The organism is Pseudomonas sp. MYb541 (genome assembly GCF_037479595.1).
Classification (GTDB): domain Bacteria; phylum Pseudomonadota; class Gammaproteobacteria; order Pseudomonadales; family Pseudomonadaceae; genus Aquipseudomonas; species Aquipseudomonas canadensis.
On the sequence record NZ_JBBGYS010000038.1, the window covers coordinates 1 to 57,671 of the forward strand.

General features: G+C 61.2%; 48 protein-coding genes and 1 pseudogene (1 of these 49 running past the window's edge). 26 read left to right on the top strand and 23 right to left on the bottom strand.

Annotated features, from left to right (window positions below; translation table 11 throughout):
- The first annotated feature begins 13 nt into the window (after window positions 1-13).
- The 9 genes from algK (at window position 14) to WH299_RS21780 (ending at window position 12,314) form a co-directional block, all read left to right on the top strand.
- Complete coding sequence (gene algK, locus WH299_RS21740; RefSeq protein ID WP_339551286.1) at window positions 14-1,387, top strand: alginate biosynthesis TPR repeat lipoprotein AlgK; 1,374 nt, start codon at window positions 14-16, stop codon at window positions 1,385-1,387.
- Window positions 1,384-2,871: an alginate export family protein gene (locus tag WH299_RS21745; protein ID WP_068932442.1), complete on the top strand. Its 1,488-nt coding sequence runs from the start codon at window positions 1,384-1,386 to the stop codon at window positions 2,869-2,871. The genes algK and WH299_RS21745 overlap by 4 nt, the downstream gene beginning before the upstream one ends.
- A complete protein-coding gene (algG, locus tag WH299_RS21750; RefSeq protein WP_028618925.1) occupies window positions 2,871-4,445 on the top strand; it encodes a mannuronan 5-epimerase AlgG in 1,575 nt (524 codons plus the stop codon). Before WH299_RS21745 ends, algG begins: the two co-directional genes overlap by 1 nt.
- 11 nt (window positions 4,446-4,456) lie before the next feature.
- Window positions 4,457-5,902, top strand: coding sequence for an alginate O-acetyltransferase (locus WH299_RS21755; RefSeq protein WP_339551287.1), 1,446 nt, complete (start codon window positions 4,457-4,459; stop codon window positions 5,900-5,902).
- A 24-nt stretch (window positions 5,903-5,926) separates the two neighbouring features.
- Window positions 5,927-7,036 carry a mannuronate-specific alginate lyase gene (locus tag WH299_RS21760; RefSeq protein WP_122723850.1) on the top strand — a complete coding sequence of 370 codons (1,110 nt, stop codon included), beginning with the start codon at window positions 5,927-5,929 and terminating at the stop codon, window positions 7,034-7,036.
- Window positions 7,037-7,253: 217 nt separating this feature from the next.
- Entirely contained in the window at window positions 7,254-8,795 is a 1,542-nt protein-coding gene (locus WH299_RS21765) for an MBOAT family O-acyltransferase (protein ID WP_339551267.1), read from the top strand.
- A gap of 11 nt (window positions 8,796-8,806) precedes the next feature.
- Window positions 8,807-9,979: an alginate O-acetyltransferase gene (locus WH299_RS21770; RefSeq protein WP_028618921.1), complete on the top strand. Its 1,173-nt coding sequence runs from the start codon at window positions 8,807-8,809 to the stop codon at window positions 9,977-9,979.
- Window positions 9,980-9,995: 16 nt separating this feature from the next.
- Window positions 9,996-10,652 carry an alginate O-acetyltransferase AlgF gene (locus WH299_RS21775; RefSeq protein WP_016978194.1) on the top strand — a complete coding sequence of 219 codons (657 nt, stop codon included), beginning with the start codon at window positions 9,996-9,998 and terminating at the stop codon, window positions 10,650-10,652.
- Between the two features lie 210 nt (window positions 10,653-10,862).
- Entirely contained in the window at window positions 10,863-12,314 is a 1,452-nt protein-coding gene (locus WH299_RS21780; RefSeq protein WP_028618920.1) for a mannose-1-phosphate guanylyltransferase/mannose-6-phosphate isomerase, read from the top strand.
- Window positions 12,315-12,899: 585 nt separating this feature from the next.
- Here the strand turns inward: WH299_RS21780 and WH299_RS21785 are convergent.
- Window positions 12,900-13,076, bottom strand: a complete 177-nt coding sequence (locus WH299_RS21785) for a hypothetical protein (RefSeq protein ID WP_339551269.1) — start codon at window positions 13,074-13,076, stop codon at window positions 12,900-12,902.
- Here WH299_RS21785 and WH299_RS21790 point away from each other — a divergent pair.
- Together WH299_RS21790 and WH299_RS21795 are read left to right on the top strand one after the other, a co-directional pair.
- Window positions 13,075-13,539, top strand: a complete 465-nt coding sequence (locus tag WH299_RS21790) for a multidrug transporter (RefSeq protein ID WP_122723842.1) — start codon at window positions 13,075-13,077, stop codon at window positions 13,537-13,539. The two genes, WH299_RS21785 and WH299_RS21790, sit on opposite strands and share 2 nt — an antisense overlap.
- 14 nt (window positions 13,540-13,553) lie before the next feature.
- Window positions 13,554-14,366, top strand: a complete 813-nt coding sequence (locus WH299_RS21795; RefSeq protein ID WP_126570403.1) for an SDR family oxidoreductase — start codon at window positions 13,554-13,556, stop codon at window positions 14,364-14,366.
- Here the strand turns inward: WH299_RS21795 and WH299_RS21800 are convergent.
- Window positions 14,363-15,220 (bottom strand): LysR family transcriptional regulator, encoded by an 858-nt coding sequence (locus tag WH299_RS21800; protein ID WP_028618917.1) that lies wholly within the window; start codon window positions 15,218-15,220, stop codon window positions 14,363-14,365. The two genes, WH299_RS21795 and WH299_RS21800, sit on opposite strands and share 4 nt — an antisense overlap.
- A gap of 111 nt (window positions 15,221-15,331) precedes the next feature.
- On the opposite strand from WH299_RS21800, the gene WH299_RS21805 reads away from it, so the two are divergent.
- From WH299_RS21805 to WH299_RS21815, 3 genes are all read left to right on the top strand, one after another.
- Window positions 15,332-16,516, top strand: coding sequence for an MFS transporter (locus WH299_RS21805; RefSeq protein ID WP_339551271.1), 1,185 nt, complete (start codon window positions 15,332-15,334; stop codon window positions 16,514-16,516).
- On the top strand, window positions 16,513-16,914 hold the full coding sequence (locus WH299_RS21810) for a DUF4440 domain-containing protein (protein WP_339551272.1): 402 nt from the start codon (window positions 16,513-16,515) through the stop codon (window positions 16,912-16,914). Before WH299_RS21805 ends, WH299_RS21810 begins: the two co-directional genes overlap by 4 nt.
- 135 nt (window positions 16,915-17,049) lie before the next feature.
- Window positions 17,050-18,351 carry a hypothetical protein gene (locus WH299_RS21815; protein WP_339551273.1) on the top strand — a complete coding sequence of 434 codons (1,302 nt, stop codon included), beginning with the start codon at window positions 17,050-17,052 and terminating at the stop codon, window positions 18,349-18,351.
- Between the two features lie 14 nt (window positions 18,352-18,365).
- Here WH299_RS21815 and WH299_RS21820 read toward each other — a convergent pair whose 3' ends face one another.
- The 4 genes from WH299_RS21820 to WH299_RS21835 are packed head-to-tail and all read right to left on the bottom strand — an operon-like array spanning window position 18,366 to window position 23,147.
- The gene (locus WH299_RS21820) at window positions 18,366-19,223 is read right to left on the bottom strand and encodes an efflux RND transporter periplasmic adaptor subunit (RefSeq protein ID WP_122723830.1); all 858 of its coding nucleotides are present in this window, start codon (window positions 19,221-19,223) and stop codon (window positions 18,366-18,368) included.
- Window positions 19,224-19,233: 10 nt separating this feature from the next.
- Window positions 19,234-19,434, bottom strand: coding sequence for a DUF1656 domain-containing protein (locus WH299_RS21825; RefSeq protein ID WP_012722318.1), 201 nt, complete (start codon window positions 19,432-19,434; stop codon window positions 19,234-19,236).
- A complete protein-coding gene (locus WH299_RS21830) occupies window positions 19,424-21,601 on the bottom strand; it encodes an FUSC family protein (protein ID WP_339551275.1) in 2,178 nt (725 codons plus the stop codon). Before WH299_RS21830 ends, WH299_RS21825 begins: the two co-directional genes overlap by 11 nt.
- A gap of 10 nt (window positions 21,602-21,611) precedes the next feature.
- A complete protein-coding gene (locus WH299_RS21835) occupies window positions 21,612-23,147 on the bottom strand; it encodes an efflux transporter outer membrane subunit (RefSeq protein WP_339551276.1) in 1,536 nt (511 codons plus the stop codon).
- Between the two features lie 228 nt (window positions 23,148-23,375).
- Between WH299_RS21835 and WH299_RS21840 the strand changes: the two genes are divergently transcribed.
- From WH299_RS21840 to WH299_RS21865, 6 genes are all read left to right on the top strand, one after another.
- Window positions 23,376-25,577 (top strand): hypothetical protein, encoded by a 2,202-nt coding sequence (locus WH299_RS21840; RefSeq protein WP_339551278.1) that lies wholly within the window; start codon window positions 23,376-23,378, stop codon window positions 25,575-25,577.
- Window positions 25,578-25,674: 97 nt separating this feature from the next.
- Entirely contained in the window at window positions 25,675-26,643 is a 969-nt protein-coding gene (locus WH299_RS21845) for a LysR family transcriptional regulator (RefSeq protein WP_028618911.1), read from the top strand.
- A gap of 62 nt (window positions 26,644-26,705) precedes the next feature.
- On the top strand, window positions 26,706-27,680 hold the full coding sequence (locus tag WH299_RS21850; protein WP_028618910.1) for a 2-hydroxyacid dehydrogenase: 975 nt from the start codon (window positions 26,706-26,708) through the stop codon (window positions 27,678-27,680).
- Window positions 27,681-27,841: 161 nt separating this feature from the next.
- Complete coding sequence (locus WH299_RS21855) at window positions 27,842-28,744, top strand: chemotaxis protein CheV (RefSeq protein WP_016974976.1); 903 nt, start codon at window positions 27,842-27,844, stop codon at window positions 28,742-28,744.
- Window positions 28,741-29,223 carry a GNAT family N-acetyltransferase gene (locus tag WH299_RS21860; protein ID WP_323623453.1) on the top strand — a complete coding sequence of 161 codons (483 nt, stop codon included), beginning with the start codon at window positions 28,741-28,743 and terminating at the stop codon, window positions 29,221-29,223. The genes WH299_RS21855 and WH299_RS21860 overlap by 4 nt, the downstream gene beginning before the upstream one ends.
- A 107-nt stretch (window positions 29,224-29,330) precedes the next feature.
- Window positions 29,331-30,074 carry a YkgJ family cysteine cluster protein gene (locus WH299_RS21865; protein WP_122686144.1) on the top strand — a complete coding sequence of 248 codons (744 nt, stop codon included), beginning with the start codon at window positions 29,331-29,333 and terminating at the stop codon, window positions 30,072-30,074.
- Here WH299_RS21865 and WH299_RS21870 read toward each other — a convergent pair.
- The 4 genes and pseudogenes from WH299_RS21870 to WH299_RS21880 form a co-directional block, all read right to left on the bottom strand.
- Window positions 30,052-31,119 carry a methyl-accepting chemotaxis protein gene (locus tag WH299_RS21870; RefSeq protein WP_371923941.1) on the bottom strand — a complete coding sequence of 356 codons (1,068 nt, stop codon included), beginning with the start codon at window positions 31,117-31,119 and terminating at the stop codon, window positions 30,052-30,054. The genes WH299_RS21865 and WH299_RS21870 overlap by 23 nt on opposite strands.
- Window positions 31,120-31,353: 234 nt before the next feature.
- Window positions 31,354-31,635 (bottom strand): annotated as a pseudogene (locus tag WH299_RS29735) (PAS domain-containing protein); the annotation flags it as partial.
- A gap of 107 nt (window positions 31,636-31,742) precedes the next feature.
- A complete protein-coding gene (locus WH299_RS21875) occupies window positions 31,743-32,513 on the bottom strand; it encodes a transporter substrate-binding domain-containing protein (RefSeq protein ID WP_126570411.1) in 771 nt (256 codons plus the stop codon).
- Window positions 32,514-32,677: 164 nt separating this feature from the next.
- Window positions 32,678-32,911 (bottom strand): hypothetical protein, encoded by a 234-nt coding sequence (locus tag WH299_RS21880; protein WP_028618905.1) that lies wholly within the window; start codon window positions 32,909-32,911, stop codon window positions 32,678-32,680.
- 217 nt (window positions 32,912-33,128) lie between these two features.
- On the opposite strand from WH299_RS21880, the gene WH299_RS21885 reads away from it, so the two are divergent.
- The 6 genes from WH299_RS21885 to WH299_RS21910 all read left to right on the top strand — a co-directional run bounded on the left by WH299_RS21885 (window position 33,129) and on the right by WH299_RS21910 (window position 42,692).
- Window positions 33,129-34,295, top strand: a complete 1,167-nt coding sequence (locus tag WH299_RS21885; RefSeq protein WP_126570413.1) for an efflux RND transporter periplasmic adaptor subunit — start codon at window positions 33,129-33,131, stop codon at window positions 34,293-34,295.
- The gene (locus WH299_RS21890; protein WP_339551280.1) at window positions 34,292-37,381 is read left to right on the top strand and encodes a multidrug efflux RND transporter permease subunit; all 3,090 of its coding nucleotides are present in this window, start codon (window positions 34,292-34,294) and stop codon (window positions 37,379-37,381) included. The genes WH299_RS21885 and WH299_RS21890 overlap by 4 nt, the downstream gene beginning before the upstream one ends.
- Window positions 37,382-37,407: 26 nt before the next feature.
- A complete protein-coding gene (locus tag WH299_RS21895) occupies window positions 37,408-38,085 on the top strand; it encodes a heavy metal response regulator transcription factor (protein ID WP_028618902.1) in 678 nt (225 codons plus the stop codon).
- Window positions 38,075-39,439, top strand: coding sequence for a heavy metal sensor histidine kinase (locus WH299_RS21900; protein ID WP_339551281.1), 1,365 nt, complete (start codon window positions 38,075-38,077; stop codon window positions 39,437-39,439). The genes WH299_RS21895 and WH299_RS21900 overlap by 11 nt, the downstream gene beginning before the upstream one ends.
- Window positions 39,440-39,789: 350 nt before the next feature.
- A complete protein-coding gene (locus WH299_RS21905; protein WP_123478212.1) occupies window positions 39,790-41,112 on the top strand; it encodes an OprD family porin in 1,323 nt (440 codons plus the stop codon).
- Window positions 41,113-41,198: 86 nt separating this feature from the next.
- Entirely contained in the window at window positions 41,199-42,692 is a 1,494-nt protein-coding gene (locus tag WH299_RS21910; protein WP_323623459.1) for a sensor domain-containing diguanylate cyclase, read from the top strand.
- Window positions 42,693-42,954: 262 nt separating this feature from the next.
- Here the strand turns inward: WH299_RS21910 and lpxC are convergent, their stop codons facing one another.
- The 13 genes from lpxC to WH299_RS21975 all read right to left on the bottom strand — a co-directional run.
- Window positions 42,955-43,866: a UDP-3-O-acyl-N-acetylglucosamine deacetylase gene (gene lpxC / locus WH299_RS21915; protein WP_003171886.1), complete on the bottom strand. Its 912-nt coding sequence runs from the start codon at window positions 43,864-43,866 to the stop codon at window positions 42,955-42,957.
- Window positions 43,867-43,978: 112 nt separating this feature from the next.
- Entirely contained in the window at window positions 43,979-45,184 is a 1,206-nt protein-coding gene (ftsZ, locus tag WH299_RS21920) for a cell division protein FtsZ (RefSeq protein WP_016974964.1), read from the bottom strand.
- A gap of 65 nt (window positions 45,185-45,249) precedes the next feature.
- A complete protein-coding gene (ftsA, locus tag WH299_RS21925) occupies window positions 45,250-46,512 on the bottom strand; it encodes a cell division protein FtsA (protein WP_010213031.1) in 1,263 nt (420 codons plus the stop codon).
- Window positions 46,513-46,527: 15 nt separating this feature from the next.
- Window positions 46,528-47,397: a cell division protein FtsQ/DivIB gene (locus WH299_RS21930; RefSeq protein ID WP_016974963.1), complete on the bottom strand. Its 870-nt coding sequence runs from the start codon at window positions 47,395-47,397 to the stop codon at window positions 46,528-46,530.
- Between the two features lie 4 nt (window positions 47,398-47,401).
- Window positions 47,402-48,358, bottom strand: a complete 957-nt coding sequence (locus WH299_RS21935; protein WP_123478208.1) for a D-alanine--D-alanine ligase — start codon at window positions 48,356-48,358, stop codon at window positions 47,402-47,404.
- Window positions 48,355-49,800, bottom strand: a complete 1,446-nt coding sequence (gene murC / locus WH299_RS21940; RefSeq protein WP_122686131.1) for a UDP-N-acetylmuramate--L-alanine ligase — start codon at window positions 49,798-49,800, stop codon at window positions 48,355-48,357. Before murC ends, WH299_RS21935 begins: the two co-directional genes overlap by 4 nt.
- On the bottom strand, window positions 49,793-50,863 hold the full coding sequence (murG, locus tag WH299_RS21945; protein ID WP_122723802.1) for an undecaprenyldiphospho-muramoylpentapeptide beta-N-acetylglucosaminyltransferase: 1,071 nt from the start codon (window positions 50,861-50,863) through the stop codon (window positions 49,793-49,795). The genes murC and murG overlap by 8 nt, the downstream gene beginning before the upstream one ends.
- Window positions 50,853-52,076 (bottom strand): putative lipid II flippase FtsW, encoded by a 1,224-nt coding sequence (gene ftsW, locus WH299_RS21950; RefSeq protein ID WP_016974959.1) that lies wholly within the window; start codon window positions 52,074-52,076, stop codon window positions 50,853-50,855. Before ftsW ends, murG begins: the two co-directional genes overlap by 11 nt.
- Window positions 52,073-53,419 carry a UDP-N-acetylmuramoyl-L-alanine--D-glutamate ligase gene (gene murD, locus WH299_RS21955; protein WP_122723800.1) on the bottom strand — a complete coding sequence of 449 codons (1,347 nt, stop codon included), beginning with the start codon at window positions 53,417-53,419 and terminating at the stop codon, window positions 52,073-52,075. Before murD ends, ftsW begins: the two co-directional genes overlap by 4 nt.
- 6 nt (window positions 53,420-53,425) lie before the next feature.
- Window positions 53,426-54,508 (bottom strand): phospho-N-acetylmuramoyl-pentapeptide-transferase, encoded by a 1,083-nt coding sequence (gene mraY / locus WH299_RS21960; RefSeq protein WP_028618893.1) that lies wholly within the window; start codon window positions 54,506-54,508, stop codon window positions 53,426-53,428.
- Entirely contained in the window at window positions 54,508-55,878 is a 1,371-nt protein-coding gene (locus WH299_RS21965) for a UDP-N-acetylmuramoyl-tripeptide--D-alanyl-D-alanine ligase (RefSeq protein WP_323623463.1), read from the bottom strand. Before WH299_RS21965 ends, mraY begins: the two co-directional genes overlap by 1 nt.
- A complete protein-coding gene (locus tag WH299_RS21970) occupies window positions 55,871-57,334 on the bottom strand; it encodes a UDP-N-acetylmuramoyl-L-alanyl-D-glutamate--2,6-diaminopimelate ligase (protein WP_123478202.1) in 1,464 nt (487 codons plus the stop codon). The genes WH299_RS21965 and WH299_RS21970 overlap by 8 nt, the downstream gene beginning before the upstream one ends.
- Window positions 57,334-57,671, bottom strand: the end of a protein-coding gene (locus WH299_RS21975) for a peptidoglycan D,D-transpeptidase FtsI family protein (protein WP_017738701.1). Its footprint extends 1,405 nt past the window's final position; only the last 338 of its 1,743 coding nucleotides appear in the window; its start codon lies off the right edge, out of view; it ends in the stop codon at window positions 57,334-57,336. The genes WH299_RS21970 and WH299_RS21975 overlap by 1 nt, the downstream gene beginning before the upstream one ends.

Consider the following 57,671-nt stretch of genomic DNA (forward strand, 5'->3'; position numbering starts at 1 on the left):
TCATTCAGCCGCTGTGTATTGTGCGCTCGCGCTCGCCGTCAGCCTGGCCGGTTGCGCTGGCCTGCCCGACCAACGCCTGGCTAACGAAGCTTTGAAACGTGGCGACACCGTCACCGCGCAGCAGAATTACCAGCAACTGGCAGACCTGGGTTACAGCGAGGCCCAGGTGGGCCTGGCCGATATCCAGGTAGGCACCCGCGATCCGGCGCAAATCAAACAGGCCGAAGCCACCTACCGCGCAGCGGCGGACACTTCGCCCCGCGCCCAGGCCCGCCTCGGTCGCCTGCTGGTGGCCAAGCCTGGCAGCACCGAAGCCGAACACCACGAAGCCGAAGGCCTGCTGAAAAAAGCCTTTGCCAATGGTGAAGGCAACACCCTGATTCCACTGGCGATGCTGTACCTGCAATACCCGCACAGCTTCCCGAACGTGAATGCGCAGCAGCAGATCAGCAAATGGCAGGCCGCGGGTTACCCGGAAGCCGGCCTGGCCCAGGTGTTGCTGTATCGAACCCAGGACACCTACGACCAGCATCTGGATGATGTGGAGCGCATCTGTAAAGCCGCGCTGAACACCACCGATATCTGCTACGTCGAGCTGGCCACGGTCTACCAGAAAAAAGCCGAACCTGAGAAACAGGCCGAGCTGCTCAAGCAGATGGAAGCCGGCTACAGCCGTGGCACCGTTACCGCACAACGTGTTGATAGCGTGGCACGCGTGCTGGGCGACGCTTCGCTGGGCAAGACGGATGAAAAAACCGCCCAGGCCCTGCTGGAAAAAATCGCCCCTGGCTACCCGGCTTCGTGGGTCAGCCTGGCGCAACTGCTCTACGACTTCCCCGAACTGGGCGACGTCGACCAGATGATGAAGTACCTGGACAACGGCCGCGCCGCCGACCAACCGCGCGCCGAGCTGTTGCTGGGCAAGCTCTACTACGAAGGCAAATGGGTGCCGGCCGACGCCAAGGCCGCTGAAGCCCACTTCGAAAAAGCCGTGGGCAAGGAAGTGGCCGCCGATTACTACCTCGGCCAGATCTACCGCCGTGGCTACCTGGGCAAGGTCTATCCGCAAAAAGCCCTGGACCACTTGCTGACCGCTGCACGCAACGGCCAAAACAGCGCGGATTTCGCCATCGCCCAGTTGTTTTCCCAAGGCAAGGGCACCAAGCCCGACCCGTTGAATGCCTATGTCTTCAGCCAATTGGCTAAAGCCCAGGACACGCCAGAGGCCAATGACTTGGCCACGCAGCTCGAAACCCCGCTCACTCCGGAGCAACGCGCCCAAGGCCAACGCCTGGTGCAACAGGAACTCGCCGCACGCGGCACCCTGGCCCAGAGCACGCTGCAACTGCACGCCCTGGAAGAAGAAGACGGCGAGGAATCCCTATGAAGCTCAATCCATTCGTCAAGGCCGGCATCGGCCTGACCTTCGCCCTGCTGTGGTCGTGCCCGACCCTGGCCGCGCTGACCGAAGCCAAGAACTTCGGCCTGGAAGTCAAAGCCACCGCGCAGTCCGAAGACGACCGCGACCTCGGCACGCAGAAAGGCGGCGACGTCAACGGTGTCGGCCTCGACCTGCGCCCTTGGATCTACGGTGAAAGCGGTGCGTGGAGCGCCTACGCCATGGGCCAGGCCGTGGTCTCCAGCGACATCATCGAGACCGACCCGCTGCAACAGTCGGCCGATGACGAAAACCAGCAGACCACCAACAACGACCGCAAGACCAAGAAAAACTACTTGGCCATGCGCGAGTTCTGGGTCGGCTACAGCGGCTTCACGCCCTACCCTGGCGAGATCCTCAAGCTGGGCCGCCAACGCCTGCGTAACGACGACGGCCAATGGCGCGACACCAACATCGAAGCGCTGAACTGGACTTTCGACACCACCCTGCTCAAGGCCAATGTCGGCGTTGCCGAACGTTTCAGCGAGTACCGCACCGACCTCAAGGAGCTGTCGCCCAAGGACAAGGACCGCCAGCACCTCTACGCCGACGCCGCCTACCAGTGGACGCCCGGCCAGTGGATCGGCCTGCGCGGTCACCACACCCATGACAACGGCAAGCTCGACTACCCGGAACCCGGCGTACCGACCGACTCGTTGGACAAGCGTGAAAATGGCGACCTGAGCTGGCTCGGCATCGAAGCCAACAGTGACGCCTACAACTGGCGCAACACCAACACGGTCAACTACTGGGCCAGCGTCACCGGCATGCGCGGTGACCGTGATTCGGTCAACGCGTTGAACGCCGACGGCACTCGCCCGACCAACGCCAAGCGCAGCGACGATGTCAGCGGCTGGGCCACCGACCTTGGCGTGCGTCTGCGCCTTGATCCCCAGTGGCAAGTCGGTGCGGCCTATTCCCGCGCCAGCGCCGAGTACGAACAGAACGGCCTGCAAAGCAACCGTTCGAACTGGACCGGCACCCAATCCCGCGTGCATCGCTTCGGTGAAGCCTTCCGTGGCGAGATGAACAACATGCAGTCCATGAGCCTGTTCGGTTCCTGGCAGCTGCGTGAGGACTACGACGCCAGCCTGGTGTACCACAAGTTCTGGCGTGTCGACGGCAACAAGCCAGTCGGCAGCAACGGCATCGACGCGGTGCAGAACAATACCGACGACGTGACCGGCGCGATCCTGTCCAGCACTTCCCTGCCGCTTGAAGACGGCAAGAAAGACCTGGGCCAGGAAATGGACCTGGTTGTCACCAAATACTTCAAGACCGGCCTGCTCCCGGCCGCCCTCAGCCAGTCCATTGACGAACCGTCGGCCCTGGTGCGCTTTCGTGCTGGTGTATTCAAGCCGGGCGATGCCTATGGCAGCAACGTCGACTCGTACATGCACCGCGCGTTCGTCGACGTGATCTGGAAATTCTGATGGGAGCCTGCGCTATGAAACCTCATAAGTTGCTGGTCGCGGCGATGCTGATGGCTAACGCCACCGCCTTCGCCGACACCGCGCAGCCGGTCAAGGCGCCAACCATCGCCAAAGAGCTGCAACAGGCCAAGACCTACACCATCTCCAGCCCGCCGACCGCGCCGCTGGAAATGGCCAAGCCGGCCCTGCCGGATCTGTCGGGCTACACCGATGCGGCAATGGAAAAAAAGATCGTCAGAAGCAAGCCGGGCAAGATCAGCATCCGCCGCATGATGCAGGAAGACGCCCTCAAGGACTTCATCGGCGGTGACAACAAGATGGCCGAGTGGGTAGTGCGCCAGCACGGCATTCCCCAGGCGATCTTTGTCGACGACGGCTACATGAACCTCAAGGACCTGCTGGGCAAGGTGCCCAAGCAGTACCTGAGCGAGACCTCGCCGGGCGTGTTCGTGGCCAAACTGCCGATCGTGGTGGGCCGCAAGGGCATCCTGGAAATCGACAAGAAGACCCAGGAGCTGCGCCTATCCCAGGAAGCCGGTTCGTTCCTGATCAACGACGGCCAACTGTTTGTGCGTGACACCAAAGTCACCGGCTGGAGCGAAAAGGCCAACGGCCCGGCGCTGTTCAAGTCGCCCAAGGAGTTTCGCCCGTTCCTGCTGGCCTGGGGCGGTACCGAGACGTACATCTCCAACACCAAGATGGCCAGTTTCGGCTACGCCAACAGTAAGTCGTACGGGGTGAGTATTTCCCAGTACACGCCGAACATGGCCAAGGTGCTCAAGCGTGCGGAGCCGACCGGCTGGATCATCGACTCCGAGTTCTCGGACATGTGGTACGGCTTCTACTGCTACGAGACCACGGGCTTCGTGATCAAGGGCAATACCTACAAAGACAACATCGTCTACGGCATTGACCCCCATGACCGTTCCCACGGCCTGATCATCGCGGACAACACCGTCTACGGCACCAAGAAGAAGCACGGCATCATCATTTCCCGGGAAGTGAACGACAGCTTCATCTTCAACAACCGCAGCTACGACAACAAGCTCTCGGGCCTGGTGCTCGACCGTAACAGCGTCAACAACATCGTGGCCGACAATGAGTTTTACCGTAACCACACCGACGGCATCACCCTCTATGAGAGCGGTGACAACCTGCTGTGGGGCAACAAGGTGATCGCCAACCGTCGCCACGGCATCCGGGTGCGTAACAGCGTGAATATCAAGCTGTACGAAAACACCTCGATGGCCAACGGCCTCACCGGGCTGTACGGCCACATCAAGGACTTGACCGACACCGACCGTGACATCGCCCTCGACCCGTTCGACGCCAAGGTCTCGCTGATCGTGGTCGGCGGTGAATTGGCAGGTAACGGCAGCGGGCCGCTGTCCATCGACTCGCCATTGAGCGTTGAGCTGTACCGCGTGTCGATGCTGGCGCCGACCAAGTCCAGCGGTATCAGCTTCAACGGCGTGCTGGGCGATCGCCAGGAAGAGATTCTCGACCTGCTGGTGCGCCAGCAGAAAGCCGTGCTGATCGACCCTGTCGAACGCCAGACCGAATTGCAGGACTGAGGATGACCCTTATGCACCCACACATGATCAAACTGCTGAGCCTCTCGGGTCTGACCCTCGGCCTGCTCGCGGTCAGCCAGGGCGTACGCGCCGACGAAATCAAGGCGCCGACCTTTACCGCCGAGCCGTGCTGCAGCCTGTGCCCGGCCGCTCACGACGCGAAGAACTACACCACGCGCTACCAGCAGAACTTCACCACCCTGGTGCAAGCCCAGGGCGACTGGCTGTTCCGTACCCAAGAAGACTTACGCACCGAATTCGACACCACCCCGTCCGGCTACAAACGCATGCAACAGCTGCACGATGCGTTCAAGGCCAAGGGCGTGGAACTGGTGGTGGTCTACCAGCCGACTCGCGGCCTGGTGAACCGCAACAAGCTCAATCCGGAAGAAAAAGCCAAGTTCGATTTCGACAAGGCACTGGGCAACTACAAGACCATGCTCGGCCGTTTCGCCAAGATGGGCTACGTGGTGCCGGACCTGTCGCCGTTGACCAATGAGCAACTGCCGGATGAGCTGCCGGCCCACGATTTCTACTTCCGCGGCGACCAGCACTGGACGCCATATGGCGCCCAGCGCACCGCGAAAATCGTCGGCGCCAAAGTGCGTGCAATGCCTGAATTTGCCGGCATCCCACAGCGTGAATTCGAAACCAAACGCTCCGGGCGCATGGGCAAGACCGGCACCCTGCACAACATGGCCGGGCAACTGTGCGGCACCAGCTACGCGATCCAGTACATGGACCAGTTCACCACCGAGCCCAAAGGCGAGGCTGGCGACGGCGACCTGTTCGGCGATTCGGGCAACCCGCAGATCACCCTGGTCGGTACCAGCCACAGCGGCAAGAACTACAACTTCGCCGGGTTCCTGGAACAGGAAATCGGCGCCGACATCCTCAACGTCGCCTTCCCTGGCGGTGGCCTCGAAGGCTCGATGATCCAGTACCTGGGCAGCGACGAATTCCAGAAGACCCCGCCGAAAATCCTCATCTGGGAATTCTCGCCGCTGTATCGCCTGGATCAGGAGACCATCTACCGCCAGATGATGTCGCTGCTGGACAACGGCTGCGAAGGCAAGACCGCGCAGATGACAGCCAGCACCACCTTGAAACCCGGCAAGAACGAATTGATGGTGAACAGTTCGAACAAAGACCTGCGTAATGCCAATCACCAGGTTGATATCCGCTTCGCCGACCCGTCGGTGAAAACCCTGCAAGCCACCCTCTGGTACATGAACGGTCGCCACGAGGACATCAAGATCGAGAAACCCGAAACATCCGATACAGACGGGCGTTTCGCCTTTGAACTGCGCACTGATGAAGACTGGGCCTCGCAGAACTTGCTGGCCGTGGAAGTGCAGGGTCCGGAAGCGGGCGCTGCCGCGCAGAAAGTCGAAGCGAAAATTTGCACACGCAACGTATTCCCTAGCGGCGGTCAGAAGACTGCTTCGCTGCCGTGAAGTAAGTGCGCAATGAGGTTACCTATGCAGAAGTTATTGATTCCAACGCTGCTGGGCCTGGCGATGTTCGCCGGTTCAGTCAACGCCGCCGCGCCACTGCGTCCACCCCAGGGCTATTTCGCCCCGGTGGAAGCGTTCAAGACCGGCGACTTCAAGAATGACTGCGACGCCATGCCGGCGCCGTACACCGGCTCGCTGCAGTTTCGCAGCAAGTACGAAGGTTCGGACAAGGCCCGTTCCACGCTGAATGTGCAATCCGAAAAAGCCTTCCGCGACAGCACCGCCGACATCACCAAGCTGGAAAAAGACACCAGCAAGCGCGTAATGCAGTTCATGCGCGACGGTCGCCCGGAGCAGCTGGAATGCACGCTCAACTGGCTGGCTACTTGGGCTCGGGCAGACGCACTGATGTCCAAGGACTTCAACCATACCGGCAAATCCATGCGCAAATGGGCGCTGGGCAGCATGGCTTCGGCCTATGTGCGCCTGAAGTTCTCCGAGTCGCACCCGCTGGCCAACCACCAGCAGGAAGCGCAACTGATCGAAGCCTGGTTCAACAAACTGGCCGATCAGGTGGTGAGCGACTGGGACAATCTGCCGCTGGAAAAAACCAACAACCACTCCTATTGGGCCGCCTGGTCGGTGATGGCAACGTCCGTCGCCGTCAACCGCCGCGACCTGTTTGATTGGGCGGTGAAGGAATACAAGGTCGGCGCGAATCAGGTCGATGACCAAGGCTTCCTGCCGAACGAGTTGAAGCGTCAGCAACGCGCGTTGTCGTATCACAACTACGCCCTGCCGCCGCTGTCGATGATCGCCAGTTTTGCCCTGGTCAACGGTGTCGACCTGCGCCAGGAAAACAACGGCGCGCTCAAACGCCTGGGCGACAAGGTGCTGGCCGGGGTGAAAGACCCGGAGATCTTCGAGCAGAAGAACGGCAAAGAGCAGGACATGAAGGACTTGAAACAGGACATGAAATTCGCCTGGCTCGAACCTTTCTGCACCCTCTACACCTGCGCGCCGGATGTGATCGAGCGCAAGCACGGGATGCAGCCGTTCAAGACCTTCCGCCTCGGGGGTGACCTGACCAAGGTCTACGACCCGACGCATGAAAAAGGCAACAAAGGTTCCTGACCCAACACGGTAAAAAATGTGGGAGGGGGCTTGCCCCCGATGGAGATGTAACAGTCGCCCTCTGTGTTGAATGACACACCGCTATCGGGGGCAAGCCCCCTCCCACATTTCAAGCCGGTTTAGTCAGTAAGAATGTTGTACCGCTCTCCCGCGAAATCGTGGGGGGGTTTGGGGGGGCTGTAGCCCTTGACTGTTGGTTAAACATGGAGAGATCGGGATGGTTTTCTCGTCCAATGTGTTCCTGTTTCTGTTCTTGCCGATCTTTCTCGGCTTGTACTACTTGAGCGGGCAACGCTATCGCAACTTGCTGCTGCTGTTGGCCAGCTACGTGTTCTACGCCTGGTGGCGAGTGGACTTCCTGGCGCTGTTCGCCGCCGTGACGCTGTGGAATTACTGGATCGGCCTCAAGGTCGGTGCATCTGGCGTGCGCACCAAGCCGGCCCAGCGCTGGCTGCTGCTCGGCGTGGTGGTTGACCTGTGCATCCTCGGCTACTTCAAGTACGCCAACTTCGGCGTCGACAGCATCAACGTCATGATGAAGTCGGCCGGCCTGGAGCCATTCATCCTCACCCACGTGCTGCTGCCGATCGGGATCTCGTTCTACATCTTCGAGTCCATCAGCTACATCATCGACGTGTACCGTGGTGATACCCCGGCGACCCGCAACCTGATCGACTTTGCGGCGTTCGTGGCGATCTTCCCGCACCTGATCGCCGGCCCGGTGTTGCGCTTTCGTGACCTGGCTGACCAGTTCAACAACCGCACCCACACCCTCGACAAGTTCTCCGAGGGCTGCACGCGGTTCATGCAGGGTTTCATCAAGAAGGTCTTCATTGCCGACACCCTCGCGGTGGTGGCCGACCATTGCTTTGCCCTGCAAAACCCGACCACGGGCGACGCCTGGCTCGGCGCCCTGGCCTACACCGCGCAGCTGTACTTCGACTTCTCCGGCTACAGCGACATGGCCATCGGTTTGGGCTTGATGATGGGTTTCCGCTTCATGGAGAACTTCAAGCAGCCGTACATCAGCCAGTCGATCACCGAGTTCTGGCGGCGCTGGCACATCAGCCTGTCCACCTGGCTGCGTGACTACCTGTACATCACCCTGGGCGGCAACCGTAAAGGCACGCTGACCACCTACCGCAACCTGTTCCTGACCATGCTGCTCGGTGGCCTGTGGCACGGTGCGAACATCACCTACATCGTCTGGGGCGCGTGGCACGGCATGTGGCTGGCGATTGAAAAAGCCATCGGCCTCAACACTTCGCCGCGCAGCTTCAACCCGGTGCGTTGGGCCTTCACCTTCCTGCTGGTGGTGATGGGCTGGGTAATCTTCCGCGCCGAAAATCTTCACGTTGCCGGCCGTATGTACGGTGCGATGTTCAGCTTTGGCGAGTGGTCGCTGTCGGAACTCAACCGCGCCAACCTCACCGGCCTGCAAGTGGCAACCCTGGTGGTGGCGTACGCAACCCTGGCGTTCTTTGGCCTGCGCGACTTCTACACCAACCGTCCTGCCGAGAAGACCGAGAGAACCAAGCCGGCCGATCCGAGCCTGATCAAGGCCGTACCGGGCGACAACCCAGGCAGCATCCACGAGCCCGGCTTCACCGTGGGCCAGAATGCCGCCGTGCAACCGGCCTACTGGACCGCTGACTGGCCACGCTACGCCATGCGCGCTGCGGTGCTGCTGCTGTTCGTGGCGTCGATTCTCAAACTGTCGGCGCAGAGTTTCTCGCCGTTCCTTTACTTCCAATTCTGAGGGAGCCGACCATGACCCGTTCATTACGCGTCCTCTATATCGGCCTGTTCCTGGTGCTGCTGCTGGCCCTGGGTGCCTGGTCGCTGCGCAGTTTCTTCGGCTTCAGCACCAACGCCGACGCCACTGTGCTCAACGGTCGCTGGACCAAAGCCGTCGAGACCCACTACGACGACGAGTTCCCGATCAAGCGCATCGGCACCAACCTATGGGCGGCGCTGGACTACAAGCTGTTCAATGAAGGCCGCCCTGGCGTGGTGCTGGGCCGCGATCACTGGTTGTACAGCGATGAGGAGTTCAACCCCGCCGTCAACGAAGACCAGAACCTGCAAGGCAACTACGCGCTGGTCGAAGGCGTGCGCCAGAAGCTCAAAGCCCAAGGCATTCAGCTGGTGATGGCGATCGTGCCAGCCAAGGTGCGCCTCTACCCGGAACACCTGGGTGAAGTGAAACCGGCGAGCATCCACGCCAACCTGTACGACGACTTCCACGCCCGCGTCGCCGCCGACAAGATCATCGCCCCGGACCTGCTCGGCCCGCTGCAACAGGCCAAGCTCGGCGGCAAGCAAGTGTTCCTGCGTACCGACACCCACTGGACTCCGGACGGCGCTGAAATAGCCGCCAAACAGTTGGCCAAGACCATCGCCGACAAGACCCCGCTGAGCGGCGAGCCACAGCGCTTTGTCACCGAGGCGGAAAAAACCGAGCCGCACAAAGGCGACCTGCGTCTGTTCCTGCCGCTGGACCCGCTGTTCGAAAACCTGATGCCGCCTAAAGAGCCGCTGGAAAAACGCGTCACGCACCTGGCCGAAACCAAAGGCGACGACGCCCTGTTCAGCGACAGCGAGACCCCAGTGGCCCTGGTAGGCACCAGCTACAGCGCAAACCCCAACTGGAACTTCGTCGGCGCCCTCAAGCAAGCCTTGGGCAGCGACGTGGTCAGCTACGCCGAAGACGGCCACGGCCCGATCCTGCCGATGCTCAGTTACCTGAAAAGCGATGACTTCAAGAACAGCCCGCCCCAGGTGCTGATCTGGGAGTTTCCTGAACGTTATCTGCCCGTGAACAACGAAATCGGTGATGCCGACCCCGCGTGGGTTGCGCAGCTTAAACAAGCCGGTTCGCGCCAACAGAACATGGCAATCAACACCACAAAATCCGAGACGCCCGACCGGGCGCAAAACTGAAAGAGAGGTAACTCACATGACTTTCACTACAACTCCTCGTCGTCTCGCTAAAACCCTGGCCATTGCAGCCGGTTTGAGCTTCGTATCGATGTCCGCGTTCGCCGGCGGCGACGCCGCCCTCTACGGCCCGACCGCGCCAAAAGGCTCGAGCTTCGTGCGGATCTACAACGCCAGCAACCAGGAAGTCAGCGCCACTGTTGGCGCCACCAACCTGAGCGATGTTGCGCCACTGGCCAGCAGCGACTTCAGCTTCATGCCTGGCGGTGACTACAGCGCCAAGGTCGGCAGCCAGACCGTGCCGGTCAAACTCGCCGCCGACCACTACTACACCCTGGTCAACAGCGGCAGCGGCCAGCCCCAGCTGATCGAAGAACCGCCGTTCAAGAACAAGCAGAAATCCTTGGTGCGCGTGCAGAACCTCAGCGACAAGGCCCTGACCTTGAAGACGGCTGACGGCAAGACTGATGTGGTCAAGTCGGTGGCGGCCAAAGGTCGTGGCGAACGTGAAATCAACCCGGTGAAGGTGAGCCTGGCGTTGTATGACGGTGACAAGAAGGTCGGCGATGTGAAGCCGGTTGCGTTGGAACGTGGTGAAGCAGCCGTGCTGTACGTCACCGGTTCCGGTTCGAGCCTGTCGCCAGTGTGGGTGAAACGCCCTGTGTCGACCCGCTAATTAGATTTTCGACCTGGCTCCACTCCCCTGTGGGAGCTGGCTTGCCTGCGATGGCATCACCTCGGTGTACCTGACAAACCGAGTCGTTTGCATCGCGGGAAAGCCCGGCTCCCACAGGGACCGAGGAGTCCGGTCGGACCGAGACAAAAACAAGAGTGAAACGACAAACCTTCGTAGCTCTGACCCATATCGATTCAAGGAGAAACACCCATGATTCCAGTCATCCTTTCCGGTGGTAGCGGCTCACGTCTTTGGCCGCTTTCCCGTAAACAGTTCCCTAAACAATTCCTGGCCCTGACCGGTGAACACACACTGTTCCAGCAAACCCTGGAACGCCTGGTGTTTGAAGGTATGGACGCTCCAATCGTGGTCTGCAACAAGGACCACCGCTTTATCGTCAACGAGCAACTGGCCGCGCGCAAGCTGGAAAGCCAGCGCATCCTGATGGAGCCGTTCGGCCGCAACACCGCGCCGGCCGTGGCCCTCACCGCGATGATGCTGGTCAATGAAGGGCGCGACGAGCTGATGCTGGTGCTGCCCGCCGACCACGTAATCGACGACCAGAAAGCCCTGCAACGTGCGCTGGCCCTGGCCACCGTGGCCGCCGAGCGTGGCGAGATGGTGCTGTTCGGCGTACCGGCGACCCGCCCGGAAACCGGTTATGGCTACATCAAGTCCACCAACGATTCGCTGCTGCCCGAGGGCGTGAGCCGCGTCGAGCAGTTCGTGGAAAAACCCAATGAAAAACGCGCCGTCGAGTTCGTCAAAAGCGGCGGGTATTTCTGGAACAGCGGCATGTTCCTGTTCCGCGCCAGCCGCTTCCTCGAAGAGCTGAAAAAGCACGATCCGGACATCTACGACACCTGCCTGCTGACGCTTGAGCGCAGCGAACAGACCGCTGACACCGTGACCTTCGACGAAGCCACCTTCGCCTGCTGCCCGGACAACTCCATCGACTACGCCGTAATGGAAAAAACCCAGCGCGCCTGCGTGGTGCCGCTGAGTGCCGGCTGGAGCGACGTGGGTTGCTGGGCATCGCTGTGGGCCGTCAACGACAAAGACGTGCACGGCAACGTGAGCAAGGGCGACGTGGTGATCCAGGACAGCCGCAACTGCATGATCCATGGCAACGGCAAACTGGTGTCGGTGATCGGCCTGGATAACATCGTGGTGGTGGAAACCAAGGACGCGATGATGATTGCCCACAAGGACAAGGTCCAGGGCGTCAAGCAGATGGTCAACACCCTGAACGACCAGGGCCGCAGCGAGACCCAGAACCACTGCGAAGTCTATCGTCCGTGGGGCTCCTACGACTCGGTGGACATGGGCGGGCGTTTCCAGGTCAAGCACATCTCGGTCAAGCCGGGCGCGTGCCTGTCGCTGCAGATGCACCACCACCGCGCCGAACACTGGATCGTGGTCAGCGGTACTGCCGAAGTGACTTGTGACGAGAACGTGTTCCTGCTCACTGAGAACCAGTCCACCTACATCCCGATCGCCTCGGTGCACCGCCTGCGCAACCCGGGCAAGATCCCGTTGGAGATCATCGAAGTGCAATCGGGCAGCTACCTGGGTGAAGACGACATCGAGCGTTTTGAAGATATCTACGGTCGCTCGACGCCGGTTGAACGTGGTGTTTCAGTGAAAACTATCGCGCAGTAAAACAGTCCTAAAAGAAGCCCCCGTCCAGCCGACTGCGTCCCCTATCCGCAGCCGGTTGGGCGGGGGCTTTTTTTATTGCATCGCCAGCCTGTTACGTCGCCGACTTGCCCCCCCAACTCGACGGGGAGTAGACGTTACGGTTGCCAGTGTTGTTAGTGTTGCTGCCCCCGCTCTCGTATTGACCCCTGCCTACCTCCTGAGCCGCCCTGCCGCCCCATACCAAGCCTACGCCAATGGCTTTGCCCACCATACCGCCACTCGTGGCAAGCCTTTTCCCAATACCTTCTGCGGCAGCCCCACCCACCATTATTGCAGCGCCCTTCGCCTTACCGCTGGTGTCACCGTTATGTAACGCTGTTGGGAAACGCGTCGCAGCCCCTTGCAGAAGCGTTTGTCCCAGGCTGGTCAACTGTTGACTTTGCATACGGGGTTGCGCATGAGTGTCACGCTCTACGTTTGCTTGATTCGACGGTGCCGCGCTACTCGGCGCTGGCGCAGGTTGAGGAGTGAGAAGAGAGGAAGCCACTGACGACAGTACAGACGCGGCGGCGGGAACAAGAATGGCTGAAGGAATCATAGTTCGTCTCACTTGATCAGACTGGGGTTGATACCCTCCTGGGCAATCTGCATGTCCCTATGCTGGCTTTGTGGAGAAAAGGCTTTATGCGGTTCCCTCATGATGACCGAAAACAGAGGCTCGCCATAGGCATCAAGGCCATCGCGCAGGTAGGATGTTTTATCCGCATACGAGACTGTCATCATGTTCTTCGGCGTCCTTTTGATCATCACCTGGTTGATCCTGCTGCTGCGCTACCCGGCCAAAGCCTTGCCGGTATCGTTGGCTGCCGCCGTCGGCCTGGGGTTCGTGGCGATCTGGGTAGTCTGGCTGGACAACCGCGAAGCCTCCCAATTGGCCCGCCTGGAGCTGCGCATCACCTATGCTGCCGACGAATGCCCCACCGACCGACCGCTCAAACTGACGCTGAACAACGGCAACGATGTGCCGCTCACCGAGCTGCGCTGGCGCGTCGCCGCGTATGCCCCCGGCGATACGGTCAACCTTGCCGACAACGTCTACGCGGCCCCACGCTATCGCGGGCCCGGTGAGTTGCAAGCCGGCGCCACGTGGGACGACTGCCTGCCCACTCCGCCTCTGCGCCCCGGCTACCGCCCGCAAACCCTGGAATTTCGCGCCGAGCACCTGCAAGGTAGTTTTTCGGACTGACAAAGGATTGATCCATGCCCAACGTACTGATCACCGGTTGTTCCAGCGGCATCGGCCGTGCCCTGGCGGACGCATTCAAAGCCGCCGGCTACACGGTATGGGCTAGCGCCCGCCGCCCGGAAGACGTCGCCGCCCTCGCCGCTGCCGGCTTTAATGCCGTCGAACTGGACGTCAACGACAGCGCCGCTTTGCAACGGCTGGCCGAACAACTGGGCGAATTGGATGTACTGGTCAACAACGCCGGTTATGGCGCCATGGGTCCGTTGCTCGACGGCGGCACCGAGGCGATGCAACGCCAATTCGAAACCAATGTGTTTTCCATCGTCGGTGTGACCCAGGCGCTGTTCCCGGCCCTGCGGCGCAGCACGGGATTGGTGGTGAATATCGGCAGTGTTTCCGGTGTGCTGGTAACGCCGTTTGCGGGGGCCTATTGCGCGTCAAAAGCTGCCGTGCATGCCTTGAGCGACGCGCTGCGCATGGAACTGGCGCCGTTTGGCGTGCAGGTCATGGAAGTGCAACCCGGCGCCATCAACACCCGTTTTGCGAAAAACGCCGGCGCGCAGGCCGAACTGTTGATCAATGAACAATCGCCATGGTGGCCGTTGCGCGACGGCATCCGTGCGCGCAGCCAGGCTTCCCAGGACAAGCCGACGCCAGCCAATGTGTTTGCGGCGGATGTATTGAAAGCTGTGCAACAACCACAACCGCCCCGTCTGCTGCGCTCGGGCAATGGGAGCCGCGCGTTACCGTTGATGGCGGCGTTGTTGCCCAAAGGGTTGCTGGAGAAGGTGTTGAAGAAACGCTTTGGGCTGGCCGGTTCGCTCTAACCCTTCATAAAGTCAATGAACGCCCGCACCTTCAGGGGCAAATGTCGGGTGTCCGGATACATCGCGTAGATCCCTTGCGGGGCAAAGCGATGGTCCGGCAACAGGCGCACTAATCGTCCGGCGTCCAGGTCATCCTGCACCAGCCATTGCGGCAACACCGCCACACCGTGCCCACGCACGGCGAAGGCTTGGAGAACGGCTGCGCTGTCAGCGACTAGCGAAGCATGGCCGGGGCGATAAGAATGTTCGCCGGCTTGTGGATCGGTCACGCTCAACTCCGTCAATCGGCTATGTCCCAGCTTGGGCAACTGCTCCAAGTCATCCAGCGTATCAACCCCTCCAAATTGTGGCGCCGCCACGGCGAACACCTCGAAAGTCGACAACTGCACCGCGCGGTGATTGGAGTCCAGCAAGCGTCCCAACCGAATCGCCACGTCGAAACGCTCGGAGATCAGGTCCGCGTGAGTGGAGGATGTGGATAAGTGTATGTCCAGGTCCGGGTGCAGGCGGCGGAAGGCTTCGACCGCCGGGGCAACCACGGCCAATGCGTATTCCACGGTGGTAGTGATGCGCAACGTGCCTTTGAGTTGGGCATGCTCCGAGCGCGCCTCCTCCACCGCCAATCGCGCCTCTTCGAGCATGCGTGTGCAGCGCAGGTAGAAGCGCTCGCCGGCATCGGTCAGCGCCAGTTGACGGGTGTTGCGGGTCAGCAGAGTGACGCCCAGTTCCGCTTCCAGACGCTTGAGGTTGAAGCTGACCACGGCGCGAGTCTGGCCCAACAGGTCAGCGGCAGCGGTGAGAGAGCCGGCCTCGACCACGGCCTTGAAGGTATCGAATCGGTCCAGGCTGACCATCGGCGGCGCCCTCCTTTGTCAAAATATTTTTGACAAAGTAACAGGCAAACCTACGTATCCCAAACAGCACGACCCGCCTACCCTGCCCGCTTCACTCGCTGGATCGCACTCATGACCTACCGCTCGAAAGTCGCCTGGATCTTTTTATTGGGTTTTGCCCTGGACCTGGTGAACATGTTTGTCGCCACGGTCGCCTACCCGGATATCGCCCACGAACTGCATGCCTCGGTCACGCAACTGGCATGGATCAGCAATGCCTACCTGCTCGGCCTCACCGTGATCATTCCGCTCAGTGTCTGGTTGGCTGCGGTGATGGGGGAGCGAACTCTGATCGCGGCAAGCCTGTTGCTGTTCGCCGGGGCGTCGATGATGGTGGGCCAGGCGAGTTCGATTGAAACACTGATCGGCTGGCGTGCCCTGCAAGGGCTGGGCGGTGGCTTGCTGATTCCCGTCGGGCAGGCGATGGCTTACCGGCATTTCCCGGCGGCTGAACGCAGCCAACTGACAGCGCAAGTGATGTCGGTGGCATTGCTGGTGCCGGCACTGTCACCGGCGCTGGGTGGTTTGATTGTCGACAACGTGTCGTGGCGCTGGATCTTCTACGCCAATCTGCCACTGGCGTTGATGACCCTGCTGCTGACCGTGCTGTGGATAAAACCTGACAGGCCGTCGAGCCGTCGTGTGCCACTGGACGTGGGCAGTATTTTCCAACAGATGCGCAGCCCAATGCTGCGCACCGCGATGCTGATCTACCTGTGCATCCCCGGCGTGTTCATCGGTACCAGCCTCATCGCCATACTCTATCTTCGCGGCCTCGGGTACGACGCCACACAGACCGGCGCCTTGATGCTGCCGTGGGCACTGGCGTCGGCACTGGCGATTTTCCTCAGCAAAAAACTGTTCAACCGCTGTGGTCCGAAGCCGTTGTTGTTGGCGGGCATGCTGCTGCAATGCCTGGGCATCCTGTTGCTGAATGGCCCTGCAGTGATCATTCCAGCCTATTTGTTGATGGGGTTGGGAGGCAGCCTGTGCAGCAGTACCGCGCAGACCCTGGCCTTTCTCGATATTCCCGCCGAACGCATGGGCCACGCCAGCGCCCTGTGGAACATCAACCGACAACTGAGCTTCTGCCTGGGCGCGGCGGCGCTGAGTGCATCGCTGTCGGCCTTGGATTCCTTCGCTATAACCTTCACGATGGCGGCAGCCCTGACACTGCTGCCTCTTTTTGCGGTGCTGCGTCTGGATACGTCCCGAATACGCGCACTGCTTCACCCTGCCAGCGAGCCTCACCGATGATCGATTACAGCGATTTTTTTGACGAAGTGATCCAGACCCATGTCGAGATCGAACAATGGTTTGCCGGCGTTGCGCCCGAAGGCACCTTGCAGAACCTGCTCGCGCGCTTCTCCCCGGAATTCAGCATGGTTGCCCCGGCGACCGGCGCACGGGTGAATGCGGCCGGGGTCACTGCCCTGTTCACGCGCTTGGGCGGCATGCGCCCGGGATTGAAAATCACCTTGAGCGAGATGGCCGGCATCGATCGCCATGCACGTGGCGCCACGGTGACCTATCGCGAGCATCAGATCGATGACAGCGGTACACAGACGGACCGCCGTGCCACGGTGGTGTTCGAGAAGCAGGCCAGTGGCGCGCTGCTGTGGCGTCATCTGCATGAGACCTACACGACCGCATAATGGCGGTCTGACACCTGTCAGAGTTGACAGTAGAACCGGTATTACACCAGGGCCAGACTGGGCCATCGTCGCATGGGTTGAGTTCGTACCCTGCCCATGCAGCCAAGTCCCTCTGACCCATGGCGGAATACCAAAATGCCTACCACACAACCTGGTACTTTAGATCCAGCCTTCGGCCCCGGTGGCGAAGCCGTCCTGCCAAAGATCGTAGAAGAACACCCCGATCTGACCGTTCGACACCACATCAAAGGACTGACAACCGATCAAGACGGTAACGTTCTATTCAGCGCCGGCTTTTATCTCGACGCCCTCGATTCCCCCGGTCACATAAATGGTTTGGGCCGCCTGGACGCCAAGGGCAACCTTGATAAAAAATTCGGAAAAGACGGGCTGGTTCTCGACAGGTTCGTGCCCGATTTACCCGCCGGAGGTTTAAGGCTGACTGTCCAGCGCGATGGAAAAATCCTCATGCTTGGCTGGACATGGCGTGGACTAACCGATCCATGGGCGGTCTTGTTCATCGCACGCCTCAACAGTCAGGGCGATCTCGATACGGATTTTGCCGAGGATGGAGTGCGCGTTCTAACAACCCATTTAGACGACGAGTTGATGGAAGACTCGTCTACCGTGCACGAGCAGTCTGATGGGCACATTCTGATCACCGCCAATTACTCAAAGCGTGGTAACACCGAGTTGACGACCGGCACGCTGTTTCGCCTGCGACCAGACGGTGTGCTGGACAACAGTTTTAACAGCGATGGCAGGCTGGACTTCAAACTGACCGACCCCACTGCACCCACGGCCATCAACGCCTGCATCAGCCAGGGCAGCGATTACAAAATCGTGATTGCCGGCCATGCCCGTCCCGCCCCTGGGCTCAATAAAGCCCTGCTCGCCCGGCTCAACCATGACGGTACGCTGGACGCCCGTTTTGGCAATGCTCAGACACCTGGCTTTCACTACGTTGAGGATGAGAGCGTTGACGATCACGCCAGCTTCAACGACCTCACGCAGCGAGCAGACGGCAGCCTCGTTGGCGCTGGCCAAGTCGGCCAGGACGCTGCCGATATCAGGACCAGAGGGTTACTGCGCGCCATAACGCCCAACGGCGCAGCGCACCAACTGTTCAATAACGGCAAGCCCCTGGTCAGCCAATTCGAGAGCTCTCGCGACACAGGCTGGCAGTGCATCATGAGCACCCGCGCGGGACAGCTTGTCACGGCCTCAACGGGCAGGGGGATCTATGTCGCCCAATTCAATGCCGATGGCACGCTGAACCCGGCTTTCAACAACCTGGGCTACACCTACATTGACTCTGCAGTCGTAACCAAACCGGTGTCATTGACCGAGCGGGGAGACCAGCGAGTGATCGTAGCCGCAAACATCACAGGCGTTGATCCTGACGGCTTGGGCGTTTTACGTTGTTACTTCGGCTAAACACCCGCCCTGATTCAACGAGCAGGGCCAACGATCACCGTGCAGGTAATCCCCGCCGCCAACAACACCCCTTCCGGCACCTCATCGATATGAATCCGCACCGGCACCCGCTGGGCCAGGCGCACCCAGTTGAAGGTCGGGTTCACATCGGCAATCAGTTCGCGGCTTTCGGGGTTGTCGCGGTCGTAGATGCCTCGCGAGATGCTTTCCACATGCCCCTTCAAGGTCTCGCCACTCATCAATTGCATATCGGCTTTATCACCGACCTTGACGTGGGGCAGCTTGGTTTCTTCGAAGAAGCCATAAACCCAGAACGAGTTCATATCCACCACAGCCATCTTGGCTTCGCCGATGCGGGCATAGTCGCCGCGATGCACGTTCAGATTGGTGACATAACCATCCACCGCCGCCACCACCTGCGTGCGTTTCAAATTGAGTTCGGCCGCTTCCAGTTGCGCCAGCGCGTGTTGGTAGTCGGCCAGCGCCGAGTCGGCGATGTTGCTGGCGTCGTCGCGGTTTTCCTTGGAGATCACCAACGCATCGAGGTCAGCGCGACGGTGAGCATTGACCTTGCGCATTTCCCAGGTGGCTTTGCGCGACGCCACCAGCGATTGCGCCTGTTTGACCGCAATGCGGTAGTGCTCGGGGTCGATCTGCATCAACAGGTCGCCCTTTTTGACCAACTGGTTGTCACGCACCGGCACGTCGACCACTTCGCCTGTGACGTCGGCGGCGACGTTGATGATATCGGCACGCACACGCCCGTCGCGGGTCCACGGGGTTTCCATGTAGTGCACCCACAACGTGCGGCCAATCCAGATGGCCAAGGCCAGTACCAGCAAGGTCGCGAACAGGCTGAAAAACTTTTTCATCGGGGCATTCTCAACGGTAGACGGTCAGCGCCAGGGCGCCGAACAGGCAAACAAACAGGCTCAGGCGCAGCAACGCCGGGTGCCAGAAAAAACGGTAAAGGTCGAACCCGGCCAGGAAGCGATCAAGCGCCCAGGCCAACACGGCCGCGATCAGGAACATCAGGGTCATGGTTGGCATGTACACGCCATGGAAGGCGATTTCACGGGGCATGCGAGGATCCTTTTAGAGCAGCCAGGGGCGATTGCGGGTCGAGCAGTGAAGTGCGGATAAAGTGCAGGTAGCTTTTCACCCGGCGCAGGGCCGAGGTGTCGAAGTGCGGGGCGAAGGGTTCATCGGTGGCCTGCACGCGGCTGATCGCGTGGTCGACGGCGATCAGGCCGCGCTCCAGGTTGCTTGCGCTGGGTTGCAGGAACAGCCGCACCAGCGAGCGGCCCATCACGCGGATCGCCTGGCGCCACGGCTGGGATTCGGCATAGGCCGGATGTACCGGCAGAATCGCCTGCTCCTTGCGCAACTCGATGATCGCGTGGCCGACTTCCAGCACCACGAACATCCAGCGCAACAGGTCGCGCTGTACTTGCGGCTGGCCGACCGCGAGGCCGTAGGCCTGGTGCAGCAGGTCGCGGGTGCGGCTTTCGAAACTCGACGCCAGGCCCTTGAGCTTGCCGCTGATCGCGTACACCACTTGCTCGCGCAGGTCCTGCTCCAACCGGCGCCACAGCCAGCGGCTGTTGGGCGGCAGGATGATCGCCCCCGCCGCCGCGCACACCAGCATGCCGATGACCATGGCGATGTAGTCGTTGATGAAGGTGTAGGGGTTGTAGATCGTCAGGTTGTCCGGCACCGAGCCGGTGCTGAAGAAGATCAGCAGCCCCACGCCGACACCCGCGTATTGCGGGCGCGAAGCGAGGAATGCGCCAAAGATGATCACCGGCGCAAGCATCACGCACAGCAGTGGGAAGCCGTCGATCCAGGGGAACACGAAAAACATTTCGACAAAGCCCACTAAGGCGCCGATCAAGGTTCCGCACGCCATTTGGAACGCCATGCGTTTTGGGTTCGGCGTGGCGGCGGACAAGCCCACGGTGGCAGCGGCGATCAGGGTCATGGTCGCGCCGCTGGGCCAGGCGGTAGCCACCCAATAGCTGCCTAATACGATCAGGATGAATGACGCGCGAATTCCCGAGGCGGCGCAGGCCAGCCAATTGGTCTTGGGGATGAACGTTTCGTCCCACTGTTCGCGCGCATGGCTGTGATCCGCCAGGGAAGCGTGGGTTTGCGCGTAGTTGTGCAGGTCATCGACAAAGCGGTAAAGCAGCTCGTAGGCGGTGTGGAAATCCAGTTGTTCGGCTTCACTGGGATTCTGTTCCTGGAAAGCCGCCCGCAAGCTGCGGACCTTGGCGGGCAGGCCGTCCTTGTAAGCGCTGAGCTGGCTGACCAAGCGTGCCGCGTCCGGGCTGGTGAGCGCACGGCCGGAGAAGCCGTCGAGCACTTCGGCAAGGTCTTGCAGGCCGGGCTTGATCGCCGCCACCACGTGGTCCGCTTCGTCCGTGCGCAGCCGTTCAAGCAACTGGTGCAAGGCATTGAAGCGCGTGGTGATGCTCATGAACTCGCTGTTGAGGCGGCTGAGCCGGCCGTTGCGTCGACGCATGTGTGGATCTTCAAACACCGTCACACTGCGCAGCCCTTCCAGGCCCACCGCTTCGGCGATAAAACGCACATTGCTGGCTTCGAAACCTTCGCGCTGGCTGCGCCCGCGCAGGCCATCGGTGACGAACAGCGCGAACACGCCAAAGCGCTGGTACAAGGCGTTGCGCATGGCGGCGCTGGAGGTTTGCGGCAGGATCGCGGCGCTGACCAGGGTGGAACACAGAATCCCCAGGGAGATTTCCAGCACCCGCCACACTGCCGCCATAAAGGCCCCATCCGGATGCGCCAGGGCCGGCAGGCCGACCATCGCCGCCGTGTAGCCGGCCAACACAAAGCCGTAGGCGCGGAAGTTGCGATTGCACGTCGCGCCCGCCGTGCAGATGCCCACCCAGATCGCCAGCGTGCCGAGAAACAGCTCCGTGTTCTGCGCAAACAAGGCGATCAACAGCACCATCACCGCCGACCCCGCCAGGGTGCCGAGGAAGCGATAGAAACTCTTGGCAAACACCTGGCCGCTCTGGGGCTGCATCACGATAAACACGGTGATCATCGCCGTGCGCGGTTGCGGCAGCTCCAGGCGCATGGCCAACCACAGCGTGAGGAACGCGGCGACCAGCACCTTGAAGATATACACCCAGGTCACGCCATCACTGCGTGCCCAGTCGAAAAAACCACGGCGCCACTCAAGGGCATACAGCCAGCGCAGCGGTGCAGGCAAAGGCGTCATCAAATCGTACTCAGTGATCGAACGCGGCAAGCGCCGCCGGGGTCTTGCTCGGAAGGGTCTTGGTGTCTTGAGGCACATCGTTGCCGGCACCGAGGCCGCCGCCCAGGGCCGTCACCAGTTCGGCGTGGGCGCTCAGGCGAGCCGCTTGTACCTGTTGCTCGATCTGTTGCTGATGAAACAGCAAGGTCTGCGCATTCAGCACATTGAGGTAATCGGTGAGGCCACGTTGATAGGCGATCATCGCGATGTCGTAGGTCTTCTGCGCCGAGGCCACCGATTGCGCAGCAAAGGAGGCTTGCTTGTCCATGGACTCGCGGCGGATCAGTTGGTCGCTGATGCCCTTGAGCGCATTGACCAGGGTCTGGTTGTACTGGGCGACGGCGATGTCATAACCGGCGCTGGCTTCGCCCAGTTCCGCACGCAGGCGGCCGCCGTCGAAGATCGGCAAGGTGATCGCAGGTCCCACGTTGTAGTTGAATTTCTTGCCCGCCAGGAATTCCAGCATGCCGCCACCGGTGGCCATGTAGCCGAGGCTGCCGACCAGATCGACGTTGGGGTAGAAACCGGCGTGGGCCACATCGATGCCACGGGCCTGGGCCGCGACTTGCCAGCGGCTGGCAACCACATCCGGGCGCTGGCCGAGCAATTGCGCGGGCAGGCTCGACGGCAACTTCAACGGCGCGGCCAGGGACAGGCTCGGGCGTTGCAACTGCGCGCCTTCCCCCGGGCCTTTGCCCGCCAGGGCCGCCAACTGGTTACGGCTCAGGGCGATCTCTTCGTCGAGGGCGTCCAGTTGCCGATGGGTTTCCGGCAATGGCGTTTCAGCCTGGCTGACATCGAAGTGGGTGCCGATCCCAGCGCTCAAGCGCTTGTTGGCCAGGTCGAGGATCTGCTGCTGTTGCGCCAGGGTCGCCGCGACGATATCGCGGTTGGCGTAATGCAACGACAACTGGATATAGGCGCGCACCACGTTGTTCTGCAATTCGAGTTGGGCCTGGCGCGCTTCGGCGGCGCTCATGTGCGCCAGGTCGACGGCACGTTCGGTGGCATTGCTTTCGCGACCCCACAAGTCGAGGGCGTAGCTCAGGCCCAGGGACGTATTGTTGTCCCAGGTGTTGGCACCGCTCAGCTCGCCGGGACCATAGAACTGATCCTTCGGCCAGTTGTGGCGCTTGAGGGTGGTGTCGCTGTTGATCTGCAGCGACTCGGCCGACTCGGCAATCCCGGCCATGGCCCGCGCCTCACGCACTCGCGCGGCGGCCATGGCCAGGCTCGGGCTATGCTGCGTGGCCAAGTCGACCCAGTGGTTCAGTTGCGGGTCGCCGTAGGCTTGCCACCATTGCCCGGTGGGCCAGTGCGCGTCACGAGCCGCGCTCTGGATCGCCTCGTCGGTAGCCAGGTGGTTGGCGTCGAGAGACTGGCCTTGTGGGGCGATTCCTCCGGTTCCGATGCAGCCGCTGATTGCTAACGATAAAGCGCAAACACTGAGAGCCTTCAGCTCTCTGTTAATGAGAGTCTTGAGCTCTCTGCTGATGCGACGCGGCACGGCAAGCGAATTCCTGAGAGGGTGTTGCGGGGTAGGAGGCGCAATTCTAGGGTGCGATAGTAAGGACGATAAGCGGGCATTCCTGTGAATCATTGTTACCGTTCAGGCGATAATCCGGGCCGACTCGAAGAATGGGGATATTCATCCCGCCCCAGGAGCATTCCCCTACAGCGAGCTCGATCACCCGCCAGCAGAGTAGCGAGCATTCCCCCCTTCTGGAGTGCCTGAATGTTTTCAGCCGTCAGCACACAACCCGTCGTAGCGTCGATACCTTCGTCCTCACAAGAAACCGCTGACGCGCTGAGCAGACAGCTACATCGTTCGCCTGAGCGCCTTCCCCCCGGTAGTCGCCCCTTGCAACGTGATGCGCGCTGGGTCGCCGACCTTGTGCTGGAAAAGCTGGCGCCCCTTGCAAGCTTTCATCGTGATCGAGCGGCGATTGAGGCGCTGTACCAAAAACTATCGACCAGCGAGCCAAGCCTGGAGGTGTCGGTCGAGGAGCTATCGGACTACTACGCGTTGTTCAAAAAAGCCGAACACCAGCTTCGCCGACATCGCACGGACAATACGCCGAACATCGAAGCCGACTACACCCTGTGTCGTGCCCTCAAATGGCAGTTTCGAGCAGCCGTCAGCGATGTCAGACATCAGCGCCTGACACAACAGTTATTGCCGGCACTTGCTTATGTTCGCAACGGCGGCGAACGCAGCAACCACCGTCAAATCGGCTACAACTACGCGTTGGACCCAACGCTGCAGAACAGTACCGGGCCCCAACTGACAGTCGACTCTCGTCTGGAAATCAGTGCCGACCAGCGCGTCAAAAGCACGCGCGCCATCAGCCTGAAAGCCCAGTTGAAATCGTCGATCGATGAGCAATTTCAGACCCGCAGTCAACTCGGTATTGGCTATGTATCGTTTCGCGAGTACGCAAACCTGGAACAGTATGCCGATGCCCGCAGCCATTCCGTGCGCACCTCTCTAAGTGAGAGCATTCGTCGCACCGTAAAACACCTGCCCATTTTACTGCGTGACAGCCACAGCTTGCAGAGACACCTCGCCTACTCAGCGCTCAGCCAACCTTATGTCAGGGACACCCTGTCCAGCGCCGGCCTGACCGATGTTGAATTACCTAGCGTGGGGAATACCTCCCAACCGCTTATCACCGAAAGAGGTATCACTCTGCTTGCGAGTAACAAGGTGACAGTGGATGTCTTCGACACTCTGAAGATCAACACCACCTTTAAGCCAACCCTACAACACACTCACCGACATAGAACCCTGGATATCCTGGGCCTTTACGAAACAGCTCCTGAACTTGCACAACTTCGTCTGGCCTCGCACAAACACTACAACGATGACCCTGTGACACTGTTAACCGACATCAAAAGCCATATAGCCACCAGCAGCAAACAATTCACCCAACGGATCTGCACACCCGTGCCAGCGTTCAAGTTCAGCACCGCCCCGCACTCAAGAAACAAACAAGCCCAATCATTGTTGGAGCGCTATGTGCTGCTTAAGACACAATCGCGTCTCGATGAGCAACAGGGTAAGGAAATACGTACGCTGATCCAGCACAACCGTGCACACCTGCGACCCGACGCACTCAATGTCCACAAACTCACAGCTCGTGCCCAAATACTAAGTTTCTCTGCCGGAATAATGGCCTCTTCGCAGACCGAAACAGGCAAAGGCATATCGATTGAAGTCAGCCATCGCAAGCTCGACGATCCACACCTGAGCGGTGATTACCTGACAATCGATATCGCCCCTTTAAGGTCCCGGGAAATCGTAAAGAAAATGTTGCGCCAAGTACTTTCCTTCATTGGCGAGCAGACGTTCGACTGGGAAACCCTGATCCGTTCAATCAGCGAATCGCTGCTTGATCCCGTCAGGCTGTCTGCCACCCAAGTACTGGTCAAAATAAAGCACGGTCAACCGGTGATGTTGTATACCCGGCACACGGTAGTCAAAAACCGCGACTTGGAGCTGCCCAGGCCGTTTGCACAGATCAGTGGAATAGAGGCGCAGTCGTTGCGCGCTCGGCAGACCTTGCGCAACGAACAGCTGGGCTGCGAGTCGTTGGATCACGTCTTGCCAATCGCCCGCCGCTATCTGGAAAACCCAGATGAACGGCCGGGCTGGGACGATTACGTAGAACAGCACACCGATGATTTTCACACCTTGCTCGATACCCTTGGCGGGCAGGCTCACGGTACGATGCTGACCGCAGAGATTGACGCGCTCAAACGCATCAGCCCGGCACTCACCCGAGCCGCAGACGCCCTGATACAAGAGGCCCACACCGCCCTTGAAGCCCCTACCCGCGCAAATCGCGCCAGCGCACAGGCGGCATTTAATCACTTACTAAGAGAATATATGCCGCACTACGGGGCTAAAGTCCGTGAGGCCTGGACCTTGTCCTGATTTTCCGCCAGCGATGTCCGGGGAGAGCAGCGCCCAGCGGATACACACCTGCGCGCAACTTCATGTCACAATTTGGTATCTCCCTTGAGAACACTCCATGGACACTTTGCAAAACATGCGCGCCTTCAGTTGCGTGGCCGAAGCCGGCAGCTTCACCGCCGCCGCCGTGCAACTGGATACCACCACGGCCAATGTGTCGCGCGCGGTCTCCAACCTTGAGGCCCATCTGCAAACCCGCTTGCTCAACCGCACCACCCGACGCATCGCGCTGACCGAGGCCGGCAAACGCTATCTGCTGCGCTGCGAGCAGATCCTGGCCTATGTCGAGGAAGCCGAGGCCGAAGCCAGCGACGCCCACGCGCGCCCCGCCGGGCAGTTGAAAGTGCACACCATGACCGGTATCGGCCAGCACTTCGTCATCGATGCGATTGCGCGCTACCGCCGCACCCACCCGGACGTGACCTTCGACCTGACCCTGGCCAACCGCGTGCCGGACCTGCTTGATGAGGGCTACGACGTGTCCATCGTGCTGGCCAGCGAGCTACCGGACTCAGGCTTCGTGTCCCAGCGCCTGGGCATCACCTACAGCATCGCCTGCGCCTCGCCGGATTACGTCAAGGCCAAAGGTTGCGCGCAGCGCCCACAGGACTTGCTCAACCACGCCTGCCTGCGCCTGGTCAGCCCGGTGATCCAGTTGGATAAATGGACCTTCAACGGCCCCGAAGGCCAGGAAAGCGTGGCGATCAACACCTCGCCGTTCCTGGTGAACTCGGCCGACGCGATGAAAACCGCGATCACCAGCGGCATGGGCGTCGGCCTGTTGCCTGTGTACGCGGCCATCGAAGGCCTGCGCAACGGCACCCTGGTGCGAGTAATGCCCAACTACCGTTCCCAGGAACTGAACCTGTACGCCATCTACCCGTCGCGCCAATACCTGGATGCGAAGATCAAGACATGGGTGGAATACCTGCGCGGCTCGCTGCCGGAGATTCTGGCAGCGCACCAAGCGGAACTGGTGGCGTATGAGTTGAGTGGCAGCCTCAGCGGCGCGCGGATGGCCAACTGACAAGCGGCAGCAGGGATGTTAGCGTGCTTGGCATTCTTCCGTAGTCGATGAGCCCGCCTGCAATGAAAAAGACTGTCCTCGCCTTCAGCCGCGTCACCCCGGAAATGATCGAACGCCTGCAACAGGACTTCGAGGTGATCGCGCCCAACCCCAAGCTGGGCGACATCAACGCTCAATTCAATGAAGCCCTGCCCCACGCCCACGGCCTGATCGGCGTGGGCCGTAAGCTGGGGCGCGAGCAGTTGCAGGGCGCGAGCAAGCTGGAAGTGGTGTCCAGCGTGTCAGTGGGCTATGACAACTACGATGTGGCGTACTTCAACGAACGCGGGATCATGCTCACCAACACCCCCGACGTCCTCACCGAAAGCACCGCCGACCTGGCCTTTGCTTTGCTCATGAGCAGCGCCCGTCGGGTGGCCGAGCTGGACGCCTGGACCAAGGCCGGCCAGTGGAAAGCCAGCGTCGGCGCGCCGTTGTTTGGTTGCGATGTACATGGCAAAACACTCGGCATCGTCGGCATGGGCAACATCGGCGCGGCCGTGGCCCGGCGTGGGCGCCTGGGTTTCAACATGCCGATCCTGTACAGCGGCAACAGCCGCAAGCCGGCACTGGAGCAGGAGCTGGGCGCGCAATTTCGCAGCCTGGATGAGCTGCTGGCCGAGGCAGATTTCGTGTGCCTGGTGGTGCCGTTGAGCGACAAGACCCGTCATTTGATCAGCACCCGCGAACTAGGGTTGATGAAGTCCAGTGCGATCCTGATCAACATCTCCCGTGGCCCGGTGGTCGACGAACCGGCGCTGATCGAAGCCCTGCAAAACCAGCGCATCCGTGGCGCCGGGCTGGATGTGTATGAGCAGGAACCACTGGCCGAGTCGCCGCTGTTCCAACTGAACAATGCCGTGACCTTGCCGCACATCGGCTCGGCCACGAACGAAACTCGCGAAGCCATGGCCAACCGCGCCCTGGACAACCTGCGCAGCGCCCTGCTGGGCCAACGTCCGCAGGACCTGGTGAACCCGCAGGTGTGGAAGGGCTGACACCCGCTTATCCTCTGTAGGCGCCCGGCTTGCCGGCGATGGCGATCGTGCGGGCTTCATCGCCGGCAAGAACTAGGCGTCCCCCGGCTCCTACAGTTTTGGGGGCACAGGTCGATAACCTTCCATAGAAGATCGTCATCCCTGATCCACAGAAGGTTTTTATGTCCACCACCAAAGCCCGCGCAGACTCACTCTCGCTTCTGCTCTTTACCTTGCGCAGCGGCAAGCTGATGGCGATCAACCTGCTGAAAGTCAGCGAAATCATTCCCTGCCCGCCGCTGACCAAGCTGCCGGAGTCTCACCCCCACGTCAAAGGTATCGCCACTCTGCGCGGCAACTCGCTGGCGGTGATCGACCTGAGCCGCGCCCTCGGCGAAATGCCCCTGGCGGACCCTGACGGCGGCTGCCTGATCGTCACCGACGTGAGCCGCTCCAAGCAGGGCCTGCATGTGCAAGCCGTGAGCAAGATCGTGCATTGCCTGACCACCGACATTCGCCCGCCGCCCTACGGCTCCGGTGGCAACCGCGCGTTCATCACCGGGGTCACCCAGGTGGAAGGCGGCCTGGTGCAGGTGCTGGACATCGAGAAAGTCATCCACGGCATCGCCCCGGCACCGATCGAAGCGGCGCCGACCGACCTGACCATGGAAGAGGCCGAAGTGCTCGGCAATGCACGCATCCTGGTGGTGGACGACAGTCAGGTCGCCCTGCAGCAATCCGTGCACACTCTGCGTAACCTTGGCCTCACCTGCCACACCGCGCGTAGTGCCAAGGAAGCCATCGACGTGCTGCTGGAGCTGCAAGGCACGGTCGAGCAGATCAATGTGGTGGTGTCGGACATCGAAATGTCGGAAATGGACGGCTACGCCCTGACCCGCACCCTGCGCGAAACCCCGGATTTCCAGCACCTCTATGTACTGCTGCACACCTCCCTGGACAGCGCGATGAACAGCGAAAAAGCCCGGCTGGCCGGCGCCGACGCAGTGCTCACCAAATTCTCTTCGCCGGAGCTGACCAAGTGCCTGGTGGTGGCCGCACAAACGGTGGCGCAAAAAGGCCTGTGAGCGAATATTTCCAACTGCTGCGCCGCGACCTTATCGGCAGCCTGCCCGCCCCGCAGTGGCCGCTGGGCACGCAGTTGGATCATTACCGTGACGACCTGGCCCCGGCGATTCACGCCGTATTGCGCCTGACCCAGGATCAGGGTGGCGGTCGCGTTCCCAACTTGGAAACCTGGCAGCAGCAGTTCACCACCGATGCCGAGTTCGACCCCACGCTGTGCCTGGTGGCCAGCAACGACGACGGCATTCTCGCCGTGGCGCAGTGCTGGACCAGCGCGTTTATCAAGAACCTCTCCGTTCACCCCTGCGCCCAGGGCCAGGGATTGGGCCGCGCATTGCTGTTGCACTGCTTCCACGCCTTCAAGCAACGCGGTGAACCCTATGTGGACCTCAAGGTGTTGGAGAGCAACCTGCGTGCCCGCCAACTGTACGAAAGCGCGGGCATGAAACTTGTCCTGCGCGATGTGGTGCCACAGGACTGACAGGCACTGGCGTGTTACTTGCTTCCAGAGAGCGAATCGGTGAACAGAGGTAAAAACCCGTCACCGTTCTTGCGTGCCCTCTGACCTAGCCTGGTGACAGATCCGCCATGAATACTCAATTTTCCTGCGTCGGTTGCGGCAAATGCTGCTCCGACCACCACGTGCCCCTGACCCTCGAAGAAGCCCGGATGTGGGCGGCGGACGGCGGTAACGTCATCGTTCTGGCGGAAGGTTTCCTGGTCAATGGCCTGGGGCTACCCCAGCAGCAACGCGAACATGCCGAGCGCCGTTCGGTAGTGGTGCCCAGCGGCAGTACCGAGGCGTTTGTGGCAATCACCTTTGCCGCCTACAACGCCGGACGCTGCCGGAATCTTGACGAAGACAACCGGTGCCGCATCTATGAGCGTCGCCCGTTGGTGTGCCGCATCTATCCGATGGAAATCAACCCGCATATCCCGCTGAACCCCGCCGCCAAGGACTGCCCGCCGGAGTCCTGGGAACAGGGCCCGGCGCTGATCGTCGGCGGTGAGCTGATGGACCAGGACCTGGCGGAACTGATCCGCCGCTCGCGCCAGGCCGACCGCGACGATGTGCAGACCAAGGAAGCGGTGTGTGCCTTGCTGGGCATTCGCACCACGGCGCTCAAGGGTGATGGCTTTACCGCTTACTTGCCGGACATGGGCGCATTCGCCCAGGCGATTGAGTTGGCGGTGAGTCAGCCGTCCGTGGCCAATGAATGGGTGTTCCATGTGTCGGGGTTGGACATCGCCGAGCAGGTGCTGGATGCCGGGGCGCAGATTGCCACCGAAGTGCCGGCCAACTATGCGTTTATCCCGTTACGCGCGGCTTAGACCAGAATTCTCTCGCCAATTGACGCAGATCCTCCGCCAACGCCGCCACATCGCTTGAGCTGAGCTGGCTTTGCTGCCCGGCGCTGACGGTGGCCTCCCCGGCGTTCCGAATGCCGACGATATTGCGGTTGATGTCTTCACTCACCGCGCTCTGTTCTTCCACAGCTGTTGCGATCTGCTGGCTCATGGCGGTGATTTGCGTGACGCGCTGGCTGATGCCATCCAGCGCGGCGGCGGCACGTTGTGCTTGTTCGACGCTGGCTTCGACGTGCTCGCTACTCTGGGCCATGGCCTGCACCGCATCACGGGCGCCGCCTTGCAGGGTGCTGATCATGCGCTGGATTTCATCGGTCGATTGCTGCGTGCGCTGCGCCAGTCCGCGCACTTCATCCGCCACCACGGCAAACCCGCGCCCCTGCTCACCCGCGCGCGCCGCTTCGATAGCGGCATTCAGCGCCAGCAGGTTGGTCTGCTCGGCAATCGTGCGGATCACCTCCAGCACGCCGCTGATCTCGCCGCTGTGGTTTTCCAACTGGTGGATCACCTCAGTGGCACGCGCCAATTCCTGGGACAGGCGCAACACGGCATCACGGCTTTGATCCACGCGCTGATGGCCTTCGCGGGTTTCGCTGCCAGCCTGGTCGGCAGCCTTGGACGCCTGCTGCGCGTGGTTGGCCATTTCGGCCACGCTGGCGGCCATCTGGTGGATCGCCGCCGCCACTTGGTCGGTCTGGGTTTGCTGACCCAGGCTACTGGCGTGGCTGCTGTCGAGGTGCCGCACCAATTGCGCGGCATGGCCGGACAGGCGCTGAGAGGCATCGCCGATACGGCCCACCACGGCGCCCACCTGGGCTTCGAGCATGTGCAGGGCAAACTCGATCTGCCCACACTCGTCACGACGTCCGGTATAGATCGCCTGGCTCAGGGGATTGTCGGCGATGCGGCGCGCCCGTTCTTGCAACTGGGCCAGGGGCCGCAAGATCGCCCGCACACCCATAGCCCCAACCGCACATCCCGCCAGAAGCGTGGGTAATTGCCAGGCCAACGCGTATTCCGCCAGGCCCAGACCCAACGCCCAGGTCGCACCACAGGTGACGGCGACCCAAGCCACCAGTTTCGTGCCGATGCCGATGGCCGTCCCCGTCGCACGCTTGCCGGCTCGCAAGCGCGCGTAGGCCCGCTCTGCCAGGGTAATCCTGCGGGCATCCGGCTTGGTACGCACCGATTGATACTCCACCGTCGCTCCGTCGCGGGTCACCGGCGTGGCATAGGCGCTGACCCAATAGTGATCGCCGTTCTTGCAACGGTTTTTCACCATGCCCATCCACGAACGCCCGCCCTTCAGGGTTTGCCACATATGGGCAAACGCCTCGGACGGCATATCCGGATGGCGCAGGACGTTATGCGGCATGCCCAGCAGCTCGTCGTGGCTGTAACCGCTGATGTCGATAAAGTCCTGGTTGGCGTAGGTAATCGCGCTGGTCAGGTCGGTGGTCGAAAGGATATTGGCGTCGGGGGCAAAGTCCACATTCCGACCGGTGACCGGCAGATTGATCTTCATGGAGAAGCGCGCTCGTGATTGTTGGAGGAGTCGGCAGGGCGTCGACTCTAAGCGCACCGGAGGGGCAAATACTGATCCAGCTCATGTTCCGCGCGATTAATTGGCCATCATTGTGGGTCCAATCGATAAGGCGCAAGGATCCGTTGGTATTCACCATTGTGCTTGAGCTGTTCGAGGGCGCGGTTGAGTTCAGTACGCAACGCAGTGTCCGTGTTGCGCAATGCGATCGCGATGCCGTCGCCCAGTAGCTCAGCGGAAACAGCAGGGCCCAGGAAGTCGAAATCCGCGCCGGCAGCAGTGTCGAGCAGTACGTTGCGGATTTCCACGGGGCCCTGCAGTGTCGCATCGATATGGCCTGCCACCAGGCTACGGACCAGTTCGTCGTTGAGCCAAAAACTTCTGATGATCACACCTTCCCGAGCCCACTGAGACAAGGCAAAGGCTTCGCGATTACTCCCTAGCAAAACGCCGACACGCTTGCCTTTGAGTGACGTTGTAGTCGGCATGAGGCCCGAGGCCCGGTGCGCAACGAGGCGCGTGGTGACCGGGTAGAGGTTATCGGTGAAACTCACCCGGCGGCGCCGTTGAGGTGTGGAGGCAATGCCCATGATTGCATCGAATTTCCGGGCGTCCAGGTCGTTGAAGTTTTCGACCAGCACCTGATCGATCCAGGTACAGCGCACATTCAATTGCTGGCACAGGGCATTACCGAGCTCGATGTGCATGCCGACCAGTTGCCCTTGCGGATCGCGACTCTGGAAGGGAGGGAACAACGCGGCAACCGCAAAACGGATTTCGCGCCGTGGTTGATCAATGCCTGCGACGGCATCCACCGCGAGCAATAGGACAAGCGCTACACAAAGGTGTATCAGGGCCACAGAAAACGTCCTTTTCCGGAAAGAGCACCCTCCGCTCAGGCCCGATACGAAACCAGGGCAGAGCGGAAGCTGTGCAAGCTTTCAAGAAACGGTCGCATGCCTACAAGCAGAAACATCGACGGGAGCTGTAGGCAACATCCGCCAAATATTACAACCGATTAATCTTAACGTTTACCCATTGAGCGACGGGTGCCCGGCGGGGCCATGCCCGGGGACTTGGTGTGGCCGTTCTTGGCTCCATTCTTGTACCAGGGCTGGGCGGCGTTCTTGGCCCCAGCCAGTTCACCCGGCTTGAAGGGAAACTTGAACGCCGGGATCTCGGCTTTTTCAACGCCTTCGGCGCTGGCCGGAGCGACAAGGTCGGCCGCTTCAACAGGGGGTTGTGTCGGGGAAGTCATAGGGGCTCCGGCGCGGGTATTGGTGTAAAAGCGCGAGTATAGCGGGGCCGGAGGGCCAAGCGGTAAGCTTCAAGCGGCAAGTTTAAAGCACTAGCTGTCATGGCTGTCAGTTTGACGTCACGATCCTGACCGGGTCGCCGCGCTATAAAGCTATTATCCAAACCTCAACTTGCAGCTTGCAGCTTGAAACGTGCAACTGCGCCTCTGGTGTCCTTCGATGCACATTCAACGAAAAACCGCCCTGATCGTGGGGGTCCTCGTGGTGTTGGCCGTTGCAACCTGGGCACTGACCCGACCGGCCAAGTCCAAACTGGCGGCACCCACCGCGATTCCGGTGCGGGTGGTGAGCGTGGCGCAGCAGGACATTCCGCGCTTTGTCAGCGGGATCGGCTCAGTGTTGTCGCTACACAGTGTGGTGATTCGCCCGCAAGTGGACGGCATCCTGACTAAATTGCTGGTCAAGGAAGGCCAGTTGGTCAAGGCCGGTGACCTGCTGGCGACCATCGATGACCGCTCGATCCGCGCCAACCTTGACCAGGCCAAGGCCCAACTGGGCGAAAGCCAGGCGCAGTTGCAGGTAGCGCTGGTCAACCTCAAGCGCTACAAGGAATTGAGCGTCGACGACGGCGTGTCCAAGCAGACTTATGACCAGCAACAAGCCCTGGTCAACCAGCTCAAGGCTACCGCGCAAGGCAACCAGGCCGCGATCGATGCGGCTCAGGTACAACTTTCCTACACGCAGATTCGCTCGCCGGTCAGCGGCCGCGTCGGTATTCGCACCGTGGATGAAGGCAACTTCTTGCGCACCGCCGATACCCAGGGCCTGTTTTCCGTGACCCAGATCGACCCGATTGCCGTCGAGTTCTCCCTGCCGCAACAAATGCTGCCCACCTTGCAGGGCCTGATCGCAGCGCCCACAAAAGCCAGCGTCGATGCCTACCTGGGCGCCGACACCGATGGCCAGACCGGCGACTTGCTCGGCGAAGGTCACCTGAGCCTGATCGACAACCAGATCAGCTCCACCACCGGCACCCTGCGCGCCAAGGCCGAATTCAACAATGCCTCGCAGCGCCTGTGGCCTGGGCAACTGGTGACCATCAAGATCCAGACCGCCCTCGACAAAAACGCCTTGGTGGTGCCACCGACCGTCGTGCAACGCGGCCTGGACTCGCATTTTGTGTACCGGGTCAACGGTGACAAGGTGGACGTGGTGCCGGTGCAAGTCACCTACCAGAACAGCGACGTGAACATCATCAAGGGCGTACAGGCCGGCGATGTGCTGGTCAGTGACGGCCAGTCGCGACTCAAGGCCGGCGCCCAGGTGGAAGTCCTCAAGGAGCCACCGCAGGTGATCCAGACCGTCGATGCCAAGGTGCAGCCATGAGCCGTTCGCCGTCAGCCTGGTGCGTCGACCACCCGGTCGCCACCCTGCTGCTGACCTTTGCCCTGGTGCTGCTCGGGCTGATTGCCTTCCCGCGCCTGGCAATCGCCCCACTGCCGGAAGCGGAATTTCCGACGATCCAGGTCACTGCCACCTTGCCCGGCGCCAGCCCGGACACCATGGCCTCGTCCGTGGCCACGCCGTTGGAGGTGCAATTCAGCGCCATCCCCGGCATGACCCAGATGACCTCCAGCAGTGCGCTGGGCTCAAGCTTGCTGACCCTGCAATTCACCTTGAACAAAAGCATCGATACTGCCGCGCAGGAAGTACAGGCGGCGATCAACACGGCGTCCGGCAAGCTACCCAGCGATATGCCGAGCCTGCCGACCTGGAAGAAGGTCAACCCGGCGGACAGCCCGGTACTGATCCTCAGCGTCAGCTCCAACAGCATGCCCAGCACCGAACTGAGTGATTACGTGGAAACCCTGCTGGCCCGGCAGATCAGCCAGATCGACGGCGTAGGCCAGATCAACATCACCGGCCAGCAGCGCCCGGCAATCCGCGTCCAGGCATCGCCGGACAAACTCGCCGCCATCGGCCTGACCCTGGCCGATATCCGTTTGGCCATCCAGCAATCGAGCCTCAACCTGGCCAAGGGCGCGATCTACGGCGAGAACAGCGTGTCGACCCTGTCGACCAATGACCAGTTGTTCCACCCGGAGGACTACGCGCAGTTGATCGTGTCCTACAAGGACGGGGCACCGGTTCAACTGAGGGATATCGCCAAGGTCATCAACGGCTCGGAAAACGCCTACGTACAGGCCTGGTCCGGCGACACACCCGGGGTCAACCTGGTGATCTCGCGCCAGCCCGGCGCGAACATCGTCGAAACCGTGGACCGCATTCAAGCCGAGCTGCCGCGCCTGCAAGCCATGCTGCCGGCGTCGGTGCAGGTCAGCGTGTTGACCGACCGTACCAAGACCATCCGCGCGTCGCTGCATGAGGTGGAAGTGACGCTGCTGATCGCCATCCTGCTGGTGGTGGCGGTGATGGCGCTGTTCCTGCGGCAGTTGTCGGCGACGATGATTGTGTCCAGCGTGCTGGGCGTATCGCTGGTCGCCAGCTTTGCATTGATGTACCTGATGGGCTTCAGCTTGAACAACCTCACGCTGGTGGCGATCGTGATCGCCGTAGGGTTTGTGGTGGACGATGCCATCGTGGTGGTGGAAAACATTCACCGCCACTTGGAAGCCGGGCTCGACAAGCGCGAAGCGGCGATCAAAGGCGCTGGTGAAATCGGCTTTACCGTGGTGTCTATCAGCTTCTCGCTGGTGGCAGCGTTTATTCCCCTGTTGTTCATGGGCGGCGTGGTCGGCCGGTTGTTCAAGGAGTTCGCCTTGACGGCCACCTCGACCATCCTGATTTCGGTGGTGGTCTCGCTGACGTTGGCACCGACACTCGCCGCGCTGTTCATGCGCGCGCCCACTCATCATGCCCACGACAAACCCGGTTTCAGCGAGCGACTGCTGGCCGCCTATGCACGCAACCTGCGTCGTGCGCTGGCGCATCAACGCAGCATGGCGGCAATTTTCGTGGTGACCCTGGCCTTGGCCGTGGTCGGCTATGTGTTTATCCCCAAGGGCTTCTTCCCCGTGCAAGACACCGGTTTTGTGCTGGGCACCAGCGAAGCGGCGGCCGATGTGTCCTACCCGGACATGGTCGCCAAGCACAAAGCCCTGGCCGAGATCGTCAAGGCCGACCCGGCGGTGGAAGCGTTTTCCCATTCAGTGGGTGTGACCGGCAGCAACCAGACCATCGCCAATGGCCGTTTCTGGATCGCCTTGAAGGACCGCGGCGACCGCGATGTGTCCGCCAGCCAGTTCATCGACCGTATCCGCCCGAAACTGGCAAAGGTGCCGGGCATCGTCCTGTACCTGCGCGCCGGCCAGGACATCAACTTGAGCTCCGGCCCCAGCCGCGCCCAGTACCAGTATGTGCTCAAGAGCAATGACGGCCCGACGCTCAATACCTGGACCCAGCGCCTCACCGAAAAACTGCGCGCCAACCCGGCGTTTCGCGACCTGTCCAACGACCTGCAACTGGGCGGCAGCATCACCCACATCAGCATCGACCGCCAGGCCGCCGCGCGCTTTGGCCTCACCGCCACCGATGTGGACCAGGCGCTGTACGACGCGTTCGGCCAGCGCCAGATCAACGAATTCCAGACCGAGATCAACCAGTACCAAGTGGTGCTGGAACTCGACACCCAGCAACGCGGCAAGGCCGAAAGCCTCAACTACTTTTACCTGCGCTCGCCGCTGACCAATGAGATGGTGCCGCTGTCGGCGCTGGCCAAGGTTGACCCGCCCACAGTGGGGCCACTTTCGATCAGCCATGACGGCATGTTCCCGGCCGCCAATCTGTCGTTCAACCTGGCACCGGGTGTGGCCTTGGGCGACGCGGTGATCATGCTCAACCAGGCCAAGAATGAAATTGGCATGCCAACCACCATCATCGGTAACTTCCAGGGTGCGGCCCAGGCATTCCAGAGTTCGTTGGCCAGCCAGCCGTGGCTGATCCTGGCGGCACTGGTGGCGGTCTACATTATTCTCGGCGTGCTGTACGAGAGTTTCGTGCACCCGTTGACGATCATCTCCACCTTGCCGTCAGCGGGGTTGGGCGCGCTGATCATGCTGTCGCTGATGGGCCAGGACTTTTCGATCATGGCCTTGATCGGCCTAGTGCTGTTGATCGGTATCGTGAAGAAGAACGGCATCCTGATGATCGACTTCGCCCTCGATGCCCAGCGCGTGCGCGGGTTGCCACCTGAAGAGGCGATCTACGAAGCCTGCGTTACACGGTTCCGACCGATCATCATGACCACCCTCGCCGCCCTGCTTGGCGCGGTGCCGCTGATGCTCGGCGCCGGCCCCGGTGCGGAAATGCGCCAGCCGCTGGGTATCGCGGTGGTCGGCGGCCTGCTGGTGAGCCAGGCACTGACGCTGTTCACCACACCGGTCATATACTTGTACCTTGAGAAGTTTTTCCACCGGCCCAAACCAATGCCTGCGTTGGCGACCACAGATTGAGGCCCGGCTCTGGAGCAAAAAGGCTCATGCGCATTCTGATTATTGAAGATGAAGAAAAAACCGCGGATTACCTGCACCGCGGCCTGACGGAACAAGGCTACACCGTCGATGTGGCCCGCGAAGGCGTCGAGGGTCTGCACCTGGCGCTCGAAAACGACTACGCAGTGATCGTGCTCGACGTGATGCTGCCCGGCCTCGACGGCTTTGGCGTGCTGCGCGCCTTGCGCGCGCGCAAACAGACGCCGGTGATCATGCTGACCGCTCGCGAACGCGTGGAAGATCGTATCCGTGGCCTGCGCGAAGGCGCCGACGATTACCTAGGCAAGCCGTTTTCTTTCCTGGAACTGGTCGCCCGCCTGCAAGCCCTGACCCGTCGCAGCGGTGGGCATGAGCCGGTGCAGGTGACTGTCGCCGACCTGTGGATCGACCTAATCAGCCGCAAGGCCAGCCGCAACGGCCTGCGCCTGGACCTGACTGCCAAGGAGTTCTCGCTGCTCAGCGTATTGGCGCGGCGCCAGGGTGAGATCCTGTCCAAGACCGCGATTGCGGAGATGGTCTGGGACATCAATTTCGACAGCGACGCCAACGTGGTGGAAGTGGCAATCAAGCGCCTGCGCGCCAAGCTTGACGGGCCGTTCGACACCAAGCTGCTGCACACCATCCGGGGCATGGGGTATGTGCTGGAGAGTCGAAGTGCCAGTTAACTCCATTGCCCTGCGCCTGAGCAGCCTGTTCACCCTGGTGGCGGCGCTGATCTTCCTGTTGATCGGCGGCGCGCTGTATCAACAGGTGGACCGCAGCCTGGGCTTGCTGCCGGGCGCCGAGCTGGATGCGCGCTACAGCGTGTTGGAGTCCTCGGTAAATCGCTTTGGCACGCCGGACCATTGGGTGAAGATGCAGGCAAAGCTCAAGCTGTTGGGCGAGGAGGACAAACGCATCCGCTTCTGGGTAGTGAGCAGCGATCCGAACTACGAATACGGCAACCCGGACGCACAGATCCGCGCCTTTGCCGAGGGGCCGACGGGAAAGCACGACCTGCGCCTGCCGGGGCGCGAATATCCGCTCAAAGTGCTGGTGAGCCAGTTCCCGGCCAAGGATCAGCGCCCGCCGCTGCGTTTCATGATCGCCATCGACACGGAAAATTTCCGGGCGACCCAGCACCACCTGCTGGTCGCATTGGTCAGCCTGGCGCTGGTGGGTGTAGTGCTGGCGTCATTGCTGGGATTCTGGGTGGCGCGCATCGGGCTCAAACCCTTGGGCAAGCTCTCGGATGAGGCGCAGAAGCTCGCACCACCAAAACTGTCTGGCCGCCTGCAGCTGTCGCCGCTGCCGCCGGAACTGAGCCAGTTCGTCAACTCGTTCAACTCTACGTTGGACCGCGTCGAGCAGGCCTATTCGCGCCTGGAGTCGTTCAACGCCGACGTGGCCCACGAACTGCGCTCGCCGCTGACCAACCTGATCGGCCAGACCCAAGTGGCCCTGACCCGCGGACGGTCGGCCGAGCATTACTTCGAGGTGCTGCAATCCAATCTTGAAGAACTGGAGCGCCTGCGTTCAATCATCAACGACATGCTGTTCCTGGCCAGCGCCGACCAGGGCAGCAAGGCCACCAAGCTGATCGAAAGCTCCCTGGCCGACGAAGTGGCGACTACCCTCGACTACCTGGACTTCATCCTCGAAGACGCGCAAGTCGAGGTGCAGGTACGCGGCGATGCCACGGTGCAGATCGAAAAAGCCCACCTGCGCCGTGCCCTGATCAACCTGCTGAGCAATGCGGTGCAGCACACCGCGCCTGGGCAGGTGATCGTGGTGAATATCGAGGCGCAAGAACATCAAGTGGCGATCGGCGTAACCAACCCCGGCGACGTCATTGCCAGCGAACACTTGCCACGCCTGTTCGAACGGTTTTATCGGGTGGATGCGTCACGCAGCAACAGCGGCGCCAACCATGGCCTGGGGCTGGCCATCGTCAAGGCGATTGCCTTGATGCACGGTGGTGATGTGTTCGTGCGCAGTGAGGGCGGCGGCAATACCTTTGGCATCACTTTGCCCGTCTGACACTGCCGGCGATGGCGGTGTTCGGGTCGACGTGTGCATTACTGACCCACCGCTATCGCCGGCAAGCCGGCTCCTAAAGGAACCGCGGTGTGTTTGTTGCGATTTGGGCAACAGTCATTATCTTGTTACACTCTGTATCGTACCGCTCACCTGCGTTAATTTGACGCATCGATGAGCGCGACGGCAAAGGCAGTCTCCGCTTACCCGAATTTCCCTCGACTTTTTTCCAGGGCTCTACACTGGGAATCTGTCTTAAAGCCGCTGACTTCAGCGGCTTTTTTTTGCCGTAAAAAAGGCCAGGCACACCCAACGACATTGGCCGTTTTCGATTGACCAAAGGAGCTCCACCGGTGAAGAACTCGCTGACGTTCACCCCGTTATTCCTCGCGATTGCAGCAACGATTGCCCCCCTCGCCCACGCGGCAGACGCCACCCCCGCCGACGGTTTCGTCGAAGGTGCCCACCTCAATATCAACACCCGCAACTACTACATGAACCGCGACCGTCGCGACATCCACACCGATGACAGCAAGGAATGGGGCCAGGGTTTCATCGGCACCTTCGAATCCGGCTACACCCAGGGCACCGTCGGCTTCGGCCTGGACGCCCATGCCATGCTCGGTCTGAAGCTGGACGGCGGTGGCGGTACGGATGGTTCCAGCATCCTTCCGTACGGCAGTGGCAACGGTAAGGCGCCCGGCTCGTTCTCGACGGCGGGTGGCGCTTTGAAAATGCGCGCGTTCGATACCGAGTTGAGGGCCGGCGACCTGTTCCTCAATAACCCAGTGATCGCCGGCGGCGCAACCCGCATGCTGCCGCAGACCTTCCGTGGCGTGAGCCTGACCAACCACAGCCTCGACGGCTGGATGTTCGAAGGTGGCCAGGCCAGCTTCACCAAGCTCTACAACCAGAGCGGCCACCGCCGCATTGGCACCAGCTATGGTGCGCTGCCCAGCAATACCGATAGCCAGCACATGAACTGGGCCGGCGTGTCGTTCAGCGGCATCGACGGGCTGACCAGCAACCTCTACGCCTCCGAGCTCAAGGACGTGTGGAACCAGTACTACTACGACCTGGACTACACCTATGTGGTGAACGAGATGATCAGTCTCAACCCCGGCCTGCACTACTACCATACCCAGGACACCGGGCAGTCGTTGCTGGGGGATATCGACAACAACACCTACAGCCTGCACTTCACCGTGGACGTCGGCCATCACAGCGTCACGGCTGCATACCAGCGGGTCAACGGCAACACACCGTTCGACTACATCGCCCAGGGCGACAGCGTGTACCTGGACAACTCCCAGCAGTACTCCGACTTCAACGGTCCCAATGAGCGCTCGTGGAAACTCAAGTACGCTTATAACTTTGGCGGCCTGGGCCTGCCCGGCCTGACCTCGGCCGTGTCCTACATCAGCGGCAAGACCGACCTGACCAAGGTCGACCCGCAAAGCCGTGGCTATAGCGCGTGGTACAGCGCCGACGGTAAAGACGCCAAGCATTGGGAACGGGACATCGACCTGAAATACGTAGTGCAGGGCGGCAAGGCCAAGGACCTGGCGGTGCGCCTGCAATGGGCGGTCAACCGTGGCAGCAATGGTTACTCGGCGGTGGATCGGGATGTGGATGAATACCGGGTGATCGTCGACTACCCGATCAACGTGTTCTGACAGACGTCTTTTTCTTTATAACCAGGTATTTAATTTTCATCGGGTAGAACTAAACTGCCAGCATCCTCACCGCTGAAGTCTGCCCGATGAGTCCACGCCCTGTTCGTACCTCACCCGCACATCCTGAGTTGTTACTGATGCTGGGCAGCGGGCTCAGCGTTGCCCTGATTGTGATCATTGTCGCGGTGCTGTTGATTCGCGAACACGCCAGCACGCTTGAGGCGGCCAAGCGATCTACCACCAATATCGCCCAATTGATCAACGCCGACGTGCTGCGTAACGTCGAGCTGTATGACCTGGCGCTCAACGGGCTGATTACGGCCACGCAACGTGAAGACCTGTCCCAGGTTGCCGCCAATATCCAGCACTTGGTGCAGTTTGATTTATCCACGGCGGCGCCTTTCAAAGGTGAGGTCTTGCTGCTGGATGCCAACGGCAAGGTTATCGCCGACTCCTCCACACTGCGGCCCACGCCACGTAATTTTGCCAGCCGCGATTATTTCCAGGTGCATGCCAAGGACGCCAACGCCGGCCTGTTTATCAGTCGACCCTTCAAGATCCATTGCGACTGCGACCAGGTCTGGCGCATGGCATTCAGTCGACGTGTGTCGGGCCCCAAGGGGGAGTTTGTCGGCGTAGCGGTCGCGACCATGCGCCTGGCGTATTTCGACCAGCTCTTCAACACCCTGACCATCGGCAACGGCAGCAGCGTCAACCTGCTGAACAACAACGGCATTCTCCTGGCCCAGCAGCCGCTGCTCGAACGCGACATGATCGACAAGGACCTGAGTGACCGGCCTAACTTCAAGCGAATACTGCGCGACGGAAGCGGCAGCTTTCAGGCGATCTCTGCCATCAGTGGTAAAGAGCGCCTGTATACCTTTACCAATGTCGGTGCCCTGCCGCTGATCGTGGTGGTTGCATTGTCCAGCGAGGACGTATTCGCGCCCTGGAGACGCGCGGCACTGCTGACCAGTGGTGCCACCGGGGTGCTCTGCGCCGGTTTGTTGTGGCTGACCTGGTTGCTACGCCGGGAACTGCGACGGCGGCGTCGCGCTGAACGAGTACTGTCAGAACTGGCAGCCACCGATGCGTTGACCGGCCTGGCCAACCGGCGCGTTCTGGATGAACGCCTGCGCCTTGAGTGGGACCGCGCTCAGCGCTCCACCGAGCCGCTGACGGTGCTGATGATTGACGTGGACCACTTCAAGGCCTTCAACGACCGCCACGGCCATCACGGTGGCGACGACGCGTTGCGCAGCGTGGCCCAGGTGATCGGCAGCAACATCCGCCGACCGGCCGACCTGGCCGCACGTTATGGCGGCGAAGAGTTTGCGGTGGTGCTGCCGGTGACCGACGCCAAGGGCGCCTGGGTGATCGCCGAGCACATCCGCAGCGCCATCGAGCACTTGCCCAAGGTGGCAGGCGATGACCAGCCGATTACGGTGAGCATTGGCATGAGCACTTGGGACAAGCGTAGCCGTCAGTCGCTGGAGGCGTTGTTGCTAAGTGCGGATCAGGCGCTCTATGAAGCCAAGCACACCGGGCGCAACCGTATCGTGGATGCTTCGGTCCTTTAATGAACACGGCGTTTCTGTGGTGAGCGGGCTTGCCCCGCGCTGGGGCGCGAAGCGGCCCTAAAAACAGACGCCGCGCTTCTTCAGGCTGAACCGCGCTGGCAGTACTGGGGCCGCTCCGCAGCCCAGCGCGGGGCAAGCCCGCTCACCACAACAAGCCCGCTCACCACAATAGGCCCGATCGCCACTAAGCACCCTAAAATTCAGGCATAAAAAAAGGCCACCCGAAGATAGCCTTTCAAAACTAAAGAAAGAGAGTTGTTACTTACACCGCCGCAACGGGACGCATGTAAGAGATCGGTGCGGTGCTGGCATCTTCGAAGGTCACGACTTCCCAAGCGTCTGTCTGCTCAATCAACTTGCGCAGCAGCTGGTTGTTAAGGGCGTGGCCCGACTTGAAGCCTTTGAACTCGCCTATCAGGCTATTGCCCAGCAGGTAGAGGTCACCGATTGCATCGAGGATCTTGTGCTTCACGAATTCGTCTTCGTAGCGAAGGCCGTCTTCGTTCAGTACACCATCCGCGTCGACCACAATGGCGTTTTCAACGCTGCCGCCGAGTGCGAGGTTGTGCTTGCGCAGGTACTCGATGTCACTCATGAAGCCAAAGGTACGGGCGCGGCTGACTTCTTTTACGAACGAAGTGCTGGAAAAATCCACGCTTGCACTTTGGGTGCGGTCACGGAATACCGGGTGATCGAAATCGATCTCAAAGCTCACTTTAAAGCCTTCGAACGGGACGAAGGTGGCGCGCTTGTCGCCGTCTTCTACTGTCACTTCCCGCAGAATGCGAATGAACTTCTTGGCTGCGTCCTGTTCTTCCAGGCCGGCAGATTGAATCAAGAATACGAAGGGTCCAGCGCTGCCATCCATGATCGGGACTTCGGACGCGGAGAGCTCGACGTAGGCGTTATCGATGCCCAGGCCAGCCATGGCCGAGAGCAAGTGCTCCACCGTATCCACTTTGACGTCACCGTTGACCAATGTGGTCGACATCGTGGTTTCGCCAACGTTTTCCGCGCGAGCAGGAATCTGCACCACAGGGTCCAGGTCGGCACGAACAAACACGATGCCGGTGTCGACAGGTGCAGGTTTGAGGGTCAGGTATACCTTCTCCCCGGAGTGCAGACCTACACCTGTGGCACGGATAATATTCTTCAGGGTGCGTTGTTTAATCATGGCTTGGACCGCTTGAGCGCAAATTGCGAACTGGTATCAACAAAGGCTGGCGATAATAGCAGACCAGACCTTTGCTGAACACCAATCACCTTCATAGCCCTGATACATTCCATTAATCGGCCTGACGACGCAAGAATGCCGGGATGTCCAGGTAGTCCAGGTCATCTTGCGGATTCGGGCTACGGGACGCCGCAGCACCGGCCTGAGCCTGGTTGCGCATCACGGTCGGACGGTCCAGATCACGGTAGTTCACCGACGGCAGTTCCTGGCGCGAAGGCGCTGGAGCGGCAGCCGCTTGGCTGGCGTGGCTGGCTTGGGCGTTGTGCAGGGTGTTGTCGATCACCTTCACAGGCTTCTCGATTTTTGCACCCAGGCCGGTCGCAACCACGGTTACATGCAGCTCGTCGCGCATGTCCGGATCGATCACGGTACCGACTTTGACCATCGCGTGCTCGGAAGCGAAGGCTTCGATGATGCTACCCACGTCGGAGTACTCACCCAGGGACAGGTCAGGACCGGCGGTGATGTTCACCAGGATGCCGCGTGCACCTTGCAGGTTCACGTCTTCAAGCAACGGGTTGCGGATGGCCGCTTCGGTGGCTTCACGCGCACGGTTCGGACCGCTGGCGCAGCCAGTGCCCATCATCGCCATGCCCATTTCGCTCATCACGGTGCGTACGTCGGCAAAGTCGACGTTGATCATGCCTGGGCGCTTGATGATGTCGGAGATACCGCGAACGGCACCGGCCAGTACATCGTCAGCCTTGGCGAACGCGGACAGCAGGCTTGCGTCCTTGCCCAGGATAGTCAGCAGTTTCTCGTTGGGGATGGTGATCAACGAGTCGACGCTTTCAGACAGCAGACGGATACCTTCGTCGGCAATCTGCATGCGCTTGCGGCCTTCGAACGGGAACGGACGGGTCACGACAGCGACCGTCAGAATGCCCATTTCCTTGGCCACTTCGGCAATGATCGGCGCAGCACCGGTACCGGTACCGCCGCCCATGCCGGTGGTGATGAACACCATGTTGGTGCCTTGCAGCACTTCAGCAATACGCTCGCGGTCTTCCAGCGCGGCTTGACGGCCGACTTCCGGGTTGGCGCCAGCGCCGAGGCCCTTGGTCACGGCTGTGCCCAATTGCAGGATGGTCCGCGCGCCGATGCTTTTCAGCGCCTGGGCATCAGTGTTGGCGCAGATGAATTCAACGCCTTCAATGTTGCTCTTGACCATGTGGTTGACAGCGTTGCCGCCGCCACCGCCGACACCGATCACTTTGATGACCGGGCTTGCGGGGATGTTGTCTACGAGTTCGAACATGTTCCCTCTCCTTTCGTTTTCTCTAGTTTTTTCGCCTACTGCTTACAACGGTGTCGCGGTAAATCTTAAAAATTGCCTTTGACCCATGCCTGCAAACGCTCGAACAACGGCGCTTTCGCCTCGTCGTCGCTGCGGTAGCTGTCACGGTTGCTCGGGCCCGACAGGGAAATGCCGTCGGTCTGCTTTTGCAGTCCGTACAACAGCAAGCCCACACCGGTGGAATAAATCGGGTTGCGTACTACGTCGCCCAAGCCTTTGACGCCATGGGGCACGCCCAGGCGGACTGGCATGTGGAAGATTTCCTCGGCCAGTTCGACCGCGCCTTCCATCTTCGAGGTGCCACCGGTCAGCACAATGCCGGCCGGGATCAAATCTTCGTAGCCGCTGCGACGCAGTTCCGCCTGGATCAGGGTGAACAGTTCGTCGTAGCGCGGCTCGACCACTTCGGCCAGGGCCTGGCGCGACAGTTCACGCGGTGGACGATCGCCCACGCTCGGCACCTTGATGGTCTCGCCGGCACCGGCCAGTTTGGCCAGGGCGCAGGCGTAGCGAATCTTGATTTCTTCGGCGTACTGGGTCGGTGTACGCAGCGCCATGGCGATGTCGTTGGTCACCTGGTCGCCGGCAATCGGGATCACGGCGGTGTGACGGATCGCACCCTCGGTGAAGATCGCGATGTCGGTGGTGCCGCCGCCGATGTCGACCAGGCACACGCCCAGCTCTTTCTCGTCGTCGGTCAGTACCGAATAGGCCGAGGCCAACTGCTCGAGAATGATGTCGTCGATTTCCAGGCCGCAGCGGCGCACGCATTTTTCAATGTTCTGTGCGGCGTTGACGGCGCAGGTCACCACGTGGACCTTGGCTTCCAGACGTACGCCGGACATGCCCAGCGGCTCACGAACGCCTTCCTGGTTGTCGATCACGTAGTCCTGCGGCAGCGTGTGCAATACGCGCTGGTCAGCCGGGATCGCCACGGCCTGGGCAGCGTCAAGGACGCGCTCAAGGTCGGCGGAGCTGACTTCGCGGTCGCGGATTGCCACGATGCCGTGGGAGTTCAGGCTGCGGATATGGTTGCCCGCCACGCCAACGAATGCCGAGTGGATCCGGCAACCGGCCATCAGCTGCGCTTCTTCGATGGCGCGCTGGATCGATTGCACGGTGGACTCGATGTTCACCACCACGCCCTTCTTCAGGCCCCGGGACGGATGCGTGCCAATACCGACGATTTCGATGACGCCGTCTTCCCCGACCTCGCCCACCAGCGCCACCACTTTGGAGGTGCCGATATCGAGACCGACGATCATTTTGCCGCTTTGCACGTTTGCCATGGGTCCTGCCTCTTCTTAATTCTTCGCGACAGCGGGTTGCGCTGCCGTGGGCGCAGCCGGTTCACGCCAGCCGACGGCAAGGCCGTTGGCGTAACGCAGGTCGACGCTCGCAATGTTCGTAATCTGTTCTTTCAAGGTCTTGTCATAGATGGCAATGAAGCGGCGCATCTTTTCCACCAAGCGGTCGCGTCCCAGCAACAACTGGATGCCCGGGCCGGAACTGCCTGCCCCGGTCGTCAAAAACCAGCTACCCCGTTCACGCAGTTCCAGGCGTGCAATGGAGAAGCCCATTGGCCGCAGCATCTGGCTCAAGGCCTGGTACTGCTGCATCACTTGTTGCTGCGCCCGCTGCGGCCCGAACAGCTGCGGCAGGTGCTCGTAGTTCGCCAGCTCACGCGGGGTGAACGCCTGGCCCTGGTTGTTCAACAGCGCTTCGTCGCCCCAACGGGCCACGGGCAGTTGTTCTTCCAGACGGATCGTCACTTGGTCCGGCCATACGCGGCGGACTTCGGCGTGGGCGATCCACGGCATCTGTTCCAGCTCCGCGCGCATACCGGCCAGGTCGATGGTAAAGAAGCTTGCCGCCAGGTACGGGCCGATGCGCTGCTGTACCGCTTGCTGGCTGATGTAGCTCAAGTCGCCCTGCACGCTGATCTTGGTGATCGGCCGGTCGGCGTACGGCAACAGACGCTGCGCGCCTTCGTAGGTTCCGAAGCCCAGCACTACCAGCAACACCGGCCAGAACAGCGCCTTGAGGAAACCAAAGTTGGCTTTCGGCAGGCGCGCCGACATCGGCTCTTTAGCCACCATTCGGCTGGCACCCCGTGGCACCGGCTTGCGGCTCGGTGCTTGTGGGGGCTGATGACGAAGCGATGCGCCTTTCATGTCCTTAGCCTCTTGGCTCAATGCTGTCGGCCAGGATCGCCAGCACCAACTGCTGGAAGTCCAAACCGGCCGCACGGGCTGCCATAGGTACCAGGCTGTGGTCGGTCATGCCCGGTGCGGTGTTGACTTCCAGGAACCAGAAATTCCCTTGGTCATCCTGCATCACGTCTGCGCGCGCCCAACCGGCGATACCCAGCGCCTCACAGGCTTTCGCCGTGAGGTCCATCAATTCCTGTTCTTTGCTTGCGTCAAGGCCGCACGGGATCCGGTACTGGGTATCGGAAGCTAGGTACTTGGCGTCGTAGTCGTAAAAGGTGTGGGGCGTGCCCAATGCGATAGGTGGCAAAACCTGACCACGCAGGGTGGCGATGGTGTACTCGGGACCGGAAATCCACTGTTCCACCAACACTTGCGAATCGTAGGTACTTGCCGCTTTCCATGCGTCGATCAATTCGGCGGCCGAGTTCACTTTAGCCATGCCGATACTGGAGCCTTCATGGGCAGGTTTGACGATCAAAGGCAGGCCCAGTTCCTTGGCTGCAGAAATACAATCGTCTTCGCTGCACAGAACACTGTGACGCGGGGTTGGAATGCCCAGGCTGTGCCACACCTGCTTGGTGCGCAACTTGTCCATCGCCAGCGCGGAGGCAAGGATGCCGCTGCCGGTGTAAGGGATGCCGGCGCACTCCAACAGGCCTTGCATGCTGCCGTCTTCACCGCCACGGCCGTGGAGGATGATGAAGGCGCGATCGATCTTCTCGGCCAGAAGGCGAGCGAGGAAGTCATCGCCCACGTCGATGCCGAAGGCGTTCACGCCGGCGCTTTGCAGGGCTTCGAGCACAGCGTTGCCGGACTTGAGCGACACTTCACGTTCAGCGCTTTTGCCGCCGAACAACACCGCTACGCGACCGAAGTCAGCGGGTGCGATTGTGGAAAACAGGGAGCCGTAGTCAGTGATCATTTCGACTTCCCCTTCGCGGCGGCAAAGAGCGGGCTCGCCAGCAATTTAGGGGCAAGGCCACCAATATCACCGGCACCCTGGCACAGCAAAATGTCACCGGCCCGCAGCAGCGGCTTGACGATCGGCGCCAGGTCTACACCACGCTCGATGTAGATCGGGTCCAACTGGCCACGCTGACGGATGCTGTTGCACAGCTTGCGGCTGTCGGCGCCCGGGATCGGTTCTTCACCGGCCGGGTACACCTCCATCAGCAACAGCACGTTGGCATCGGCCAATACATTGACGAAATCGTCGTACAGGTCGCGGGTACGGCTATAGCGGTGTGGCTGGTACACCATCACCAGACGGCGCTCCGGCCAGCCACCGCGCACGGCCTTGATCACGGCAGCAACTTCGGTCGGGTGATGACCGTAGTCGTCCACCAGCATCACGTCACCGCCTTCTACCGGCAACTGGCCGTAGACCTGGAAGCGACGGCCCACGCCGGCAAAGCGCGACAGACCTTCGACGATGGCCTCATCGCTGACGCCTTCGTCGGTGGCGATGCAAATAGTCGCCAAGGAATTGAGGACGTTGTGATTGCCTGGCATGTTCACCGAGACATCCAGCGGCTCGCGCTCCGGACGCAGCACGGTGAAGAAGGTTTGCATGCCTTCCTGTCGCACATTGATGGCGCGCACGTCGGCGTCTTCGCTGAAGCCGTAGGTCACGGTCGGACGTTTGACCAATGGCAGGATTTCACGCACCACCGGATCGTCCAGGCACACCACGGCCAGGCCGTAGAACGGCAGGTTGTGCAGGAACTCGACGAAGGTTTTCTTCAACTTGTTGAAGTCACCGTCGTAGGTCGCCATGTGATCTTCGTCGATGTTGGTGACGACAGCGACTAGCGGTTGCAGGTGCAGGAAGCTCGCGTCACTTTCATCGGCTTCGGCGATCAGGTAACGGCTGGTGCCCAATTGTGCATTGGTGCCGGCTGCATTCAGGCGGCCACCGATGACGAACGTCGGGTCCAGGCCACCGGCCGCGAACACCGAGGCGATCAGGCTGGTGGTGGTGGTTTTGCCGTGAGTACCGGCGACGGCGATGCCATGGCGATAACGCATCAGCTCAGCCAGCATCTCGGCGCGTGGCACCACGGGAATGCGGCGCTCAAGGGCAGTGGCCACTTCCGGGTTGGAGGTGTTCACGGCGCTGGACACCACCAGCACGTCAGCCTCGGAGGCGTTCTCCGCGCGGTGGCCGATGAAGATCTGCGCGCCGAAGGTTTTCAGGCGATCAGTGACCGGCGACTCTTTCAAGTCGGAGCCGGACACCTGGTAGCCCAGGTTCAGCAACACTTCGGCAATACCGCACATGCCCACGCCGCCGATACCGACGAAGTGGATACGACGGATGCGGCGCATTTCCGGTTGCGGCATGGCTTTCTGATTCTCAACCATGGGCCACCTCCAGGCAGATATCGACCACGGTGCGGGTTGCGTCAGGTTTGGCCAGGCGGCTTGCGGTGCTCGCCATGCTATTGAGTCGTTCCGGTTGCATCAAAACCTCAGTCAGGCGTGCGGCCAAATCGGCGGCGCCAGTCGTTCTTTGCGGCAGCAGGAAGGCAGCGCCCTCCCCGGCCAAATATTCGGCATTGCGGGTCTGGTGATCGTCGATCGCGTGGGGCAAAGGCACCAGCAAGGACGGCAGACCGGCGGCAGCCAGTTCACTGACGGTCAGCGCACCGGAGCGGCAGACCACCAGGTCGGCCCAGCCATAGGCGTGGGCCATGTCTTTGATGAAAGGCTGTACGTTCGCCTCAACACCGGCTTCGCGATAACGCGTGGCGGTGACTTCACCGTGATCTTTGCCGGCCTGATGGAAGACCTCCGGACGCAATTCCACGGGGAGTTGCGCCAGGGCTTCCGGCAGCAGTTTGTTCAACGGCTCGGAGCCCAGGCTGCCGCCCATGACCAGCAGGTGCGGCTTGCGCCCTTGCAGTGCTTCACGGGCGATGTCCATGAACAGTTCAGTGCGCACCGGGTTGCCGGTGGTACGCAGCTTGTCCGAGGCGCCAAAAGTTTTCGGGAACGCTTCACACACCCGAGCGGCCAAGGGCACCAACAGACGGTTGGCGGTGCCGGCGACGGCGTTCTGCTCGTGCACGATCACCGGCACACCGGCGAGCTTGGCGGCGACGCCACCAGGGCCGGTCACATAGCCACCAAAACCGAGGACACACACCGGTTTCAGTTCACGAATGACTTTGCGTGCCTGCCACACCGCCTTGAGCAACACGAACGGCGCCTTGAGCAGGGACAATTTGCTCTTGCCACGCAGGCCCGTGACGTTGATCAGGTGCAGCGGCAAACCGGCATTCGGTACCAGTTCGTTTTCAATGCCACGCGGCGTGCCCAACCAGTGCACGGTGTAGCCACGGTTCTGGAATTCGCGCGCGCAAGCCAGGGCCGGGAACACATGGCCCCCGGTGCCGCCTGCCATGATCAGCACGTTAGCGCCCATGGGTTGGCTCCTCGGCAAAATCGCTTTCGCTGAATTCCATCTCTTCGCTGCCCAGGTGGGTTCGACTCTCCCACTCGATGCGCAACAACAAGCCCAGGCACGCGCAGCAGATCACCAACGAACTGCCGCCATAACTGAGGAACGGCAAGGTCAGGCCCTTGGTCGGCAGCAGGCCGACGTTTACACCGATGTTGATCAGGAACTGGCCGATCCACAGGAACGACAAGCCGTACGCCACATAAGCAGCGAAATACTGTTTGGCCTTCTCGGCCCACAGGCCGATGTACATGCCGCGCACACACACGAACACGAACAGCGCGACGGTGCACAGCGAACCGACCACGCCGAGCTCTTCAGCGAGCACCGAGAACACGAAGTCGGTGTGCGCTTCCGGCAGGTAGAACTGCTTCTGCACGCTGTTGCCCAGGCCCACGCCGAGCCACTCGCCGCGACCGAAGGCGATCAGCGCCTGGGTCAACTGGTAGCCGGAACCGAACTGGTCGGACCAGGGGTCGGTAAAGGTAATCAGACGCGCCATCCGGTAGGGTTGCGCCTGCACCAGAATGGTCACGGCCGCCACGGCCAGCACCACCATCAAGGTAAAGCGGAACAGCCCCACGCCGCCAAGGAACAGCATCGCCGCCGCCGCCCCCATCATCACGACGGTGGCACCGAAGTCGGGTTCCATCAGCAACAGGCCGGCCATCGGCAACAGCACGATGAACGGCTTGAAGAAGCCCATCCAGCTTTCGCGTACTTCTTTCTGGCGACGCACCAGATAACCGGCCAGGTAGATCACCACGAACACCTTGGCGATTTCCGACGGCTGCACGTTGAACGCGCCGAAGCCGATCCAGCGCATCGAACCGTTCACCTCCCGGCCGATGCCGGGCAGGATCACCATGATCAGCAAGCCGAACGCACCGATCAGCATCAGCCAACCCAGGCGTTGCCAGGTGGCGATCGGGATCATCATGGTGACGATGCACGCGCCAAGACCGATCACCAGGTACACCAGGTGACGGATCATCATGTACAGGGTGTTGCCCGACTGCACGGCCGCCACTTCGGACGAAGCCGAGGTGATCATCACCAGGCCCAGGCCCAACAGCGCCAGGCAACCGGCGAGCATCGGGAAATCGAGGTCGATACCGCGCCCAGTAATGATCGGCGATGGGTACGGCTTGATGATATTTCTGAAGTTAATGCTCATGCCAAGGCCTCCACGGCGGCGGCGAACAGCTGGCCGCGCTCTTCGTAGTTCTTGAACATGTCGAAACTGGCGCACGCCGGCGACAGCAGCACCGCATCGCCCGGCTGGGCCAGGGCTTGGCATTGCGCGATGGCATCGTCCAGGGAGGTAGCGCGCACTTGCGGCACGGCATCGCCGAGGGCGTCGGCAATCAAATCGGAATCGCGGCCCATCAGCACCACGGCGCGGCAATGCTCGGCGACCGGGCCTTTAAGATCCTTGAAGTCTGCGCCCTTGCCGTCGCCACCGGCGATCAGCACCAGCTTGCCTTCGATATCGGCGCCAAGGCCTTCGATAGCCGCCAGGGCAGCACCGACGTTGGTGGCCTTGGAATCGTTGTAATAGCTGACGCCGTCGAGATCGCGCACCCACTGGCAGCGATGTTCCAGGCCGCCGAACGTACGCAGGGCCGACAACATGGCGTCGAACGGCAGTCCGACAGCATGGCCCAGCGCCAGAGCTGCCAGGGCGTTGGACTGGTTATGGGCGCCACGGATTTTCAGCTCGCGCACCGGCATCAGGTTCTGGAATTCGAAGGCCAGGTATTTCTCGCCGTTCTCTTCGCGAATGCCGAAGGCTTTGAAATCAGGTTTGCTCAGGCCGAAGGTCCAGCATGGCAGGCCCTCGCCCATCAGCGGACGGCTCAACGCGTCCTGACGGTTGACCACCACTTGCTTGGCGCCCCGGAAGATCCGGTGCTTGGCCAAGTGATAGGCCGGCAGGCCGCTGTAGCGGTCCATGTGGTCTTCACTCACGTTCAATACAGTGGCCACTTCGGCACCGAGATCGTGGGTGGTTTCCAGCTGGAAGCTCGACAGCTCCATCACATACAGCTCGACATCGTCGCTGAGCAGGTCCAGCGCCGGGGTGCCGAGGTTGCCGCCCACGGCGACGCGCTTGCCAGCCGCAGCCGCCATCTCGCCGACCAGGGTGGTCACGGTGCTTTTCGCGTTGGAACCGCTGATAGCCACGATCGGCGCCTGCGCGTTACGCGCGAACAGGTCGATGTCGCCGGACAGCTTCACGCCACGGGCGGCGGCGGCTTGCAGGGCCGGGGTCGCGATGGCCAGGCCGGGGCTCACGTAGAGCTCGTCGGCGCGGCACAGAAACTCGACATCCAACTCGCCACAACGCACTTCCACGTGCGGGTAGTCACGGCGCAGCGTGACCAGCTCCGGTGGATTTTCCCGCGTGTCGGCCACGGCAAACGGCTTGCCCCGGTTCGCCAGGAAGCGAACCAGGGACATGCCGCTCTTGCCGAGGCCGACAACGATGCGGAAGTGGTCTGAAGCGATCAGGGACACTCGTTTCTACCTCAGTTTCAGGGTGGCAAGGCCAATCAGCACCAGAATCACGGTGATGATCCAGAAGCGGACGATCACGCGTGGCTCGGGCCAGCCCTTGAGTTCAAAGTGGTGGTGAATCGGCGCCATCCGGAACACACGACGCCCGGTTAATTTGAAAGAAGCCACCTGGATGACGACCGACAGGGTTTCCATCACGAACACACCGCCCATGATGAACAGCACGATTTCCTGGCGAACGATCACGGCAATGGTGCCGAGGGCCGCGCCCAGCGCCAGTGCGCCGACGTCACCCATGAAGACTTGTGCGGGATACGTGTTGAACCACAGGAAGCCCAGGCCGGCACCGATCAGCGCGCCGCAGAACACGATCAATTCACCCGCGCCCGGTACGTAAGGGATCAGCAGGTATTCAGCGAATTTCACGTTACCCGACAGGTAGCAGAAGATGCCGAGCGCGCCGCCCACCATCACCGTCGGCATGATCGCCAGACCGTCGAGGCCATCGGTCAGATTGACCGCGTTGCTGGAGCCGACGATCACGAAGTAGGTCAGCACCACGAAGCCGACGCCCAGGGGAATGCTGGCGTCCTTGAGCATCGGGATGATCAAGGTGGTTTCGACCGCGCTTGGCGCAGTGGTGTAGAGGAATATCGCAGCGCCGAGGCCGAACACCGACTGCCAGAAATACTTCCAGCGACTTGGCAGGCCTTTCGAGTTCTTCTCGATCACCTTGCGGTAGTCATCCACCCAGCCGATAGCACCGAACAGCAAGGTCACCAATAACACCGTCCACACGTAGCGGTTATGCAAGTCGGCCCACAACAGGGTGCTGATACCGATGGACGACAGGATCAGTGCGCCGCCCATGGTCGGAGTGCCGGATTTGGACAGGTGCGACTGCGGGCCGTCATTACGAACCGATTGACCAATTTGCAGGTTCTGCAGGGTGCGGATCATCCACGGCCCCAGAAACAGCGACAAACACAGCGCGGTCAGCACACCCAGGATCCCGCGCAGGGTCAGGTACTGAAAGACCGCGAAGCCTTTGTGGAACTGTTGCAGATACTCAGCCAGCAGCAGCAGCATTAATGTTTCTCCGTACTTGAGCCACACAAGGCCGCGACGACGTTTTCCATCACCGCGCTGCGCGATCCCTTGATCAAAATGGTTGTGTGTTTGTCGTGTTCAGCCGCCGTCAGCGCCTGGATCAGCTCGGCCTGGGTCGCAAAATGACGGGCACCAGGGCCGAATACGCTGACGGCGTGCGCCATGTGCGGGCCGACGGCGTACAGCGCGTCGACTTTGCCAGCGGCGTAGGCGCCGACGTCGCGGTGGGACTGTTCGGCCCACTCGCCCAGTTCGGCGATATCACCCAGCACCAAAACCTTGCGGCCGTCGAAGCTTTTGAGCAGGTCGATGGCGGCGCAGATGGAGGACTGGTTGGCGTTATAGGTGTCGTCGATCACGCGCATGCCGTTGCTGGCCAACTGCGCCACGGTGCGCCCTTTGACCGGCTGCACCGCGCCCAGACCCGTGGCGATACCGAACAGCGACACGCCCAGGGCGTAAGCGGCTGCGGCGGCGGCCAAGGCATTGGCGACGTTGTGGTTGCCCAGCAAATTCAGTTGCACGTGTTGGTTGCCTTGCGGGGTATGCAAGGTAAAGGACGGGCAGCCACGCGCATCAACGGTAATGTTCGAGGCATGGAAATCAGCCGCGGCATTGAGCACGGCAAACGTCAGGACCTTGCGACCGGCGGCACGCACACGCCAGGTTTCGAAGGCCTTGTCGTCGAGATTCAATACAGCAGTGCCCGATGCATCAAGGCCCTCAAGGATTTCGCCCTTGGCTTCGACAATTTTTTCCGGGCCACCGAACTCGCCAACGTGGGCGGTACCGGCGTTATTGATGATCGCCACGTGGGGCTTGGTCAGCGCCACGGTGTAGGCGATTTCGCCGACGCGCGACGCGCCCAGTTCGATCACGGCCGCCGTGTGTTCCGGGGCCAGTTCAAGCAGGGTCAGCGGAGCGCCGAAATCATTGTTCAGGTTGCCACGGGTCGCGAGGACCGGGCCGCGCGTGCGCAACACGCCGGCGAGCAGTTCCTTGACCGTGGTCTTGCCGCTGGAGCCGGTGATGGCTGCAACGGGCTTATCAAAGGCCGCACGGTTCAGCGCACCCAGTTGGCCCAGCGCCAGACGTGTGTCGGCGACCAGCAACTGCGGCAACGTTGAATCAGGCACTTCGCGCTGCACCAACGCACCGACGGCACCTTTGGCAGCGACGTCATTCAGGTAGTCGTGACCATCGAAACGCGGGCCAGCCAGGGCAACAAACAATTGCCCAGGCTTGATGGCGCGGCTGTCGATACTGACGCCATCGAAACTGCAATCGCTCGACAACACTCGGGCCGAAAGGGCCTGGGTCAGTTCGCTGAATGTCATCGCTTTAAGCATGGGCGACCTCCCAGGCGGTCAAGGCGTGATCGGCCTCGACCAGATCGGAGAAGGCGTGGCGCTCGCCGTTGATTTCCTGATAGTCCTCGTGACCTTTACCGGCCAACACCACCACGTCGTCAGCACCGGCGCTGGCGATCAATTGGGCGATGGCGGCACCGCGGCCGGCGACAAACGAGGCCTTGGACACGTCTTTGAAGCCGATACGGATGTCGTCGAAAATCTGGCTCGGGTCTTCGCTGCGCGGGTTGTCGTCGGTGACGAGCACGCCATCGGCCAGGCGCTCGACGATCTCGGCCATCAGCGGACGTTTGCCGCGATCACGGTCACCGCCGCAACCGAACAGGCACAACAGCTTGCCCTTGGCATGTGGGCGCAGGGCAACCAGGACTTTTTCCAGGGCATCCGGCGTGTGGGCGTAATCGACGACTACCAACGGCTGCTTGCCGCCACCCAGGCGCTGCATGCGACCGACCGGGCCTTCCAGCTTCGGCAGTACACGCAGGATTTCGTCGAGAGCGTAATCCAGGCCGAGCAATGCACCGACTGCCGCCAGGGTGTTGCTCAGGTTGAAGCGACCGAGCAGGCTGCTGCGCAAATGATGCTCGCCCTGCGGCGTCACCAGTGTGGCGCGGACACCTTCGTCGTTGAAGTGGGCTTCGCGGCAATACAGGTACGCGCTGGCGTCTTCCAGGCTGTAGCTGATCAGGCGCGATTCACGTTCTTCGGCAGCCAGTTGGCGGCCAAACTCGTCATCCAGGTTTACCACCCGGCACTTGAGGTCGTTCCAGGCAAACAGCTTGGCCTTCTCGGCAGCGTAGGCTTCCATGGTGCCGTGGTAATCAAGGTGATCACGGGACAGGTTGGTCATCACCGCCACATCAAACGCCAGCGCAGCAACGCGGCCTTGATGCAGACCGTGGGACGACACTTCCATGGCAACCGCCTTGGCGCCGGCCTTTTTCAGGTCCGCCAGGGTCGCTTGCACGGCGATTGGGTTCGGCGTGGTGTGCAGGCCGCTTTGCAGCGCGCCGTAGAAACCGGTGCCCAGTGTGCCGACGATGCCGCAATGCTGACCTAGCAGGTCAAGTGCCTGGGCGATCAGTTGGGTCACGCTGGTCTTGCCGTTGGTGCCGGTGACGCCGACCAGATTGACGTGTCGACTCGGATCACCATAAAAACGCCCGGCGATGTCCGAGAGCTGCTTGGCCAGACCTTTGACTGGAATCAACGGAACATCAGTAATCGGCAGCACAGTGGCGCCTTCCACTTCATAGGCCACGGCAGCCGCGCCGCGTTGCAACGCGTCGGCGATGTGCGCACGGCCATCGAATTTACCGCCAGGCACGGCCAGGAACAGGTCACCGGCACGCACATTGCGGCTATCCAGACTCAATTCGCGAATCAGCAGATCGCGACCGGCGTGGGCAAAAATCTTGTTCAGGCTAAGAGACATCAGCCGCGCCCTCCATTGGCTTTTACGGCAGCAGCCGGTGGTCCGGCGTTCGCTTGTTGCGTCGGCGGCAGGTTATCCGGCGTGATGTTCATCAGGCGCAGGGTGCCGGACATCACTTTGCTGAACACCGGCGCCGATACCAGGCCACCGAAGTAACCGGCTTTGCTCGGCTCATCGATCACAACGACGATGGCGTAGCGCGGATCGCTCATCGGGCCAAAGCCGGCGAACAGCGAACGGTAGGAGTTTTCGGCGTAGCCCTTGGTGCCCACCGAGGTTTTACGCGCGGTACCCGACTTGCCGGCCACGTGGTACGCCGGCACCTGGGCACGGAATA

Bases quoted from the DNA above. Each gene is read 5' to 3' on its own strand.
- WH299_RS21745 (WP_068932442.1), top strand. From the start codon at position 1,384: ATGAAGCTCAATCCATTCGTCAAGGCCGGCATCGGCCTGACCTTCGCC.
- algG (WP_028618925.1), top strand. From the start codon at position 2,871: ATGGGAGCCTGCGCTATGAAACCTCATAAGTTGCTGGTCGCGGCGATG.
- WH299_RS21755 (WP_339551287.1), top strand. From the start codon at position 4,457: ATGCACCCACACATGATCAAACTGCTGAGCCTCTCGGGTCTGACCCTC.
- WH299_RS21760 (WP_122723850.1), top strand. From the start codon at position 5,927: ATGCAGAAGTTATTGATTCCAACGCTGCTGGGCCTGGCGATGTTCGCC.
- WH299_RS21765 (WP_339551267.1), top strand. From the start codon at position 7,254: ATGGTTTTCTCGTCCAATGTGTTCCTGTTTCTGTTCTTGCCGATCTTT.
- WH299_RS21770 (WP_028618921.1), top strand. From the start codon at position 8,807: ATGACCCGTTCATTACGCGTCCTCTATATCGGCCTGTTCCTGGTGCTG.
- WH299_RS21775 (WP_016978194.1), top strand. From the start codon at position 9,996: ATGACTTTCACTACAACTCCTCGTCGTCTCGCTAAAACCCTGGCCATT.
- WH299_RS21780 (WP_028618920.1), top strand. From the start codon at position 10,863: ATGATTCCAGTCATCCTTTCCGGTGGTAGCGGCTCACGTCTTTGGCCG.
- WH299_RS21790 (WP_122723842.1), top strand. From the start codon at position 13,075: ATGTTCTTCGGCGTCCTTTTGATCATCACCTGGTTGATCCTGCTGCTG.
- WH299_RS21785 (WP_339551269.1), bottom strand. From the start codon at position 13,076: ATGATGACAGTCTCGTATGCGGATAAAACATCCTACCTGCGCGATGGC.
- WH299_RS21795 (WP_126570403.1), top strand. From the start codon at position 13,554: ATGCCCAACGTACTGATCACCGGTTGTTCCAGCGGCATCGGCCGTGCC.
- WH299_RS21800 (WP_028618917.1), bottom strand. From the start codon at position 15,220: ATGGTCAGCCTGGACCGATTCGATACCTTCAAGGCCGTGGTCGAGGCC.
- WH299_RS21805 (WP_339551271.1), top strand. From the start codon at position 15,332: ATGACCTACCGCTCGAAAGTCGCCTGGATCTTTTTATTGGGTTTTGCC.
- WH299_RS21810 (WP_339551272.1), top strand. From the start codon at position 16,513: ATGATCGATTACAGCGATTTTTTTGACGAAGTGATCCAGACCCATGTC.
- WH299_RS21815 (WP_339551273.1), top strand. From the start codon at position 17,050: ATGCCTACCACACAACCTGGTACTTTAGATCCAGCCTTCGGCCCCGGT.
- WH299_RS21820 (WP_122723830.1), bottom strand. From the start codon at position 19,223: ATGAAAAAGTTTTTCAGCCTGTTCGCGACCTTGCTGGTACTGGCCTTG.
- WH299_RS21825 (WP_012722318.1), bottom strand. From the start codon at position 19,434: ATGCCCCGTGAAATCGCCTTCCATGGCGTGTACATGCCAACCATGACC.
- WH299_RS21830 (WP_339551275.1), bottom strand. From the start codon at position 21,601: ATGACGCCTTTGCCTGCACCGCTGCGCTGGCTGTATGCCCTTGAGTGG.
- WH299_RS21840 (WP_339551278.1), top strand. From the start codon at position 23,376: ATGTTTTCAGCCGTCAGCACACAACCCGTCGTAGCGTCGATACCTTCG.
- WH299_RS21845 (WP_028618911.1), top strand. From the start codon at position 25,675: ATGGACACTTTGCAAAACATGCGCGCCTTCAGTTGCGTGGCCGAAGCC.
- WH299_RS21850 (WP_028618910.1), top strand. From the start codon at position 26,706: ATGAAAAAGACTGTCCTCGCCTTCAGCCGCGTCACCCCGGAAATGATC.
- WH299_RS21855 (WP_016974976.1), top strand. From the start codon at position 27,842: ATGTCCACCACCAAAGCCCGCGCAGACTCACTCTCGCTTCTGCTCTTT.
- WH299_RS21865 (WP_122686144.1), top strand. From the start codon at position 29,331: ATGAATACTCAATTTTCCTGCGTCGGTTGCGGCAAATGCTGCTCCGAC.
- WH299_RS21880 (WP_028618905.1), bottom strand. From the start codon at position 32,911: ATGACTTCCCCGACACAACCCCCTGTTGAAGCGGCCGACCTTGTCGCT.
- WH299_RS21885 (WP_126570413.1), top strand. From the start codon at position 33,129: ATGCACATTCAACGAAAAACCGCCCTGATCGTGGGGGTCCTCGTGGTG.
- WH299_RS21890 (WP_339551280.1), top strand. From the start codon at position 34,292: ATGAGCCGTTCGCCGTCAGCCTGGTGCGTCGACCACCCGGTCGCCACC.
- WH299_RS21895 (WP_028618902.1), top strand. From the start codon at position 37,408: ATGCGCATTCTGATTATTGAAGATGAAGAAAAAACCGCGGATTACCTG.
- WH299_RS21910 (WP_323623459.1), top strand. From the start codon at position 41,199: ATGAGTCCACGCCCTGTTCGTACCTCACCCGCACATCCTGAGTTGTTA.
- lpxC (WP_003171886.1), bottom strand. From the start codon at position 43,866: ATGATTAAACAACGCACCCTGAAGAATATTATCCGTGCCACAGGTGTA.
- ftsZ (WP_016974964.1), bottom strand. From the start codon at position 45,184: ATGTTCGAACTCGTAGACAACATCCCCGCAAGCCCGGTCATCAAAGTG.
- ftsA (WP_010213031.1), bottom strand. From the start codon at position 46,512: ATGGCAAACGTGCAAAGCGGCAAAATGATCGTCGGTCTCGATATCGGC.
- WH299_RS21930 (WP_016974963.1), bottom strand. From the start codon at position 47,397: ATGAAAGGCGCATCGCTTCGTCATCAGCCCCCACAAGCACCGAGCCGC.
- WH299_RS21935 (WP_123478208.1), bottom strand. From the start codon at position 48,358: ATGATCACTGACTACGGCTCCCTGTTTTCCACAATCGCACCCGCTGAC.
- murC (WP_122686131.1), bottom strand. From the start codon at position 49,800: ATGGTTGAGAATCAGAAAGCCATGCCGCAACCGGAAATGCGCCGCATC.
- murG (WP_122723802.1), bottom strand. From the start codon at position 50,863: ATGGGCGCTAACGTGCTGATCATGGCAGGCGGCACCGGGGGCCATGTG.
- ftsW (WP_016974959.1), bottom strand. From the start codon at position 52,076: ATGAGCATTAACTTCAGAAATATCATCAAGCCGTACCCATCGCCGATC.
- mraY (WP_028618893.1), bottom strand. From the start codon at position 54,508: ATGCTGCTGCTGCTGGCTGAGTATCTGCAACAGTTCCACAAAGGCTTC.
- WH299_RS21965 (WP_323623463.1), bottom strand. From the start codon at position 55,878: ATGCTTAAAGCGATGACATTCAGCGAACTGACCCAGGCCCTTTCGGCC.
- WH299_RS21970 (WP_123478202.1), bottom strand. From the start codon at position 57,334: ATGTCTCTTAGCCTGAACAAGATTTTTGCCCACGCCGGTCGCGATCTG.